Raw genomic sequence first — 57,671 nt, 5'->3', positions numbered from 1 at the left:
CCAATGGCCAAGCCCAAGGTGTTTTTCAGTTTCATCCGTTAAATCCCCATCTGGTGATTGTGAAGCAGTCCCGCAAACCGGGGGACAACTCGGCGGCAAGTCTATCAGAACTTGCCTACACGTAAGAGATATTTGCGCCGAACTAAGTTTCAGCAATGCCTGCAAATTTCTCACGCAATTTATCTAGAGCACGTTTGTAACGCATTTTTGTCGCACTCAAACCCATGTGCATGATATCCGCGATCTCTTGAAATTCCAGCTCTGCGACAAATCGTAGCACCAGAATTTCACGGTCAATCGGGTTCACATACACTAACCAGCGATCAAGTCCACCCTTATCCTCAGGTTTCGGCGCCTTTTCTTCAGACGCTTCCTCGAGGGGGTCCAGACTCAAAGCATCCATCAAGCGACGCTTTCGCCGTTCTTTCCGATACTGCGTGATGCACTCGTTGTACGTGATGCTGTATAGCCACGTCTTGAACTTCGATTTGCCCTCGAAGTTCTTCAGGCCATACAGCACCTTCAACATCACTTCCTGACAGACATCGTCTGCGTCGCGATCGTTCCCAAGATACCGCGCACAGACGTTAAATAATGTTCGCTGGTAACGCCGCATCAGTTCTTCATAAGCGCGCGTTACGTGAAACAGCTCGGTATGCGAGCGCGCGACCAACTCCTCATCAGAGAGCTCGCGGGGGTCGTAGCGCGTGGACAGCGATTGAGCTTTATTCAAAACAAGTCGGGCCGACAGTCAGGTCAATGTCCGCCGCAACCCTTTTCAGGGTATTTTTGCGGCGGCATACATTAGCAGGGTTTGCCGGGTTAGCGGCTACTCACATGCTGTTCCAGGAGAATCCGATTGGAAAGAGAGACTAGCTCCCCCTCATCGGTCAGCAATGTGGTTTTAACCGTGCCGATCTCTTCGATCTGACCTTCGACCTCGCCAACACGCACTTGTTGCCCAACCTGATACAACTCCCGCACATAGATTCCCGCAAGAATCTGACCGGCAATTTCCCGGCTTCCCAATCCCATGGCCAGCGCAACCGCCAGACCAACGGTAATCAAAACTATCACAATCACGTGGTTGAGCAGGTCAGTCTTGACCTCCAACTGGCTGATTGCGACCGAAATACTGATGATAATCACCAGGCCCTGGGCAATTCTCCCCAGGCCCGCAGCGTAATCCAGCCCTACACCCTCTGCCGCACCACGCACCAACCCATTGGCCAATTGCGCGAGTAAAACACCCACCAGCAGCACCAGCGCGGCGCCAAATACTTTCGGCACATACAGCGCAAGCATATCAAGCGTAGCCGAAACTCGCTCAAGCCCAAGGGATTCTGCGGCAGAAACCAGGAAAATCAGCAGAACGAACCAATAGACAATCTTGCCAATCAAGGTCGAGATAGGCACTTGAAGGCCGGCCCGGGACAGCAATTTGGTCAGTCCGGTGCCGCCCATCAGGCGATCGAGCCCCAGCTTGGCGAGCAACTTAGACAGCAAAGTGTCCAAAAGTTTCGCAACGACGAAACCCAACAGCAGCACAACCAGTGCGCCGAACAGGTTCGGGATGAAATTTGCAACCTTGGTCCATAACGCAGTCATTGCAGTGACGAGGCTCTGAGTCCAGAGATCAAGTTCCATATTCAATCAGCCTTATCAGCAGTGCGAACGGTAGGTTTACGGTGACGGGAAACCGGAGCGACATGGGCCGATCCGTTATTCAGGGCGATCATCAACGCGGGCAACCAACGGCCCAGCAGGCTGAACAGATCACCGGCGCCGACCTGGCGGTTGGCGGTTTTCAGTACACGCCCAAGGCACGCATCGTCGTCCCGGGTGGACGGTGATGCCTTGAGCATGTCACGCAAAGACTGTTCAAACGGATCGTGCATACGCACCTCTCGTGATGTCTGTGAAAGACGCGGTCAAATTTGCTCGGGTCACATCGCTCACCCTCAGACCCAGCGCAAACGTCGGAATAACCACCACTGCCCCAGCGCCACCGAGACCATCATCAGGCACGCAATCAGGAAGCCATAGGGGCTTGCAGAGAACGGAATCCCGCCGACATTGATGCCCAGAAGACCCGTCAGAAAACTCATCGGCAAAAAGATCCCGGTGATGATCCCGAAGCGGTACATCGTGCGATTCATTCGCACGCTCAAACGCCTGTCTTCGGCCTCGAGGACCAACCCCACCCGCTCCCGGGTCAATTCCAGCTCCTCCAGATATCGGGTCAGGCTGTTGTTCAATTCGTTCCAGTAATCGCCATCATCTTCGACAAACCAAGGCAGTTTTATCCGTGTCAGCTGACCGAAAATGTCCCGTTGCGGAGCGAGAAAGCGCTTCAACGCAGCAGCCCTTCGCCGGATCTGTAAAACGGCTCCGTGCTCGGGTGTATACCGTTCGTCGGCATCCAGCTTTTCTTCTTCCTCATCGACGACTTCCGAGAGGCAGCTGACCAGATCCTGCACCTTGTGGGTGAGGTATTGCGCCATATAAAGGATGAGTTCTGACGCCGTTTTCGGTCCTTTGCCTTCGGCGAGCTGCAGCAGCAACTCATCCGTGGCGCGCAATGGACGCAAACGCAGGGAAATGACCCGCTGGGCCGACGCGAAGATCCGCACCGAGACCATGTCTTCCGGCTCGGCGCCCGGGTTCAGGTTGACCCCACGCAAAAATAGCAGCAGTTCGCTGTCCGAAAGCTGTACAAGACGCGGACGGGTGTTTTCTTCAAGTAAAAGATCACAGCTGAATTCGCTCAGACCGCTGGATTGTCGCAACCAGGTCTGGGTTTGCGGGTGACTGCGATCCCAGTGCAGCCACAGGCTTTCATGGGCCTGCAGCTGCAAGTCATCGAGTTCAGTCCGGGCTATCGAACGCGCACTGCCTTTACCGTCCAGCACCAGGGCATGCACCAGCCCCCACTGCGCGTTTTCTTCCTCGAACATCCTCACCCCTTTGTTGGTGCAGCGCTTATTCAGGCATTTTCAGCGGGCTTGGCGAAATGATCACGCCGTTATTGTCCGCATAGATGTAGTGGCCCGGGTGGAACGTCACACCGGCAAAAGTGACCGCAACGTTGAGATCGCCGAGCCCGCGCCGGTCGGATTTCCTCGGGTGGCTGGCCAGGGCCTGAACGCCCAGATCGGTCTGCGCGATGATATCTACGTCGCGGATGCAACCGTAGATCACCAGCCCTTCCCAGCCGTTTTTAGCGGCTTTCTCGGCCAACATGTCACCCAGCAACGCATGACGCAGGGAACCGCCGCCGTCGACCACCAGCACCTTGCCATTCCCCTTCAGCTCGACCTGCTCCTTGACCCGCGAATTGTCTTCGAAACATTTGATGGTCACGATTTCGCCACCGAAAGAATCACGGCCGCCGAAATTGTTGAACATCGGCTCCAGCACCTGCACCAGCTCCGGATAGGCGTCGCAAAGGTCAGGCGTGATGTAATGGTTCATCGAGAAACTCCTGTAGAGAGGAAGACAATCGAGGATGTCGCAAAGTGACCAGAAAAGCTCAATGCGTCATATCTTAGCCGCAAGCCGAACGGAGCGAAATGCCCTTGTTAGAGCATCAGGCTCATACCGCCGCAGCCAGACCCGGTTTTCCACCCAGCAATGGCGTTTGCTGATCTGCCAACCAGCGCGCCACCAGCGGCCAGACTTCAGTCTGGGCGGCTTTGCTGACGAGCATCTCTACATGACCGAAATTATCGCCAAAGCCCTGCTCGCGACCCAGGCTGATGAATTGCTTATGCTCGGAACCCACCTGATCGAACAGCTTGCGACAAGCCCAGGTCGGGTCCTGATGGTCACCGGCGGCACTCACGGCCAATACCGGTAACTGAACGTCGGCCAATCCGGCCCACCAATCCTTGTCGGCATCGCCAAAGCGCCCGAACAGGCCATACCAGCGCATGCTTTCCAGGGCCAGGCCAATGGGCTCATCCTCCGGGCCGCGCTTGAGCCGTGAACCGGACAACTGGGCAAAGCGTTTAAGAATGAAACGCCCGCTCCACTCCACCGGGGGAATTTTCAACGGCCAATAGGTGCGGCTGATTTGAGTGCCGAAAAACGCTGCGGAAGCCACTACCGGCTCGCCGATGTACTCACCACCCAATGCCGCTGCCAGGGTAATCCCGCCCAGCGAGTGACCGATCCAGTGCGGGATCTGGCCGCTCTGCTCGCGCACGAACGCGCCAATGGCCGGCAAATCGTAACGGGCGTAGTCGGCAACACGGTTCTTGCGGTAGTTCTGGTTACGCTGGGACAGACCGTGACCACGCATTTCGGGAATCCATACATCGAATCCCAGACGCGTCAGGTAGGCGCCCAGTCCAAGCCCCTTCGGGGAAAACCAGAACCGGCGATTGGAAAAGCTGCCGTGAAGCAAAATAACCGGAACGCCACGCGCGTCTGAGCCATCCGCCATGCCCAGGCGCGTCACGGCCAGTTCGACGGTGCCGTCAGGGCTGTTGCCGGGTTTCAGACGATAGACGTCTTCGCTCAGATCGCCGCGCCGCTCGGCGCTGATCAGGGCGACAGGAAATAGGTTGCTGCTGCTTTGCATAATGCTCTTGCACAAAAAAGGGCGGCATCCAGAGGAGCCCGCCCTACTTCAATCTCAGAAAACGACTACCCCCTGTAGGAGCACAGCTTGCTGGCGATGGCGATTTTGTAGACGCCATCGCGGGCAAGCCTTGCTCCTACAGTGAGCGGCCCTTTCACTCACACCATCAAGCCGGAGCCTGACCTTCAGCCAGGAAGAACCAGGTTTCCAGTACGGAATCGGGGTTCAACGAAACGCTTTCGATGCCCTGCTCCATCAGCCATTTGGCCAGATCAGGGTGGTCCGAAGGACCCTGACCGCAAATGCCGATGTACTTGCCAGCCTTGTTGCAGGCCTGAATCGCGTTGGCCAACAGCTTCTTGACCGCCGGATTACGCTCGTCAAACAGGTGCGCGATGATCCCGGAGTCACGGTCCAGGCCCAGGGTCAGCTGGGTCAGGTCGTTGGAACCGATGGAGAAGCCGTCGAAGAACTCGAGGAATTCTTCAGCGAGGATCGCGTTGGACGGCAGTTCGCACATCATGATGATGCGCAGACCGTTTTCGCCGCGCTTCAGACCGTTCTCCGCCAACAGGTCGATGACCTGGCTGGCTTCGCCGAGGGTACGGACGAATGGCACCATGATTTCGACGTTGGTCAGCCCCATCTCGTTGCGCACACGCTTGAGGGCGCGGCACTCGAGTTCGAAGCAGTCACGGAACGATTCGCTGATGTAACGCGAAGCGCCACGGAAGCCCAGCATCGGGTTTTCTTCTTCCGGCTCGTAGAGCTTGCCACCGATCAGGTTCGCGTATTCGTTGGACTTGAAGTCCGACAGACGCACGATGACCTTTTTCGGAGTGAACGCAGCAGCCAGGGTGCTGATGCCTTCAACCAGCTTCTCGACATAGAAGCCAACCGGATCGTCGTAACCGGCGATGCGTTTGTCGACGCTGTCCTTGATGTCCTGCGGCAGCCCGGCGTAATTCAGCAGCGCCTTGGGGTGCACGCCGATCATGCGGTTGATGATGAACTCCAGACGGGCCAGGCCCACACCGGCGTTCGGCAGTTGCGCGAAGTCGAAGGCGCGATCCGGGTTGCCGACGTTCATCATGATCTTGAACGGCAGATCAGGCATGGCATCGACGGAGTTTTTCTTGATGTCGAAGCCCAGTTCGCCTTCGAAGATGTAACCGGTGTCGCCTTCAGCGCAGGAAACGGTCACGCCCTGGCCTTCTATCAACAGCTGGGTGGCGTTGCCGCAACCGACCACGGCGGGGATGCCCAGCTCGCGAGCGATGATCGCCGCGTGGCAAGTACGGCCGCCACGGTTGGTGACAATGGCGCTGGCGCGCTTCATGACCGGTTCCCAGTCCGGGTCGGTCATGTCGGAGACCAGAACGTCGCCTGGCTGGACTTTGTCCATCTCGGACACGTCCTTGATGATGCGGACCTTGCCGGCGCCGATGCGCTGGCCGATGGCGCGACCTTCAACCAGCACGGTGCCGGTTTCTTTCAACAGGTAACGTTCCATGACGTTGGCCTGGGTGCGGCTCTTCACGGTTTCAGGACGGGCCTGAACGATGTAGAGCTTGCCGTCGTCGCCGTCTTTGGCCCATTCGATGTCCATCGGGCACTTGTAGTGCTTCTCGATGATCATCGCTTGCTTGGCCAGTTCGCTGACTTCGGCGTCGGTCAGGCAGAAACGTGCGCGATCAGCCTTGTCGACGTCGATGGTCTTGACCGATTTACCGGCCGTGGCGACTTCGCCATAGATCATCTTGATGGCTTTGCTGCCCAGGTTGCGACGCAGGATGGCCGGACGACCGGCTGCCAGCGTGCCTTTGTGGACGTAGAACTCATCCGGGTTCACCGCGCCTTGTACGACGGTTTCACCCAGGCCGTAGGCGCCGGTGATGAACACCACGTCACGGAAGCCCGATTCGGTATCGAGGGTGAACATCACGCCGGCGGTGCCGGTTTCGGAGCGGACCATGCGCTGCACGCCAGCCGACAGGGCAACCAGCTTGTGGTCGAAGCCCTGGTGGACGCGGTAGGAAATCGCGCGGTCGTTGAACAGCGAAGCGAACACCTCTTTGGCGGCGCGAATAACGTTTTCGACACCACGGATGTTCAGGAAGGTTTCCTGCTGACCGGCAAAGGAAGCGTCCGGCAGGTCTTCGGCGGTAGCGGAAGAGCGCACGGCCACGGCCATGTCAGGGTTGCCGGCCGACAGCGTGGCGAACGCGGTGCGGATTTCGGCGTTGAGCTTCTCAGGGAACTCGGCTTCCATGATCCATTGACGGATCTGGGCGCCAGTCTTGGCCAGGGCATTGACATCATCGACGTCCAGGGCGTCGAGGGCGGCATGGATCTGATCGTTCAGGCCGCTCAGCTCGAGAAAATCACGATAAGCCTGAGCTGTCGTGGCGAAGCCACCGGGCACCGATACACCGGCACCTGCAAGGTTACTGATCATCTCGCCCAGGGATGCGTTCTTGCCCCCTACGTGCTCTACATCATGGACGCCGAGCTTATCGAGGGAAACTACGTACTCTACCAAGGTGATCTCTCCACTAACTGTGTTGGAAAAGCTCAGAAGCCGGCTGCTCTATGGAGCGTTTGCCAGCTGTATGGCCTGGACCTGGAAAATAAGTGAGAATGCAGGCCACTGGCGGCCGGCAAATCGCGCCTATCATATCCAAGATTCGTCACTAGCTTAAGGCCCAAGGTGCAAATGAAACGATCTGCTTTCTTTATCTCCGATGGTACCGGCATTACCGCCGAAACCCTGGGTCAAAGCCTCCTGGCGCAGTTCGAAAACATTACCTTCAGCAAATTCACGAAGCCGTACATCGACAACGCGGATAAAGCGCGGCTCATGGTACAACAAATCAACAAAGCCGCTGAAAACGATGGTTTTCGGCCGATCATCTTCGACACCATTGTCAACCAGGACATCCGTGAGATCCTCGCAACGTCCAATGGTTTCATGATCGACATTTTCTCGACCTTTCTGGCGCCTCTTGAACAGGAATTGACCGAGCATTCTTCCTACACCGTCGGCAAGTCCCACTCGATTGGCAGCAACTCCAATTACATGGAGCGGATCGAGGCGGTGAACTTCGCCCTCGACAACGACGACGGTGCGCGCACGCATTATTACGACAAGGCGGACCTGATTCTAGTGGGCGTGTCGCGTTGTGGTAAGACGCCGACGTGCCTGTACATGGCCATGCAATTTGGCATCCGCGCGGCCAACTATCCGCTGACCGAAGACGACATGGAACGCCTGCAATTGCCAGCAACCCTGCGTGCCCATCAGCACAAACTGTTCGGCCTGACCATCGACCCGGACCGCCTCACCGCGATCCGCAACGAGCGCAAGCCCAACAGCCGCTATTCGAGCTACGCCCAGTGCGAATTCGAAGTGCGCGAGGTGGAGAATCTGTTCCGTCGCGAGAACATTCCGCACATCAATTCCACGCATTTTTCGGTGGAAGAGATTTCGGCGAAGATTCTGGTGGAGAAAGGCGTGGAGCGGCGGTTCAAGTAGTGCTGTAGAGCCCGCTATACCGCTATCGCGAGCAGGCTCACTCCCACAGTTGATCTCCAGTGGACACAAAGTTTATGTACGACAGAGATCAACTGTGGGAGCGGGCTTGCTCGCGAAGAACGATCACTCGGTCTCAGCCAATGCCTCCACCAACGCTTCAAACCCTTGAAGCAACAACCGATCATCCCCCGTCGAATGACACACACTCGCCCTGATGAACTGCGGCACCGCCCCATGTCCGACCGCAAACGCCTCAGCAGTCGCCACCCGATAATTATTCTCCTTGAGCTCCTCAGCAATCTGCGAGGCCCGCCACGGCTCGGGCACTTCAATCCAGAAGTGCGGGCTATGGGAATGGGTTTTATACGCCAAGCCTTCCAGCACACCACTGACCAACGTCTTGCGCCGACCAATCTCGGCAATCTGCTGGCCCAGCAACTGCTCGGCCATACCGTTTTCTATCCACAGACTCGCCACCTCCAGCGACAGCGGGCTGGCCATCCAGCACGTCCCGCGCACCGCTGCGCTCAAACGTCCGATCAACGGTTGCGGCGCATGCAGGTAACCGACCCGCAAACCCGCCGAAACAGCCTTGCTCAGGCTGCCGATCAGCACCGAGCGCTCCGGGGCGAAATGGCTCAAGGGTAACGGTCGCTGTTGAGCCAATACCGCGTGGGCTTCGTCTTCAAAGATCAACAGATTGTGCTGCCGACAGACCTCTGCAATCGCCTCACGCCGTGCGACTGACATCACTGCAGCCGTAGGATTCTGGATCGTCGGTGTGCAATACAGCGCCGACACACGATGGTTGCGGCAAACCTCCTCCAGGGCATTGGGCATCAGCCCTTCATCATCCATCCCGACACCGATCAGTTTTATCCCGAGCTGGCGTGCGACGCTGATCAACCCCGGGTAGGTCAGGTGCTCTGTCACCAACGTATCACCCGCCTTGAGCAACCCCATCAAGGCACACAACAGACCGTGCTGGCCGCCGTTCACGCAAACGATCTGCTCGGCGTTCGGGACAAATTCTTTATGCCTGAGCCAGTGCGCCCCCGCCGCACGATAGCGTGGCAAACCGACATCGACGGTGTAACCGCTGATGTGTTGCAACGCCTCAGGATCAAGGGACAACGCTTGCAGGCTCTGACTCAAAAAAAGCGCTTCCTGCCCCGGAATCGGTTGATTGCGGCTCATGTCGAAAAACGCCTGCGGCTCATCGCTGACATTGCGAAAGCCGCCGTCCCGCGGCCGTTCCATCCCACGCTGACGCACATAGGTGCCGTCTCCTACGCGAGCGACCACCAATCCCACACGTTCGAGCTCACCGTAAGCGCGGCTGACGGTACCGATGGTCACACCGAGGCTATCCGCCAGCAGCCGATGAGGCGGCAATTTGCAGCCGGGCTCGATCAGCCCTTCAGCGATGCCTTTTTCGATCGCGTCGGCGAGGCGTTTGTATTTCACCCCCAGACCGTTCGCCAGGCCGTCGCGCAGGATTGACACCATGGCAATACTTGTTTTGACAGTCATTCCAGCCCCGAATAGCGTGCTTGAAACAGGTTCAATCAGGGATAGCCCTTTTGCAGAAGGAGGTCAATTCCGAACATAAAAGGAGTCCGATCTTGTCCATAGCCATCAGCGCACCTTCACGTACTGCCAAACCCTGGCTGGCCGCCCTGATCACCAGCGTGTTGTTCCTGATCGTGTGCCTGAGCTGGGGCACCACGTGGCTCGGGATCAAGATTGCCGTTGAAAGCGTGCCGCCGCTGACCGCTGCCGGCCTGCGGTTCCTCATCGCCTTCCCGCTCTTTCTCGGCTTCGCCCTGATACGTCGTGAACCGCTGCTGTTTCCCAAGGAAAGTCGTTGGTTTTTTGTCTTCGTCACGCTGTCGTATTTCAGCCTGCCGTACTACTTGCTCAACTACGGCGAGATGCACGTGTCATCGGGTCTGACGGCGCTGTTGTTCAGCTGCATGCCGGTGTTCATCCTGTTGTTTTGCGCGCTGTTTCTGCGGGAAAAAATCTACCCCTCGCAAGTGCTGGGCATCGCGATCGGTTTCGGCAGTCTGTTCATGATCATCCGCAGCCAGGGGCTGCATCTGGACCATGCCGAATTGTTCGGAGTGTTGGCCATCCTCTGCGCAGCGGTGATGCATGCGCTGTGTTACGTGGTGACTAAAAAACACGGCACGGCGATCAGCGTCATCACCTACAACACGCTGCCAATCGGCATCGCCGGGCTGATGCTGTTTGTCGCCGGATTGAGTGTCGAAGCACCGGTGTTCAATGCCATCACCGCGCGTTCGTGGAGCGCCCTGCTCTATCTGGGACTGGTGGCGTCGGTGGGCGGGTTTATCGTTTACTTTTTGCTGCTCAAGCGGCTGAGCCCGATCATTCTGTCGTTTGTGTTCATCATTTTTCCGGTGTTCGCAGTGATCATCGGCGCCTGGTACGAGGGGCAAACCGTGTCCCGGGAATTGATGATGTACTCGGCGATTTTGCTGACGGGGTTTGCGATCACCAAATTGCCTGTGGAGAAGTGGCTCATCGGCAAAAAAACAAACCCCTAGGCGACGGTCAGATCACAAACAAATCCACAAACCTGTTCACCGGTGTGGCTTCAAGCTTCGCCTGATCCTTGCACAACGCAAAGATCTCGGCGCTGCGCTGGGCGTTGAAGCGCGTCGCCAGGTTCGCCTTGAACTTGTCTTCCAGCAGCGCAATACCGTCGGAGCGGCGACGGCGATGGCCGATCGGGTACTCCACCAACACGTTTTCGGTGCTGGAGCCGTCCTTGAAGAACACCTGTATCGCATTGGCGATGGAGCGTTTGTCGGCCTCCAGGTATTCGCGGGTGTAGCGCGGGTCTTCGACGATAACCATTTTCTCGCGCAGCACGTCGATGATCGGATGCACCGCGTGGAAGTCGTCTTCGTACTGCTCGGCCACCAGATTGCCGAACGCCAGCGGCACGGCTGTCATGTACTGAATGCAATGGTCACGGTCCGCAGCATTGGCCAGCGGACCGACCTTGGAGATGATGCGGATTGCCGATTCGTGGGTAGTGATGACGATTTTGTCGATTTCGTGCAGGCGATTTCTGACTTGCGGATGCAACGTCACGGCCGCTTCGCAGGCCGTTTGCGCATGGAACTCGGCCGGAAAGCTGATCTTGAACAGCACGTTTTCCATCACGTAGCTGCCGTACTTCCGGGAGAAGCTGAACGCGCGTTTGTCTTCGGGCTTGAGCGCCAGGTCGTTGTTGGTGTGGCTGAACAGCACATCGTAGAAGCCCCATTGTTTCGCGGTCAGTACGCCGGGGATGCCCATTTCGCCACGCATGGCGATGTCCGCCAGACGCACGCCACGGCTGGACGCGTCGCCGGCCGCCCAGGATTTACGCGATCCGGCATTCGGCGCATGACGGTAAGTGCGCAGCGCCTGACCGTCGGCGAACGCATGGGACAACGCCGACAACAACTGCTCACGATTGGCGCCCATCAGCTTGGCGGTGACCGCGGTCGAGGCGACTTTCACCAGGATGACGTGATCCAGGCCTACACGATTGAAGGAGTTTTCCAACGCGATCACGCCCTGGATTTCGTGAGCCATGATCATGGCGTCGAGCACCGCGCGAACGGTCAGCGGCGCGTCGCCATTGGCCAGGCGTTTTTGCGACAAGTGATCGGCCACCGCGAGAATGCCGCCGAGGTTATCGGACGGATGGCCCCACTCCGCGGCGAGCCAGGTGTCGTTGTAGTCGAGCCAGCGCACGATGCAGCCGATGTCCCACGCCGCCTTGACCGGGTCGAGGCGATAACTGGTACCGGGGACACGCGCGCCAAACGGGACGACGGTGCCTTCCACCATGGGGCCGAGGTGTTTGGTGCATTCGGGGAAGCGCAGGGCCAGCAAGCCGCAACCCAACGTGTCCATCAGGCAGTTGCGTGCGGTGTCGAGGGCTTCGGCGGACTGGATCTTGAAGTTGAGGACGTAGTCGGCAATGTCCTGCAGGACCGTGTCGTAGTCGGGGCGGTTGTTCTGGTCGACGTTGGTGCTCATGTTCGATTCACTCTTGAAGTGGTTCGTTGATGGGACCTCGGTTCAGGGGCAATCTTGGTTGGTTACACCGTTCTTATTTTGGTAATGCAATCAAACTGTGGGAGCGGGCTTGCTCGCGAAGACGGCGGCACATCCGACATCAATGCAAGCTGACACACCGCTTTCGCGAGCAAGCCCGCTCCCACAGTGGTTTGGCGTGTTTTAGAAAGAATCACCCGGCACGCGGACGTAACCTTCCATCAACACCCGCGCACTGCGACTCATGATGGCTTTGTTCACGGTCCACTCGCCGTTCACCAGGCTGGCTTCAGCCCCCACCCGCAACGTACCGGACGGATGCCCAAAGCGCACGGCATTGCGTTCGATACCACCTGCTGCGAGGTTCACCAACGTGCCAGAAATCGCCGCCGCCGTACCGATCGCCACCGCCGCCGTGCCCATCATCGCGTGGTGCAATTTGCCCATGGACAGCGCCCGCACCAGCAGATCGACATCAGCCGCCGCAATCGCTTTGCCACTCGAAGCCACGTAGTCCGCAGGCTTGGCCACAAAGGCAACCTTGGGCGTGTGCTGACGCTTGGCCGCTTCGTCCAGATCCTTGATCAGGCCCATGCGCAATGCGCCGTAAGCCCGAATGGTTTCAAACATCAGCAACGCTTTTGGGTCGCTGTTGATCGCGCCTTGCAGCTCGGTGCCGGTGTAACCGATGTCTTCGGCATTGACGAAAATCGTCGGAATACCGGCATTGATCATGGTCGCCTTGAAGGTTCCGACGCCAGGCACTTCGAGGTCATCCACCAGGTTACCGGTAGGAAACATCGAACCGCCGCCGCCCTCTTCTTCCGCTGCAGGGTCCATGAATTCGACCTGCACTTCAGCCGCCGGAAAGGTCACGCCGTCGAGTTCGAAATCACCGGTCTCCTGCACTTCACCGTTGGTGATCGGCACGTGGGCGATGATGGTCTTGCCGATGTTGGCCTGCCACACGCGAACCACGGCAACGCCGTTGTGCGGGATGCGGCTGGCGTCCACCAAACCATTGCTGATGGCAAACGAACCGACCGCCGCCGACAGGTTGCCGCAGTTGCCACTCCAATCGACGAAAGGCTTGTCGATGGACACCTGACCAAACAGATAGTCGACGTCATGATCAGCCTTGATGCTTTTCGACAGGATCACGGTTTTGCTGGTGCTGGAGGTTGCGCCGCCCATGCCGTCGATTTGCTTGTCGTACGGGTCGGGGCTGCCGATCACGCGCAGCAACAAGGCATCGCGCGCCGGGCCTGGAACCTGTGCTGCCTCAGGCAGGTCTTTTAGGCTGAAGAACACGCCTTTGCTGGTGCCGCCGCGCATGTAGGTGGCGGGGATTCTGATTTGAGGTGCGTGAGCCATGATGTTCCTTTTAGGATCGAGCGAGGCCGCGTGGCCCCACCCGAACTCATCGTGTTAAACGGCAACCGCCGATTCTTCGAGGAAGTCCTGAGCGAAGCGTTGCAGCACGCCGCCGGCCTCATAGATCGACACTTCTTCGGCGGTGTCGAGGCGGCAGGTCACCGGCACTTCGGCGCGTTCGCCGTTCTTGCGGTTGATCACCAGCGTCAGCTCGGCACGCGGGGTGCGCTCGCCGATCACGTCGTAGGTTTCGCTGCCATCGATGCCCAATGTCTTGCGGTCGGTGCCCGGTTTGAATTCCAGCGGCAACACGCCCATGCCCACCAGGTTGGTGCGGTGAATGCGCTCGAAGCCTTCGGCTGCAATCGCTTCCACACCCGCCAGACGCACGCCTTTGGCCGCCCAGTCGCGGGACGAACCCTGACCGTAGTCCGCGCCTGCGATGATGATCAGCGGCTGCTTGCGTTCCATGTAGGTTTCGATGGCTTCCCACATGCGCATCACTTTGCCTTCCGGCTCCACGCGAGCCAGCGAACCCTGTTTGACCTTGCCGTTTTCCTGAACCATTTCATTGAACAGTTTCGGGTTGGCGAAGGTGGCGCGTTGCGCGGTCAAGTGGTCACCGCGGTGCGTTGCGTAAGAGTTGAAGTCCTCTTCCGGCAAGCCCATTTTCGCCAGGTATTCGCCGGCGGCGCTGTCGAGCATGATCGCGTTCGAAGGCGACAGGTGATCGGTGGTGATGTTGTCCGGCAGCACCGCCAGCGGGCGCATGCCCTTGAGCGGACGAGCCCCGGCCAGCGCGCCTTCCCAGTACGGCGGACGGCGGATGTAGGTGCTCATCTCGCGCCAGTCGTACAGCGGCGTCACTTTCGGACCGGTGTCTTCGTGGATGGCGAACATCGGAATGTAGACCTGACGGAATTGCTCCGGCTTGACCGACGCTTTCACCACCGCGTCGATTTCTTCGTCGCTCGGCCAGATGTCTTTGAGGCGGATTTCCTTGCCGTCGACCACACCCAGCACATCTTTTTCGATGTCGAAACGGATGGTGCCCGCAATGGCGTAAGCCACGACCAATGGCGGCGAAGCAAGGAACGCATTCTTGGCGTACGGGTGGATCCGGCCATCGAAGTTGCGGTTACCGGACAGCACAGCGGTGGCGTACAGGTCGCGGTCAATGATCTCTTGCTGGATCACCGGGTCCAGCGCGCCGGACATACCGTTGCAGGTGGTGCAAGCGAAGGCAACGATGCCGAAGCCAAGTTGCTCCAGTTCGGTGGTCAGGCCGGCTTCATCCAGGTACAACGCCACGGTTTTCGAACCCGGCGCCAGGGACGATTTGACCCACGGCTTGCGGGTCAGCCCGAGCTTGTTGGCATTGCGCGCCAGGAGGCCGGCGGCGATGACGTTGCGCGGGTTGCTGGTGTTGGTGCAACTGGTGATGGCGGCGATGATCACTGCGCCATCCGGCATCTGGCCGGGCACTTCGGTCCACTGGCCAGAGATGCCTTGGGCGGCGAGATCGGAAGTGGCGACGCGGGCGTGCGGGTTGCTCGGGCCGGCCATGTTGCGCACCACCGAGGACAGGTTGAAGGTCAACCCTCGCTCGTATTGCGCGCCTTTCAGGCTGTCAGCCCACAGGCCTGTGGTCTTGGCGTAGCTCTCGACCAACTGCACCTGCTCGTCTTCACGGCCGGTGAGTTTCAGGTAGTCGATGGTCTGCTGATCGATGTAGAACATCGCGGCGGTGGCGCCGTATTCCGGGGCCATGTTGGAGATGGTCGCACGGTCGCCCAGGGTCAGTGCCGAGGCGCCTTCGCCGAAGAACTCCAGCCATGCGCCAACGACTTTTTGCTGACGCAGGAACTCGGTCAGCGCCAGCACCATGTCGGTGGCGGTGATGCCCGGTTGCAGCTTGCCCGTCAATTCGACGCCGACGCTTTCCGGCAGACGCATCCACGACGCGCGGCCGAGCATCACGCTTTCCGCTTCCAGGCCGCCGACACCGATGGCGATCACGCCCAGTGCATCGACGTGCGGAGTGTGGCTGTCGGTGCCGACGCAGGTGTCGGGGAACGCCACGCCGTCGCGCACCTGGATCACCGGAGACATTTTCTCCAGGTTGATCTGGTGCATGATGCCGTTGCCCGGCGGGATCACATCAACGTTCTTGAAGGCTTTTTTGGTCCAGTTGATGAAGTGGAAACGGTCTTCGTTGCGACGGTCTTCGATGGCGCGGTTCTTCTCGAACGCCTCCGGATCGAAACCACCGCGCTCGACGGCCAGGGAGTGATCGACGATCAATTGCGTCGGCACCACCGGGTTCACTTGCGCCGGGTCGCCACCTTGCAAAGCGATGGCATCACGCAGGCCGGCGAGGTCGACCAGCGCGGTCTGGCCGAGAATGTCGTGGCACACCACGCGGGCCGGGAACCATGGGAAGTCGAGGTCGCGTTTGCGCTCGATGAATTGCTTCAGGGATTCGGTGAGCGTGGCCGGGTCGCAGCGACGCACCAGGTTTTCCGCCAGCACGCGGGAGGTGTACGGCAGAGTGTCGTAGGCGCCGGGCTGGATGGCCTCGACAGCCGCGCGGACGTCGAAGTAATCCAGATGGCTGCCGGGCAGCGGTTTACGGAATTCAGTATTCATCGTCAGGACTCGGTCACGGTGATTTCAAAGGGAGGCGCCGGGCACTGCTCCTGAAGTTAACTCGGTCAAATGTGGGAGCGGGCTTGCTCGCGAAAGCGGTGTATCAGTCGACATCAATGTTGAATGTCAGTCCGTCTTCGCGAGCAAGCCCGCTCCCACAGTGGTTTCCGGTTCATTCAGCAACCAGCACGGGAGCCCACACCATTCAGCGTTGTTCGATTGGCACGAACTTGCGCTGTTCGACGCCGACGTACTCGGCGCTCGGGCGGATGATGCGGTTGTTGGCACGTTGTTCGAACACGTGCGCCGCCCAGCCGGTCAGGCGCGAGCAGACGAAAATCGGGGTGAACAACTTGGTCGGGATGCCCATGAAGTGGTACGTCGACGCATGGTAGAAGTCGGCGTTCGGGAACAGTTTCTTCTGCTCCCACATGGTTGCGTCGATGGCTTCGGAAACCGGGAACAACACGGTGTCGCCCACTTCCTCGGCGAGTTTTTTCGACCAGCCCTTGATCACCTCGTTGCGCGGATCGTTGTCCTTATAGATCGCGTGACCGAAGCCCATGATCTTGTCCTTGCGCGCAAGCATGCCGAGGGTGCCTTCGACGGCCTCTTGCGGCGAGCTGAAGCGCTCGATCATTTCCATCGCCGCTTCGTTGGCGCCGCCATGCAGCGGACCGCGCAGCGAACCGATGGCCGCCGTGATGCACGAATACATGTCCGACAGGGTCGAGGCGCAAACCCGCGCGGTGAACGTCGAGGCGTTGAACTCGTGCTCCGCGTAGAGGATCAGCGAAACGTTCATCACTTTGACGTGCAACTCGCTCGGCTTCTTGTCGTGCAGCAGGTGCAGGAAGTGGCCGCCGATGGATTGTTCGTCGCTCACGCAGCTGATGCGTTTGCCGTCATGGCTGAAGCGATACCAGTAGCACATGATCGCCGGGAACGCGGCGAGCAAACGGTCGGTCACGTCGTGTTGTTCGCAGAAGTCTTTCTCCGGTTCGATGTTGCCCAGGAACGAGCAACCGGTGCGCATCACGTCCATCGGGTGGGCGTCGGCGGGGATGCGTTCCAGCACTTCTTTCAGCGCTTGCGGCAGGTCGCGCAGCTTGCCCAGTTTGCTGATGTAAGCGGCGAGTTGGGTTTGGGTCGGCAGTTCACCGTAAAGCAGCAGGTAGGCCACTTCTTCGAACTGTGCGTCAGCCGCCAGTTCGCGAACGTCGTAGCCACGATAGGTCAGGCCTGCGCCCGACTGGCCCACGGTGGACAGTGCGGTTTGCCCGGCAACCTGGCCACGGAGCCCGGCGCCACTGAGTACTTTTGCTTCGGCCATTGCTGTCTCCAGTTTTTCTTGAATTTGTTAGGGAAACTTGTAGGAGCGAGCCTGCTCGCGAAGGTGGACGGAACACCTCGGTGCATTAAGGACACCGCGTTATCGTTGGCGTCCATCGCGAGCAGGCTCGCTCCTACAATTACTTCTTCGCGGCAAACAACGCATCGAGCTTCTGCTCGAAGGTGTGGTAATCGATGCGATCGTAAAGCTCCATGCGCGTCTGCATGGTGTCGATCACGTTCTGTTGCGTGCCGTCGCGGCGGATCGCGGTGTAGACGTTTTCGGCGGCTTTGTTCATCGCGCGGAACGCCGACAGCGGGTACAGCACCAGCGACACATCGGCAGCGGCGAGTTGCTCGGTGGTGTACAGCGGCGTCGCGCCGAATTCGGTGATGTTGGCCAGGATCGGCGCTTTCACGCGGCTGGCGAACAGCTTGTACATGTCCAGTTCGGTGATGGCTTCCGGGAAAATCATGTCGGCGCCGGCCTCGATGCACGCGGCGGCGCGATCCAAAGCGGATTCCAGACCTTCCACTGCGAGGGCGTCGGTACGGGCCATGATCACGAAGCTGTCATCGGTGCGCGCATCAACAGCTGCCTTGATGCGATCGACCATTTCCTGCAGGGACACGATCTCTTTATTAGGACGATGACCGCAACGCTTGGCGCCCACCTGGTCTTCGATATGAATCGCCGCCGCGCCGAACTTGATCATCGACTTGACGGTGCGCGCAACGTTGAACGCCGAGGAGCCGAAACCGGTGTCCACGTCCACCAACAGCGGCAGGTCGCAAACGTCAGTGATGCGGCGCACGTCGGTCAGCACGTCATCCAGGCCGGTGATGCCCAGGTCCGGCACGCCGAGGGAGCCGGCAGCCACCCCGCCACCCGACAGATAAATAGCCTTGAAACCGGCGCGCTTGGCCAGCAGCGCGTGATTGGCATTGATCGCGCCGACCACTTGCAGCGGATGTTCGTTGGCGACCGCATCGCGGAATCGCTGGCCTGGAGTGCTCTTGTTGGAACTCATGACTCACCTCGTTCAGTGGCTGTCTGGTTGGCGCCGTCCTGGTAATGACGAGCGATATTGCGTTTGGAGGCGCCGATGTGGCGGCGCATCAACAACTCGGCCAGCTCACCGTCACGGTCGGCGATGGCGTCGAGAATTCGGTGGTGCTCGGCAAAGGCCTGACGCGGACGATTGGGCGTGGTGGAAAACTGGATGCGGTACATGCGCACCAGTTGATAGAGCTCGCCGCAGAGCATCTGCGTCAGGGTGCGGTTGCCGCTGCCCTGGATGATTCGGTAATGGAAGTCGAAATCGCCTTCCTGCTGGTAGTAGCCGACTCCGGCCTGAAACGCCGCATCGCGCTCATGGGTTTCGAGGACCCGGCGCAGTTCGTCGATTTCTTCGAGCGTCATGCGTTCGGCCGCCAGACGGCAGGCCATGCCTTCGAGGGATTCGCGGATTTCGTAGAGTTCCAGCAGCTCGGCATGGCTCAACGAAACCACCCGCGCCCCGACGTGCGGCACGCGAACCAGCAGGCGCTGGCCTTCCAGACGGTGGATCGCCTCACGCAACGGCCCGCGGCTGATGCCATAGGTGCGCGCCAGTTCCGGCTCGGAGATCTTGCTGCCCGGGGCGATCTCGCCCTTGACGATGGCCGCCTGAATGCGCCGGAAGACGTTCTCGGAAAGTGTCTCTGAATCGTCTTGGGCAATGACCGGGGGATCGAGTTGATCCAGCATATTGTCGACACCTTGTAAGCGGATGCCGCAAAAACTAGCGAATACAGACCGAATAGTCAAAGAGAAAATCGGTATTGTCGACAATCGTCTAATAACCGGCCGCACCATAACAAAGCAGCACAGCTGTTTATAGCCGCCCGCCAGCGCTGGCGCCATAAAACCACCGTGCTAGAATGCCGGCCGCATTTGTTTGTGACATCTGCACTGCCTGTCATAAACAGTTGATAGGCATACGAGGGAGCTTGCGCAGCGATGCCAGGGTCTTGAATAGAAGTACGGACCGCTGCGCACCAGGATTTATGAGACTCAAGCCCTTCCCCACCTTCCTTTATCTTCTTTGCCTGCCCGGTTTCGCCGCGGCGGGGGAAAAGACTGTCTACGGCCTCAACGAGTACGCCTCCCTGGACGGCATCAACCTGGAAGTCGCCGCCAAACTCGACACCGGGGCGAAAACCGCTTCCCTGAGTGCCCGTGACATCAAACGTTTCAAACGCAATGGCGAATCCTGGGTGCGCTTCTATCTGGCCATCGACGCTGCGCATTCGCATCCGATCGAACGGCCACTGGCCCGCGTCAGCAAGATCAAGCGCAGGGCCGGCGACTACGACCCGGAAGAAGGCAAGAAGTACACCGCCCGTCCGGTGATCGAGCTGAATATCTGCATGGGTTCGGCTTTACGCAGTATCGAAGTGAACTTGACCGACCGCAGCGCCTTCCAATACCCGCTCCTGATCGGCTCCGAAGCGCTGAAACGCTTCGATGCGCTGGTCGACCCCAGTCTTAAATACGCTGCTGGCAAACCCGCCTGCGCCACCGACGCTCATACCGCAGAGTAATTCCAATGCGCTCTCTTACCCTTCACCTGAAATTCCTGATCGCCATCCTGGTGGTGCTGGGTATTTCAGTCACGGCCTATCAGATCTTCGTGCTCGGCATCCCCGTGACCGAAGACGCCACCGACGACTTGTGGAACATCGACGCCAAAGTCGAGTTCGTCGCCAGCACCAAAGACCCGGTCAAGATTCAGATGTTCGTGCCACCGCTGAGCCGTGATTACGTCAGCCTCAACGAGAGCTTCATTTCCAATAACTACGGCGTGGCCGTGAACCGTGCCGACGGCAACCGCAAAGTCACCTGGTCGGCACGTCGGGCCAAAGGCAATCAAACGCTTTATTACCGCCTGGTGCTGACCAAGCGCTACACCGGTGAAAAATCCAAGGTCAAAGGGCCGACCTTCCGTGACAGCATCGCCGTCGAAGGCGCGGAAAAAGTCGCCGCCGAAGCCCTGCTCGCACCGATCCGCCAACACTCGGCCGACGTCGAAACCTTCATCGGCGAAGCCATCAAGCGTGTCAACAATCTCAACGACGACAATGTGAAGCTGTTGCTGGGCGGCGATCCGTCCCCCGGGCACAAGGCGAAAATCGTCGAGCTGGTGCTGTCCATCGCGCACGTGCCAGTAGAAAAGGTCCACACCATTCGTCTGGTGGCCGACCAACCGCAAACGCCGGAACTGTGGTTGCGCAGTTTCAACGGCACCGACTGGCTGTACTTCAACCCGGAAACCGGTGAACAGGGCCTGCCGACCGATCGCCTGTTGTGGTGGACCGGCGACGACAACCTGATCACCGTCGATGGCGGCAAGAAGGCCAACGTGACCTTCAGCCTGAACAACAGCGAAATGAACGCGATTCGCCTGGCCAAGCTGACCGACGAAAACACCGACGCCAACTTCCTCGAATACTCGCTGTACGGCCTGCCGCTGGAAACCCAGCAGACCTTCATGATCATGGTGATGATCCCGATCGGTGTGCTGGTGATTTTGATCCTGCGCAACCTGATCGGCATTCAGACCCTCGGCACCTTTACCCCGGTGCTGATCGCCCTGGCGTTCCGGGAAACCCAGCTCGGCTTCGGTATCGTGCTGTTTACGATCATCACGGCGCTGGGCCTGTCGCTGCGCTCCTACCTTGAACACTTGAAGCTGCAAATGCTGCCGAGGCTGTCGGTGGTGCTGACTTTCGTGGTGGTGCTGATCGCGGCGATCAGCCTCTTCAGCCATAAACTCGGTCTGGAACGCGGGTTGTCGGTGGCGCTGTTCCCGATGGTGATTCTGACCATGACCATCGAACGCCTGTCGATTACCTGGGAAGAACGCGGCTCCGGCCATGCCATGAAAGTGGCGATCGGTACGCTGTTCGCCGCGTCGCTGGCGCACCTGATCATGAGCGTTCCAGAGCTGGTTTACTTCGTGTTCACCTTCCCGGCGACACTGTTGATCCTGGTGGGGTTCATGTTGGCCATGGGTCGCTATCGCGGCTACCGCCTGACCGAACTGGTGCGTTTCAAGGCCTTCCTGAAGAAGGCTGACGCCTGATGTTCGGCTTCTGGAAAACCTGGAAGGCCCTGGAAGCCCGGGGCATCATGGGGATCAATCGGCGTAACGCGGACTACGTGCTCAAGTACAACAAGCGCAGTCTGTACCCGATTGTCGATGACAAGATCATCACCAAGGAACGCGCCATCGCCGCCGGCATTCATGTGCCGGAACTGTACGGCGTGATCTCTACCGAAAAAGAAATCGACAACCTCGGCGAGATCATCGGCGGGCGCAACGACTTCGTGATCAAACCGGCCCAGGGCGCGGGCGGTGACGGCATCATTGTGGTTGCCGACCGGTTCGAGGGGCGCTATCGCACAGTCTCCGGCAAGATCATGGACCATGAGGAACTCGAGCACCATATCTCGAGCATCCTCACCGGCCTGTATTCCCTGGGCGGGCACCGCGACCGCGCGCTGATCGAATACCGGGTGATCCCGGACCAGATTTTCAAAAGCATCAGCTATGAAGGCGTGCCGGACATCCGCATCATCGTGCTCATGGGTTACCCGGTGATGGCCATGCTGCGCTTGCCGACGCGCCAGTCCGGCGGCAAGGCCAACCTGCACCAGGGCGCCATCGGCGTCGGTGTCGACCTCGCGACCGGGCAGACGTTGCGCGGGACATGGCTGAACAACATCATCGCCAAACATCCGGACACCACCAACGCGGTGGACGGCGTGCAACTGCCCTACTGGGACGGTTTCATGAAACTTGCCGCCGGCTGCTATGAGCTGTGCGGGCTGGGTTACATCGGTGTCGACATGGTGCTGGACCAGGAAAAAGGGCCGCTGATTCTTGAGCTCAACGCCCGGCCTGGGCTGAACATTCAGATTGCCAATGATTGCGGGCTGACATTGCGCACCCATGCGGTTGAAGCGCGGCTGGAAGAGTTGAAGGCTCGCGGGGTTGTTGAGACGGTGCGGGAACGAGTTGAGTTTGTTCAGGAGATGTTTGGGCATATTCCGGCGGTTGAGGGCTGATCCAAAACCGAGTCGCCCCCTTCGCGAGCAAGCCCGCTCCCACAGGGGAATGCATTCCAAATGTGGGAGCGGGCTTGCTCGCGAAGACTGACTCCCAGGCACCACCGCCCTCAACCCTGTCTCCAATCTAGCAATCCCCGACATCCCCTCTAGGAGCAATTCCCCGAGAAGACTACAATCGCCACCCCCGCCTCGATGGCTGATCTGCCCCGCCCATGTTGACCTGTTCCGTACACCCGCTCCCCTATTGCGCCAACCCCGCCGAGTACTTCGCGGCGATTCGTCATGCCCCCGGTGCCGTGCTGCTCGACAGTGGTCGGCCGAGCGCCGAGCGTGGACGTTATGACCTGCTCAGTGCCTGGCCGCTGGAGCAAATAGCCGTATTGCCTGACGAAAGCGGCAGCGATTTCCTGCAACGCCTTCGCGACAATCTGACACGACTCGGTGAAGCGGCTGTTCCTTACGATTTGCCCTTCGCTGGCGGCCTCATCGGTTACCTGAGCTACGACTTCGGTCGGCATCTGGAAAACCTGCCGAGTCAGGCGCAGGATGATCTGCAATTGCCCGACGCACGTTTCGGGCTGTATGACTGGGCACTGATCAGCGATCACCAACTGAGTACAAGTCAGCTGGTATTCCACCCGTCGCTGATCGACAGCGAACGTCAGCGTCTGATCACGCTATTCAGTGAGCCCACGGCTGAAGCAGTCGAGCCTTTCAAGTTGAAAGCCCCGATGAAAGCCGACCTGAGCGCTGACGAGTATCGCCACGCGCTGGAACGCATTCAGCAGTACATCCAGGCCGGCGACTGTTACCAGGTCAATTTCGCCCAGCGTTTCCGCGCTCAGTGCCAGGGCGATCCATGGACCGCGTATTGCGCGCTGCGGGCGGCATGTCCGACGCCGTTTTCCGGTTTTCAGAGCCTGCCCGACGGCGGTGCAGTGTTGAGCCTGTCGCCAGAACGCTTCGTCAAAGTCAGCGAACGCCATGTGGAAACCCGCCCGATCAAAGGCACCCGCCCTCGCGGACTGACCGCTGCCGAAGATGCGGCAAACGCCGCCGAACTGCTGGCCAGCCCCAAGGACCGCGCGGAAAACCTGATGATCGTCGACCTGCTGCGCAATGACCTCGGCCGTACTTGCCGTATTGGGTCGGTGCGGGTGCCGGAGTTGTTCAGCCTGGAAAGCTACCCGAACGTGCATCACCTGGTGAGCAGCGTGACCGGAGAACTGGCGGATGACCGGGACGCCCTGGACCTGATCGCTGGCAGCTTCCCTGGCGGCTCGATTACCGGTGCACCGAAAATTCGCGCGATGCAGATTATTGACGAGCTGGAACCGACCCGGCGCGGGTTGTACTGCGGTTCGCTGCTGTATCTGGATGTGCGTGGCGAGATGGACAGTTCGATCGCGATTCGCAGCTTGTTGGTGAAAGATGGGCAGGTGTGTTGCTGGGGCGGTGGCGGGATCGTCGCGGACTCGGAGTGGCAGGCCGAGTATCAGGAATCGATTACCAAGGTGAAGGTGTTGCTCGATACCCTGCAAAACCTCTAAAAGCATCGCGGGCAAGCCCGCTCCCACAAGTTTTGTGTTGATCGCACAATTGTGGTTCGACACAAAACCTGTGGGAGCGTGGCTTGCCCGCGATGAGGCCCTATTTGATGACTACAAACTCAAGGCCCTGTTGGAAGCCTTGATGAATTCCTGCTTCAGCTCCTCAAAGCTGTGCACCGCCGGGAATTGCGGAAACTCGCGAATCACATTGTCCGGCGCATGGAACAGAATCCCCGCATCCGCCTCACCCAACATCGTGGTGTCGTTGTAGGAATCCCCCGCCGCGATCACTCGGTAGTAAAGGCTCTTGAACGCCAAAACCGACTGACGCTTGGGATCTTTCTGACGCAATTGATAGCTCGTCACCCGACCGGAATCGTCAGTAATCAGACGATGGCAGAGCAAGGTCGGGAAGCCCAGTTGACGCATCAACGGCTGGGAGAACTCGTAGAACGTGTCCGACAGAATCACCACCTGAAAGCGCTCACGCAGCCAGCTGACGAACTCGATGGCGCCGTCCAGCGGCTGGAGCGTGGCGATCACTTCCTGGATGTCGGTGAGTTTCAAGCCGTGCTCGTCGAGAATCCGCAGACGCTGCTTCATCAGCACGTCGTAGTCGGGGATGTCCCGGGTGGTAGCCCTCAGAGACTCGATCCCGGTTTTTTCGGCGAAGGCGATCCAGATTTCCGGGACCAGTACACCTTCAAGATCCAGACAGGCAATTTCCACAAGACACTCCCATTTGTATTGATTATTGAGTCGAGCGAGCAAAAGGACTGCCGAACTCTAGCGACTCAGGCAAGCCTGCGCAACGCAGAGGGCGCGCCAGGTGCCGTAGGTTTTTGTTACCATCAGGGCCATATAGAGCGCCCAGCGCCACCGACCTGTAGGAAGCCGCCCTGATGAGCCCAACGTTCGACGTCGTGGAACTCGCCACGACCTATGCCAACAAATCCGCCCAGGACATCCTGAAACTCGCGTTCGCCGAGTTTGGCGATGACCTGTGGATATCTTTCAGCGGCGCCGAAGACGTGGTGCTGGTAGACATGGCCTGGAAGCTGAACAAGAACGTCAAAGTGTTCAGCCTCGACACTGGCCGCTTGCACCCCGAGACCTACCGCTTCATCGATCAGGTGCGCGAACACTACAAGATCGACATCGAACTGGTGTCGCCGGACTACACCAAGCTCGAACCTTTCGTGAAGGAAAAAGGCCTGTTCAGTTTCTACAAGGACGGCCATGGCGAATGCTGCGGCATCCGCAAGATCGAGCCACTGCGTCGCAAGCTCTCGGGAGTGACGGCCTGGGCCACCGGCCAGCGTCGGGATCAGAGCCCTGGCACTCGCAGCGCCGTCGCGGTGCTGGAAATCGACACCGCGTTCTCCACCCCGGAACGCACCCTGTACAAATTCAACCCGCTGGCACAAATGACCAGTGAAGAGATCTGGGGTTACATCCGCATGCTGGAGCTGCCGTACAACAGCCTGCACGAACGCGGGTTCATCAGCATCGGCTGCGAGCCTTGCACTCGTCCGGTGTTGCCAAACCAGCACGAGCGCGAAGGTCGTTGGTGGTGGGAAGAAGCGACGCAGAAAGAATGCGGGCTGCATGCGGGCAATATCATCAGCAAATCCAAGGAATAACCCCCCGGTCTTGTCAGATCCAAATGTGGGAGCGGGCTTGCTCGCGAAGCGGCCTTCACATTCGACATCCATGTTGAATGTCAGTCCGCTTTCGCGAGCAAGCCCGCTCCCACAGGTTCTATGATCGGCTCCAAAAATGTGTACACAGAAATGTCACCATAGGTGCCATTTCTGTGTGCACTTTTCATTTCAGCGCCCCAAAAAGTTACACACCCCAGCCCCGACTTCCTCAGTCGACCTTTCGCACAAATCCCGCTGAAAAATAAATACCTGTTCAAACAGTCAATTTATATCGTCTTAATTTCAGTTACTTATCGCGAATAGATAACAAAACGAAATTAAAGATAGATTTCATAGATCGCTGACTGGCATGGATTTGGCTTAAGTGCATACATGTTTTGTATACAATCATATAAAAACATACACACACTTTAGATCCGCAAGCCTGAAGCGCCCTATCCCGTACAGGCTGCAGATGCCCCGTAACCAATGATGCTGACTGCCCGCGACGAAGATTTGTCGAGCCAACGCTCATGCACAGTCATCGCGACGCCAAGCTCGGAGCCTGCCGGAATGCGTACTAGCCTCTCCACTAACAACATCGCGCTGGATCTGCCCTCCTCCCCCACTTCAACCCCTCACGACCAAACGTTTCAAGAACCCGTCGTACTCAGCCCTCGCCTGCACAACAAGGACCTGGCGCCGACCAAGGCCGAAGGTCGACGTTGGGGCCGCTACAGCATCTTCGCCCTGTGGACAAACGACGTTCACAACATCGCCAATTACTCATTCGCCATCGGGCTGTACGCCCTCGGCCTGGGCGGCTGGCAAATCCTGCTGTCCCTGGGGATCGGCGCGGCGTTGGTGTATTGCTTCATGAACCTCTCCGGCTACATGGGACAAAAGACCGGTGTACCGTTTCCTGTCATCAGCCGGATCAGTTTCGGCATTCACGGGGCGCAGATTCCTGCATTGATCCGTGCCGTTATCGCCATTGCCTGGTTCGGGATTCAGACGTACCTGGCCTCGGTGGTCTTTCGGGTACTGCTGACCGCGGTTCATCCAGGCTTCGCCGACTACGACCACAACTCGATCCTCGGTTTATCGAGCCTGGGCTGGGTGTGTTTCGTGGCGATCTGGTTCGTGCAACTGGCGATCCTCGCCTATGGCATGGAGATGGTGCGGCGTTACGAGGCGTTCGCCGGGCCGGTGATTCTGCTGACTGTCGCCGCCCTCGCCGCGTGGATGTACTTTCAGGCCAACGCGACCATCGCCTGGTCGATCCGCGAACCACTGACCGGTGGCGAGATGTGGCGCAACATCTTTGCCGGTGGCGCGTTGTGGCTGTCGATCTACGGCACGCTGATCCTCAATTTCTGCGATTTCGCCCGTTCTTCGCCGTGCCGCAAGACCATCAAGGTCGGCAATTTCTGGGGCCTGCCGGTGAATATTCTGGTGTTCGCCAGCATCACCGTCCTGCTCTGCGGTGCGCAATTTCAGATCAATGGACGGATCATCGAAAGCCCGACCGAGATCATCGCCTCGATTCCCAACACCTTCTTTCTGGTGCTCGGTTGCCTGGCGTTCCTGATCGTCACCGTGGCGGTGAACATCATGGCCAACTTCGTCGCCCCGGCCTTCGTGCTGAGCAACCTGGCGCCTAAATACCTGACATTCCGCCGCGCCGGGCTGATCAGCGCGACCATCGCGGTACTGATCCTGCCGTGGAACCTCTACAACAGCCCGCTGGTGATCGTGTACTTCCTGTCCGGCCTCGGCGCCCTGCTCGGTCCGTTGTACGGCGTGATCATGGTCGATTACTGGCTCGTACGAAAAGGTCAGGTCAACGTGCCGCAGTTGTACAGCGAAGACCCCAACGGCGCTTATTACTACAGCCGCGGAGTCAATTTACGCGCCGTCGCGGCGTTCATTCCTGCCGCACTGATCGCCATTGTCCTGGCGCTGGTACCGGGCTTCGACAGCGTATCGCCTTTCTCCTGGCTGATTGGCGCCGGGATCGCCGGGATGCTCTACCTGATCATCGCCATACGGCAGCCCCATTACGCAGACGTCAGCGGTGAAGCCATCGCCGTCGATAACGTCAGCCATTAATCCCTTGGCGGCCCGGCACCGTCGGGCCGCAGAACCACCCGTTATAAGGACTTCCCATGCGAATTCTCGTGGTCAACGTCAACACCACCGAATCCATCACCCAGGCCATCGCGCGTTCGGCTCAGTCCGTGGCCGCGCCGGGCACGGAAATCATCGGCCTGACGCCCTACTTCGGCGCTGACTCCATCGAAGGCAATTTCGAAAGTTATCTGGCCGCCATCGCGGTGATGGACCGGGTGATGGCTTACGACCAACCCTTCGACGCCGTGATCCAGGCCGGTTACGGCGAACACGGCCGCGAGGGTTTGCAGGAGTTGCTCAACGTGCCGGTGGTGGACATCACCGATGCGGCGGCCAGCACCGCCATGTTTCTCGGCCATGCCTACTCGGTGGTCACCACGCTGGACCGCACCGTGCCGCTGATCGAGGATCGCCTCAAACTGTCCGGACTCTGGGACCGTTGCGCATCGGTGCGGGCCAGCGGTTTGGCGGTGCTGGAACTGGAATCCGATCCTCAGCGTGCGCTGGAGGCCATTATTCGTCAGGCGGAATTGGCCGTGCTTGAAGACAAGGCCGAGGTGATTTGCCTGGGCTGCGGCGGCATGGCCGGGCTGGATGAACAGATTCGTCAGCGCACTGGCGTGCCGGTGGTGGATGGTGTGACGGCGGCGGTGACGATTGCCGAGTCGTTGGTGCGATTGGGGTTGTCGACGTCCAAAGTGCGGACTTATGCGACACCGCGGCCGAAGAAAATTATTGGCTGGCCGGCGCGGTTTGGGCACTGAATTCGCGGCGTTAAACCGAGTCGCCCCATTCGCGAGCAAGCCCACTCCCACATTTGACCTGCGGCGTTCACAAATCCCCTGTGGGAGCGGGCTTGCTCGCGAAGGCCGCAACTTGGTCTCAAGCCTGGCTCAGAGCGCACTAAACCGCTGCCCCAACCCCTGCTCCGCAAACTGCTCAATGATGAAATCCACAAACGCCCGGGTCTTGCCCGGCAGCAGTTTGTGTTCAGCGTAATAAATGGAAATGTTGCCATCGTCGACAAACCAGTCCGGCAACACCCGCTGCAAGGTCCCGGCCTCCAGGTAGCCCACGGCAAACGGCATGCTCACCAGCGCAATGCCCAACCCTTGGGCGGCCGTGGCGCAGGCCGCCTCCGAATCGCTCATGGTCATCCGCGCCTTGAGCGTCAGCGGGCTGTGTTGCTGGGTATGACTGGTCAATTGCCAGGAACGCACACGACCTGTCTGCGGTGATCGAATCAGGATGCCATCGTGATGTTTGAGATCATCGGGCTCGGTAATCACCTCACGCCCTGCAAGATAATCGGCTGACGCGACCAACACCCGATGGGCCGGTGTCAGCTTGCGCGCCACCACCCCCTGCGGCAGCTCGAATCCGCCACCAATCGCCGCATCGAAACCCTGAGCGATCAGATCGACCTGACGGTTATCGAAATGCCAGTCCGGGTTGATCGCCGGAAAACGCCGCAGAAACTCCCCAAGCAACGGAACGACATACAACCGCCCAAACACCGTGCCCATGCTGACCTTCAACGTCCCCGCGGGTAGCCCCTCGGCGCTGGCCAGATTGGCCACGGCATTCTGGATCGTGTGAAGACTGGAACTCACTTCGCCGAGAAACCGATGACCCGCTTCGGTGAGCGTCAGGCTGCGAGTGCTGCGCTGAAACAGCCGCACACCCAGTCGCGCCTCAAGCTTGGCGACGCTCTTGCCCACCGCCGCCGGGGTCAGACTCAGGCGGCGCGCGGCTTCGGCGAAGCTGCCGACCTCGGCACTGCGCACGAAGCATTCGATACTGCTGAAGGTTTCCATAAGCGCCACTATAAACTTTTGGTTTACACAGACTATCGTAATTACTGTCTACACAGCCGGTAATCCTGAATCGATACTAGGCTCCATCAACCCAGGCATCTCGCCTCGGGACTTTGGAGATCGATATGACTACTCAGAACCTCAGCGGCAAAGTGGCTTTGATTCAGGGCGGATCCCGCGGTATCGGCGCCGCCATTGTCAAACGCCTGGCCGCTGAAGGCGCGACAGTCGCCTTCACCTACGTCAGCTCCACGGCCAAAGCCGAAGAATTGCAAAACAGCATCACCGGCAACGGCGGCAAAGCCCTCGCCATCAAGGCTGACAGCGCCGACGCCGAGGCCATTCGCAACGCCGTGACCGCCACCGTAAAAGCCTTTGGTCGCCTGGACATTCTGGTCAACAACGCAGGCGTTCTGGCCATCGCACCGCTGGAGGATTTTAAACTCGAAGACTTCGACCAGACTCTGGCCATCAACGTACGCAGCGTGTTCATCGCCACCCAGGAAGCGGCCAAACACATGACCGAAGGCGGTCGCATCATCAACATCGGCAGCACCAACGCCGACCGCATGCCCTTCGCCGGTGGCGGACCGTACGCCATGAGCAAGTCGGCGCTGGTCGGTCTGACCAAAGGCCTGGCGCGCGACCTCGGCCCGCGCGGCATCACCATCAACAACGTGCAACCGGGCCCGGTCGACACTGACATGAACCCGGCCAGTGGTGACTTCGCCGAAAGCCTGATCCCGTTGATGGCGGTGGGTCGTTACGGCAAAGCGGAAGAAATCGCCAGCTTCGTCGCCTACCTCGTCGGTCCCGAAGCCGGCTACATCACTGGTGCCAGCCTGACCATCGACGGTGGTTTCGGCGCCTGATGACTTAAACGCAATCTAAAAAATGTGGGAGCGGCGGTGCGACGATTCGACTTGCTCGCGAAGGCGTTGTGTCAGCCGACATTAATGTTGGCTGATACTCCCTCTTCGCGAGCAAGTCGAATCGTCGCACCGCCGCTCCCACACTTTCTGCATCAAGCCCATTCGAGCGCCGGCAAACCGCAAGCGCTTGGTTTGAACGCTTTCAGCGTACGAAGAATGCCGTCAGCGTGTGCGTATTTTTCGTCAGCCATCGCCGCATCCGGGATCGCAATCGCGGTCATTCCCGCCGCTTTCGCCGCCGTGACACCGAACGGCGAATCCTCGAACACCAGGCAATCCTCAGGCGCGACACCCAGGCGCCGCGCCGCCGTGAGGAAGATGTCCGGCGCCGGTTTAGCCGCGCCGACTTCCGGATCGTCAGCCGTCACGATGAAATCGAACAGCGCGAACCAATCGCGGTGCAAGGTGGTTTTCTGTCCGAACGACTGACGCGAAGAGCTGGTGCCCACCGCGATCGGAATATTGTTGGCCTTCAAGTGCCGAACCAGCTCCTGCGCGCCAGGCATTGCCAGCGCGGTAGGAAAACGCTCGCGCATCAGCGGTTCGCGGATCACCAGGAACTCTTCGGCGGTGATCGGCAGGTCCAGCGCCTCGACCACATAACGCGCCAGATCACCCGCGCCACGGCCGATGATGTTCTGCTTGACGCTCCAGTCGAAGACCCGACCGTAACGCGCAGCAATAATGGACGTGACTTCGGTGTAAATGCCCTCGGTATCCAGTAACAAGCCGTCCATATCAAAAATCACGGCCTTGATCGGGCCGAATTCATTCAGCGGTGCATTCATCGCATCTGATCCGTTTTCTAATGACATCCCAGAGGCGGCTCAGGTACGGCCGGGTCCGCGATCGATTAAAGGATTCAGCAGCATAGCGAGCGCGGCGGGCATAGGGCAACGGCCAATGCCTGATCGATAGTAAAACCTGCGCCGACGTGCTCTTCGTCATTTAGCGATTTCCCCTACACCAAACACTTACTTTCCCGACTTCTTTCCCCGCCGATCCCCCGCAAAGTCTCGCGCTCTGAATTGATCCGCGCGAGGGACTGCGAATGTTCATACCTGACAACCTCCTGGCCTTGAACAACACCATCGGGCTGCTGGTGGTCGCCGCCATGGACCCTGAGCAGCCGAATGTCGAAACGGTATTGAGTGATTTTCGACTGTGCCTGAACGACTACGACGCCTGGGCTGAAAGTTTCTGGACCGGCAAGGCCCTGGATGTCGAGCAAGTATTCAAGGTCGGCAACGAAGTCCGTCTAAGCGCGCCGAAGCATTCCACCACGCCAGTCAGCTCGACAGTCGCCGCGTGCCCGGCCAACGGTCCGTTGACCCTGGTGCATATGTTTGAGGCTGCGCGCTTCGTACCGATCGGCAATACACCAGTGATGCTTGAACCTTTGCTTTCCGACGTGGCGGGTGAGCAGACGTTTGGCGAGCCGATCTACGACGAGATCGGCCCCAGCGGCATCCTGGAAATCTCCGATTGCCCGCGCGGCCAGCGTTATCGCATCACCTTCTTTCCCGATGTATCCGCTGATCACGTCAAAGCCCTTTACGCCTCCTATCAGGGCGTCATCGGCGAGCTGGAAGGTTGGTTGCGCAACGAGTGGACGACCGAGTTCGAACCGGCGTGGGCCGGGTTCTCCCAGGCCGGTTTCATCAAGCGCTACGGCATGCTGCAACAGGCCGACTGGCGCGGCTTCGAGAACTCGCTGAACGGTTTGTGGGATGACGTGAAACAGATTTACGCCCTGATCGCTGACCTGCAGGCCAACAGCGAAAAACTCCTTGAATACCTGACCCGATCCGAGCTTGAAACGCTGCTGAATGCTTCGGCGGAGTCCATCGCCAACGTGTTGCTGATGCTGAGCGACGAGCCGTTGATGTTCATTCATCTTGCGGCGTTCACCAGCTGGCTGAGGATGCTGCCGCCGCAGTACATCGCCGAGGTCGTGGCGGAAATTCGTACGCAGATATTGATCAGTTTCCTGCTCATGTGCCTTACCGGTCCTGCGGGACTGGAGTTGCGCCTGAGTGAGAAGGTGCTGTCCAGGATCAAGTCCCCGCAGGCCCGGCAATGGCTGGCGGCCGCCAGTCTGCGATTGGCTGGGCTCACCGCCAAGTCCGACCTGACAGCCCACGCTGGCGCGCTCAAACCGCTGATGGTCAATGCCCGGAAGGCACCAATCAATCCTGCGCCCGCCGTGTCGCTGCAAATCACCACGGGTGTTGCGCCGGTTCTGTCGGTGAAGAATCCGCTGGCCATTGCTCGCGACAAGTCTGAAGCCATGACCCGGATGGTCAGGCAGGAACATCGCGACGATGCCCCGGTTCAAGCGAAAAGCCCCAACGGTGACAGCGCCGATTGCGGACCGTTGACCTGTACCCATGGCTGTCCGGTATCGATGGTCACGGGCGAGGAACTGCTGACCCTCACCGACGGTGCGCTGGACGGGATTTTGCCGTTCGACTTCACCCGGCTCTATCGCACCAGTGCCGCTGAAATCGATGACGGCCTCGGCTTCGGCTGGAGCCATTCGCTGTCTCATCGACTGGAAATCGATGGCGACACCGTCCTCTGGATCGACCACGAAAACCGTCGCACCACCTTCCCGTTGCCAACCAGCGAACGCCCGGCGATCCACAACAGCCTGTCGCGGGCGGCGATTTATCTGGGCGATGAACCCGAAGAACTGATCCTCGCCCTGGCTGGAGAAAAAGCGCGGTTTTTCCACTTTCGTGCAGGACGTCTGACAGCGATCAGCGATGCCTATGGCAATCGGCTGACGGTGCAACGGGATACGTCTGACAGGATCAAACGCCTCGATAACGGCGCAGGGCGTTCCCTTCTGTTGCGCTATGACCGCCGGCACATGATCGCCGTCGAGTATCAGCGTTTTCAGCCGGCCGACACCCTGGAAGACGCCTGGCGTACTGAACAAACTCTGGTTGCCTACCGCTACGACGCTCGTCATCGCTTGATCGAAGCAACCAATGCCGCCGGAGAAAGCGAACGTTACGACTACGACGATCAGCACGTCATCCTGCAACGGCAGTTGGCCGGTGGGGCGAGTTTCTACTGGGAGTGGGAGCGTGCCGGCAAGGCGGCCCGGTGCGTGCGGCATTGGGCGTCGTTTTCGCAGATGGACACGCGTTATGTCTGGGACGACAACGGCAGTGTGCTGGTCAAGAACGCCGACGGTAGCGAAGAGATTTACGAACACGACGACCGGGCGCGGCTGGTGCGCAAGGTCGAACTGGACGGCGGCGAGCACCTCAAGGCCTACGACGACCACGGTCGGTTGCTGGCCGAGCAGGACCCGCTCGGCGCCGTCACCGAATACCGTTACGACGAAGTTGGACGGCTGGTTGCGCTGATTCCGCCGGACGACGAACCGACGGCCTACGCGTATCGCAGCGGTTTCCTGCATGCGCGTTATCGCGGCAAAGCGGTGTGGAAATATCAACGCAACGCCCAGGGCGACGTCACCGAAGCGACCGATCCCGACGGTCAGGTCACCCACTATTACTACGACGACAAAGGGCAACTGCTGTCGATCCGCTACCCGGACACCAGCCGGCATGTGTTCGTCTGGAACGCCCTGGGGCAACTGCTCGAAGAAACCTTGCCGGACGGCGGTCAGCGGCGGTTTTCCTACGACGCGTTGGGGCGGCAGATTACCCGTCAGGACGAACACGGCGCCGTCACCCAGTACCAATGGGATGCCGTTGGCCGACTGATCCAGACCACGCTTCCTACCGGCGCCAGCCGCGCGTTCAGCTACAACGCCTACGGCAAGATCACCGCCGAACGCGATGAACTGGGTCGCGTCACCCGCTACGAATACCTCGACGACCTGCACCTGGTCAGCCGTCGCCTCAATGCCGACGGTACTCAGCTGAGGTACCGCTACGACAACGCCCAGCTGTTACTCACGGAAATCGAAAACGAATCCGGCGAAAAATATCGCCTGGACTACACGCCCAACGGCTTGATCCGACAGGAAACCGGATTCGACGGCCAACGCACGGCGTACACCTACGACCTCAATGGCCAGTTGCTGGAGAAAACCGAGTTCGGCGAGGACGGCTCGCAGCTGGTGACGGCGTATGAGCGGGACTCGGCCGGACGCCTGTTGGTCAAGACGCTGCCCGACGGCATCCAGGTTGAATACCGCTACGACAGCCTCGGCCGACTGATCGGCGTCGACGATGGCCACGACCATCCGCTGGAATTTGAGTACGACCAACAGGACCGCCTGATCACCGAGCATCAGGGTTGGGGCACGTTGCGTTATGGCTATGACGCCTGCGGTCAACTCAACCATCTGCGCCTGCCGGACGGCAGCAAACTCGATTACCACCACGCCAAGGGCGGCGCGCTGACGGCGATCGACCTCAACGGCGCGCGACTGACATCGCATACGTTCTTCGCCGGGCGCGAACTAAATCGCCAACAAGGCCTGTTGCTCAGTGATTATCAGTATGACGACCAGGGCCGCCTGAAAGCCCACGCTGTCAGCCAACACCTCCAACCGCTGTATCGCCGCGACTATGCCTACAGCGCCAACGGCAATCTCGACAGCATCGCCGACACCCGTCACGGCCAACGCAATTACCAATACGACCCGCTCAACCGCCTGATCCGCGTCCGTCATTCCCGCGATCAACAACCGGAAAGCTTCGCCCACGACCCGGCGGGCAACCTGCTGATGCAGGATCGTCCAGGCCCGACCACCGTCAAAGGCAACCGCCTGCTGATGCAAGGCGACCGCCACTACGACTACGACGCCTTCGGCAACCTGATCCGCGAGCGCCGCGGCACCGGGCAAAAACTCGTCACCGAATACCGCTACGACTGCCAACATCGGCTGATCGGCGCCACCCTGCCCAATGGCAGCCACGCGACCTACCGCTACGACGCCTTCGGCCGCCGCATCAGCAAAACCGTCGACGGCAAAACTACCGAGTTCTTCTGGCAAGGCGACCATCTCGTCGCCGAAAGCAGCCGCGAACACTACCGCAGCTACGTCTACGAACCCGGCAGCTTCCGCCCATTGGCCATGCTCGACGGCAAAGGCCCGCGCAAGGCTTGCCCGTTTTACTACCAACTCGATCACCTGGGTACGCCGCAAGAACTCACCGACTACAGCGGCGACATCATCTGGGCTGCCCGATACACAGCCTATGGCCGCCTGACTCGCCTCAACCGCGACACCCATCAGGTGCTTGATCAACCATTGAGGTTTCAGGGGCAGTACTTCGATGCGGAGACTGGCCTGCATTACAACCGGCATCGCTACTACAATCCGGATGTTGGACGGTATCTGACACCGGATCCGAGCAAGTTGGCGGGCGGGTTAAACGGGTATCAGTACACGCGAAACCCTGCGGGGTGGGTTGATCCGCTGGGGTTGAGTGAGTGTCCGGGTGGGGATGGGTGTAAGCGGCCGGCGTTTGGGGATGAGGATCCGGCGGGGACGGCGAAGGTTGATGAGGGGGAGCCCGGCGCTCCATCCACGAAACCAATAAATCGGTATTTGTACCGCGGAGACTCCCGAGAAGACTGGGAGATTTTTGAAACGGGGTTTGAGCCCTTGGGAGACAGCATGGATCTCTACTTGCATGCCTTGGACAACCGAAGCCCTCCCAGTTTTTTTGTCAGTACTTCGACCTCGGAAAAGGAGGCCATAAAGTTCGCAACGGGATACGGTTTTGATGATGGCTTCGTCTACGTAATAAAAAACATTCGCGGCATAGATGTGAATAAAAGGCTCGGCATGATTTCGCCTCACCGCAAGGAGGTTGAAATCGCGTTCCCAGGAGGAATAGACAGCCACGACATCCTCGGCGTTACTCCCGTCAATGCCGATGGTAGCTATAAGGGCTACTCAACCCCTAACCCGCGCAGGAAGTAATCATGAAAATAATAGAAATATCTATCAACACCCACGGAGTCACTAAAAAAGCCACTATCGAATGCGACCGGCAAAAGCGAACCTTAACTTTCATAATGGAAAACGGCTTAAGAAGAACATACACAGGCCATGATCTTTATGCATGTCTTGGACTGTTGCGAGCAGATTTTCCAGAAGTAAAGTTTCTATGCAAAGGCGCCAAACTCAATGTTTATCCTTCACGTATGTCATCCCAAATGTCTGGCGGCGTAGTGGCGTATGAACTTCAGATGGGGAAACCGGCTGAAAATGAAGATGTGGTCAACATTTTTGACTTCGAAGAAAACGACATCACACATGATATTCAACAACAAAGGGATTTTTACAATCACTGGATCACCTCGTTGGCAGAATAAATTGGTTTATTCCCCGCTCCCTTAACTTGGTCGGCTAGCACACTAGCATGAGGTGCCAAGCACGTAAAAATTAACGCTCTCCATAAGCCCAGCAATTAGCTGGGCATGGGTATCGCATTAACGACTACGCATCGACTCATATACATCTACCTAAACTCGCCCACCCGAACGACCATCCCCGGCATTGTCTGGATCTTTCAGGTCTGCTTCCACATCAGAGCGCTTCACATCGTCGCTCGGCACTTGCTCCACACCAGCATCATCAGGCGGACGTTGATCACGACTCAGGGGATTGGTCGGTGAAGGCAGCGGATATTCGGGGGTATCGTCGAAGTCGGAGTCTTTCGGATCTGCGTTCATAAGGCACCTCTCGTGGGGCCTGAAAAAAAGGCCCTGAAGTTTTGAGGTTTGTGCCCTGCATTGCGTTCGATCAGAGAGACGATCGGTCAAATCCGTCGCACAGCAGGCTCAATCGTCATCTTCGTCCTCATCCTCGTCTTCGAACTCGATATTTTCGACGTCGCCCGCCTCATCGGAATCATTGAGCGGCACTGTTGCGTCATCCATCAGTGAGCCTGGATCTTCGTTTCCCGGATCGTTAATGAACGGAAGCCCGCTCGGCCCTTTTTCTTCCTTGCCTTCGGTTTCAGGAGTCATGGCATGCCTCTTAACATTCTGGGGTGTATGAAGTTCGAGGCGGCCCACGACCAAACGTTCCAGAGTCCTGCTCCAGAAATGAAAAACCCGGCGCGAGGCCGGGTTTCTGATGTAGCTCGATGTCGAATCAGTGATTCTTGTGCTTGTTTTTATGCTTATGATTGTGGCCGCTACCGGAGTGCGAACTGCCGCTATCGTTACCCAAGTTGTTGCCTACCGCACCACCCGCCGCGCCGCCCAGGCCTGCGCCAATGGTCGAACCGGTCTTGCCACCCAGGCTATTGCCGATCACCGAGCCACCGGCCGACCCCAAACCACCACCAATAGCCGCTTCTGTGCGACTGCCTTTGTTCGCGCCGACTGCGCTACCTGCCGCGCCGCCTACACCGGCGCCAATCGCTGCACCCGTGCTGCCGCCCATTTGCTGGCCAACCACGTTACCTAGCGCACCGCCAATACCACCGCCAACTGCAGCGGTGCCGTCACCGGCGGCCATTGCACCTTGAGCGACCAAAAGTCCCAGAACCAACGTGGACAATGTCAAACGCATGATATGAACCTCTAAATTCCGTATCGGGGGTAAGAGAACGCGTTACGGATGGCGTGAGTCTAGCTTTTTCATCACACCAGCGCTGATCGTTGGACAGCTATAAATTCGAAGAGCGCGAAAGAAGAAACATCCAGATACAAAAAGCCCGGCATCAAGCCGGGCTTTTTGAGCTGATCGATCAGGATCAGTGACGCTTGTGACCTTTGGCCAGGTTGCTGCCCACGCCGCCGCCCAATGCGCCGCCCAAGCCTGCGCCAATGGTGGAACCGGTCTTGCCGCCCAGGCTATTGCCGATCACCGAACCGCCGGCCGCGCCGATACCACCACCAATGGCGGCTTTAGTACGGCTGCCTTTGCGTGCTGCAACAGCACTGCCTGCCGCGCCTGCTACACCCGCACCAATCGCTGCACCGGTGCTGCCGCCCATGCTCTGGCCGACCACATTACCCAGCGCGCCACCCAAACCACCACCGATGGCGGCAGTGCCATCACTCGCAGCCATCGCACCTTGAGCAACCAAAAGCCCCAGAACCAAAGCAGGCAGTGTTAAACGCATGACAAGAACCTCAAAAAAAGGGGTAACCGAAAGGGGCGAGATTGAATGCTTTTGAGGAGACAAAGTCCAGACACGCACGGGTACAACCTCGCAATAGGCGACGGTTGGACAGCGTTTTTAGAAAAGGTTTTATGACAGGCAAAAAAAAGCCCGCTGGGGAACGGGCCAGGTACTGCTTTCTAACGGATGAGTTGAGCCTACGTAGGCAGGCGTGAAAAGTTTGTGAAAAAAAATTACCCACGGTGGGTTTTATATCTGTAGTCAAAATCCCAACTACCTTGTGGAAATAAAAACCCCGCTCAATGGCGGGGGGGACTGTCCGGTTAACGGTTACTTCCTGGAAGGCGCCGTCACCCTCCTCGGCAAGAAATTCGCCTTTTCGGTCCGGGGCACCTTGGATTTCACTTTGGCGACTTGAGCCCGGTCTTCACCAAAGCCCGACACATACTCCGCTTGACCACACTGCACGCAATTGTTGATCGGAAACTCAGACCCGTCGTCTTCGATATACGAATCAGCCATACCTCTCCCCTCTCAAAAATGGGTCGATACCGGCAAGCCGTATGCCTGGAAAAATATCGACCTTCAACGCTTTTGAGACTAGTCAGTCAGTACTGGACTTGTAGTTCAGATTATTGCATCCCCGACGAACGGCTTCGTAACCCACTCACCTCAATTTGACCGCCGTCCCGGTCACAAACACCACCACCATCCCGCCCTTCCCGGCCGGCATGCTGATCTCATAATCAAGCCCCACCACCGCATCAGCCTGAAGTGCCCGCGCCCGTTCCTTCAACTCGTCGGTTGCCTGAATACGCGCCTCCTTCAACGCCCGTTCCAATGTCTGAGAGCGCCCACCGAAAAAATCCCGCATCCCGGCGAACATATCGCGGATAACGTTGACCCCCTGCACCGACTCAGCACTGACGATGTCCAGATAGGCGGTGATTTGTCGGCCTTCGATGGTGTGGGTTGTGGTGGTGATCATAAAATTACCTTCTTCAAAGTCCGGGGATAATTACTCAAGGCAACCTGGACAGATGTTGAGCCAACGCATCAAACGCCGGCAAGGTGACCGGATCGTTATCCGAGTTACTGGCGACCGGATGGGAGGCGTAGCGAACAATCACGATCTCGGCGTTCGGGTCAGCGTAGTCCTCGCTGTACTTGAAACATTGCCTTCCACAAAATTCAGACGCCAGAAACCACAAAACCCCTGACTTCTTTCGAAATCAGGGGTTTTGGTTACATCGAATTTGGCGGTGAAGGAGAGATTCGAACTCTCGATACAATTTCTTGTATACACACTTTCCAGGCGTGCTCCTTAAGCCACTCGGACACTTCACCGTATCTCGTCAAACAAGTTCTGTCTGTCGAGGCGCGCTAATGTAGTCGAAAGCTTTTCCGATGGCAAACTTTTTTTGCAGAATTTTCATGCGCTTAGCGTTTTAGTCGTTCGAGCAGGTTCCAGTCCATGGCAAACCCGCCAATCTCCGGCTTCGCGCCCTCCTCTATATAGAGGGGAATGCGCGGCTGACGTGGCGGGCGACGCTTGCCGGGCGGGAAAAGGGTGACTGGGCGGTCAGTCACGGCGCTTTACCTGGCCTGCGGCGGTGAGTAACGTCTGCGCTACTTTATTGAAAGGAATAGCGTCATGAGTGAGTTGATTTCCTACCATCTCGAAGACGGTATCGCGACCCTGACCTTGAGCAATGGCAAGGTCAATGCCATCTCTCCGGACGTGATTGCTGCGTTTAACGCCGCGCTGGATCAGGCAGTGACTGATCGTGCGGTGGTGATCATTACCGGTACGCCCGGGATGCTGTCGGGCGGTTATGACTTGAAGGTGATGACCTCCGGCCCTAAAGAAGCCGTGGCGCTGGTGACTGCCGGTTCGACGCTGGCCCGCCGCCTGTTGTCTCACCCGTTCCCGGTGATCGTCGCGTGCCCTGGGCATGCGGTGGCCAAGGGTGCGTTCCTGTTGTTGTCGGTGGATTACCGCATTGGTGTCGACGGCCCGTTCACCATTGGTTTGAACGAAGTGCAGATCGGCATGACCATGCACCACGCCGGTATCGAGCTGGCCCGTGACCGTCTGCGCAAGTCGGCGTTCCACCGCGCGGTGATCAACGCTGAGATGTTTAATCCGCAAAGTGCCGTGGATGCAGGGTTCTTCGACCTGGTGGTGTCGGCCGAAGAGTTGCAAGGCGCGGCGCTGGCGGCGGCTCGTCAGTTGAAGAAGATCAACATGACTGCGCACAAGAACACCAAGCTCAAAGTGCGCAAGGCGCTGCTGGAGAGGCTGGACAACGCGATCATCGAGGATCAGGATTTTTTGGTTTAAACCCAAACGTGCCACACCGAAAAGCCCGACCGTCGTGTCGGGCTTTTTCTTATGCGCTCCGTTAAATAGCCTACAACCGCTCTAGATCGCATCTGACCCATAAGTCGGAAACATGCGCTCAAACATCGTCTATCTCCCACCTCTATAGCGGCAATTGCCGAAAACAGTGCACATCCGTACACTGCGCCACCTTTTGTCCCGGTGGGGCCTGTAAATGCTGTTTGTGTTTCGTATGTTATTGATGGGCCTGCACTTTATTCTGGCCGGTGTGCTTGGGGTGATTCTTGGCCTGTGCCGACCGTTCAACCCGGATAACAGCCGTTTGTGTGCGCGTCTTTATGCATGGCCGGCAATGTGCATTTTGCGTCTGCGGGTGAAGTCTGACGTCGGACCGCTGATGGATAAACCCGACAGCTGCGTGATCATCGCCAATCACCAGTCCAACTACGATCTGTTTGTATTCGGCAACGTGGTGCCCCGCCGCACCGTGTGTATCGGCAAGAAGAGTCTGAAGTGGGTACCGCTGTTTGGTCAGTTGTTCTGGTTGGCGGGCAATGTGCTGATCGATCGCGGCAATGCGCAGAAAGCGCGCCAGTCGATGCTGACCACTACCCACACGTTACAGAATGAAGACACTTCGATTTGGGTCTTCCCGGAAGGCACGCGCAACCTGGGCGAAGAGTTGCTGCCGTTCAAGAAAGGCGCCTTTCAAATGGCCATTGCCGCCGGGGTACCGATTGTTCCGGTGTGTGTCAGCAGTTACGTTAAACACATGCGATTGAACCGTTGGCGCAGTGGGAAGATTCTGATCCGCTCGTTACCGGCGATTCCTACGGCTGGATTGAGCCTGGATGACATGCCGCTGCTGATTGCCCAGTGCCGCGAGCAGATGCGCGAGTGCATCGCTTCGATGGATCGGCAACTGCAAGCCGCGTAAAAGGAACCCGCCTTGTGCGGGTTTTCTTTTGCCTGCGAGCTTTTGCCTACGAACTCCGCAGATTTCACTGACTCTCAAGCAGTAGACAGGGCTAAGCTGGAGACTGCCTGCCACTGCCATCTTTGCTAATAGAAAGCTGCCAATAAGAAGTGAATCACTATCATGGGTAGAGTTGTTGCTGCTGCGGTTTATAGCGCTGGTAAGAAAGTCACCAATATCACCCTCGACGAAGGCGCTGCCTGGGCTGCGAAGCCTGGCCACTTTGTCTGGATCGGCCTTGAAGAGCCGAACGCCCAGGAGCTGTTCAATCTGCAACGCCAGTTCAACCTGCACGAACTGGCCATTGAAGACGCCCTGGAAAAACACAGTCGGCCGAAACTGGAAACCTTCGGCGATGCACTGTTCATCGTCACGTATTCGCCGATCCGGAATGAAGGAAAACTGGAGTTCATCGAGACTCATATCTTTGCCGGCAAGGGCTACATCATTACCGCACGCAACGGTCACTCGGCGTCCTACGCCCATGTCCGACAGCGCTGTGAGGCGCGTCCGCTGTTGCTGGAACATGGGGAAGATTTCGTACTCTATGCCATCCTCGACTTCGTGATCGAAAACTACCAGCCCATGGGTGAAGCGATCCATGCAGAGATCGATGAGCTGGAACGCAACGTCATGTGCAGTTCTCTGAACGAACGCGACATTCAAAAACTCCATAGTCTGCGCCGGGATGTCTTGCGTTTGCGTCGTTATGCGGCGCCGATGGTAGAGATTGGTGAGGAACTGCAAAAGCTCAACTTTCCGTTCATCGACAAGAACATGCGCCCGTACTTTCGCGATGTGCAAATCCACGTGACGCGGCAGATGGAAGACCTGACGACCCTGGCGGACATTGCCAGCCAGACTATTGAAGTTGGGGTGTTGCTGGAAGCCTCACGCCAAAGCGTGGTGCAGCGCAAGTTTGCGGCGTGGGCGGCGATTCTCGCCTTCCCGACGGCAGTGGCCGGGATATACGGGATGAACTTTCAGGACATGCCGGAGTTGAGTTGGCATTACGGTTATTTCGGGGTGCTGGGGGTCATTGCGGTGGGGTGCATAAGTTTGTGGGCGAGTTTCAAGAAATCGGGGTGGTTGTAGCCATTACCGAGGTGCCTGTGACATTCGCGAGCAAGCCCGCTCCCACAGTGGATCTCCAGTGTTGTAGAGATCATTGTGGGAGCGGCGGTGCGACGATTCGACTTGCTCGCGAAGCTTTTATCTTTTAAACCGACTCGGATGCAGGCTTGTGCGCCACAAACCGCATCATCCACTCCGCAACGGTAGTGCCGTGATGCTCGTGCTCAAGGCTCGCCATACCTTTCGAATAAATCTGCTCGCCCAGCGCTTCCTGACGAATATCCAACAGCGCGCGCGAGTAATCGTGAATGAACTCCGGATGCCCCTGGAAGCACAGCACCTGATCGTTGATGTGGTACGCGGCGAACGGGCAGAAATCGCTGGAAGCGATGACCGTGGCGTTTTCCGGGAGCGCGGTGACCTGGTCCTGATGGCTGATCAACAAGGTCAGTTCTTCTCTCACCGGGCTCATCCACGGCGCCTTGGCGGCGAGTTTGTACTTGTGGGTGCCGACGCCCCAGCCTTGGGTCGCACGTTCGCTCTTGCCGCCCAGCAGCAGCGCCAGCAGTTGATGGCCGAAGCACACGCCCAGCAGTTTGTCGCCGCGCTCGTAGCGGGTCAGCAGGTAAGCCTTGAGGGTTTCAATCCACGGGTCAGTGCCGAAGGAATCGGCCTTGCTGCCGGTGACCAGGTAGGCATCGAACGTCAGCTCATCGCCGGGATACTCGCCCTGCATCACGTTGTACACCGTGAACTCGGCAGCGATGGGTTGCTGCGAAAACAGACGCTGGAACATCTGCCCATAACCCTGATATTCATCGACCAGTTCCGGACGCAGGATGTCGGTTTCCAGAATGCAGATGCGTAACGACATAAAAAATACCTGACACATGATGGGAATAATGCACACCCCAGAGCCTGCCTTGAAACACAGTGGCAAGGCAAGCCCCGGAATGCGTCACCCGTCCCCTAGAACGCCTCCCCTTTAGCCGCTTTCTCCAGCAATAGCGCAGGGGGGGCGAATCGCTCGCCATACTGCTCCGCGAGGTACTGGGCGCGGGCGACGAAATCTTTCACGCCATACTGGTTGATGAACTGCAGCGCGCCGCCGGTCCAGGCGGCGAAGCCGATGCCGAAGATCGAGCCGACGTTGGCGTCCGCCGTCGAGGTCAACACCCCCTCCTCCATACAGCGCACGGTTTCGATGGCTTGCACGAACAGCAGCCGATCGCGCACGTCCTTCGGCGAAATCTGCCCGTCAGCCTTCTCGAAAAGACTTTTCAGCTCTGGCCACAGATGCTTCTGCCCACGGGCCGGATAATCGTAGAAACCACCACCAGCAGCCTTGCCCGGACGCTTGTATTCCTGGAGCAGCAAGTCAATCACGGCGAATGCCGGGTGCTCAATCAGTGGTTTCCCTTCTGCTCGCAGGTCTTTGGCAGTTTGCTGGCGGATATGGCTCATCAAGCTGAGGGAAACTTCGTCGGAGATCGCCAGAGGTCCGATTGGCATGCCGGCCTTGCGCGCTTCGGTCTCGATCATCGGCGCGCTCACGCCTTCGCCCAGCATGGCGATGCCTTCGTTGGTGAATGTGCCGAACACCCGCGAGGTGAAGAAACCGCGACTGTCGTTGACCACAATCGGCGTTTTCTTGATTTGCAGGACGAAATCGAACCCGCGAGCCAGGGTTTCGTCGCTGGTGTGGGCGCCTTTGATGATTTCCACCAAGGGCATTTTCTCCACGGGGCTGAAGAAATGCAGGCCAATGAACTTGCTCTGATCCGGCACGGCGGCAGCGAGGCCGCTGATGGGCAAGGTCGACGTGTTGGAAGCAATCACCGCATCCGGGCCAACGACTTTTTGCGCCGCCGAAGAGACGTTGGCTTTCAAATCGCGATCTTCAAACACCGCTTCAATGATCAGATCACAACCGGCCAGGTCGGCGTCGCTTTCAGTGGGATGAATTCGCGCCAGCGTTGCATCGCGCTGATCGGCACTCAATTGGCCACGCGCAACCTTCTTGTCCAGCAGCGCCGCCGAATGAGCCTTGCCCTTCTGTGCCGCCGCAAGATTGATGTCCTTGAGCACCACGTCGATGCCGGCGGACGCGCTGACAAAGGCGATTCCGGCGCCCATCATGCCTGCGCCCAGCACGCCCACGCGACGCGTCACGTAAGGTGCAAAGCCCTGGGGCCGCGAGCTGCCGGCATTGATTTCGTTGAGCTGGAACCAGAACGTGCCGATCAGGTTTTTCGACACCTGGCCGGTGGTCAATTCGGTGAAGTAACGGGTTTCGATCAAGTGCGCGGTGTCGAAATCCACCTGAGCACCTTCCACCGCGGCGCAGAGGATTTTTTCTGGCGCGGGCAGACAGCCCTGGGTTTTGCTGCGCAGGATCGACGGCGCGATGGCCAGCATTTGCGCGACTTTCGGGTTCGACGGCGTACCACCGGGAATCTGATAACCCTTCACGTCCCAGCGCTGCACAACCGAAGGATGGGCGATAATCCAGGCGCGCGCCTTGGCCAGCAATTCATCACGATCCGCCGCCAACTCATCAATCAAACCTGCCCGCAACGCCTGCTGCGGCCGGACTTTCTTGCCCTCTAGCAGGTACGGCAAGGCTTTTTCAATACCGAGCATCCGCACCATGCGCACCACCCCGCCACCGCCCGGCAGCAGGCCGAGGGTCACTTCCGGCAGGCCGAGTTGCACCGAAGAATCGTCCAGCGCAACCCGGTGATGGCACGCCAGGCAGATTTCCCAACCGCCGCCCAACGCCGCGCCGTTGATCGCGGCGACCACCGGTTTACCGAGGGTTTCGAGGGTGCGCAGCTGCCCTTTGAGTGTCAGCACCCTGTCGTAAAAGGCTTTGGCTTCAGGCTTGCCGACCTTGATCAGTTCATTGAGGTCGCCGCCGGCGAAAAAGGTTTTCTTGGCCGAGGTGATGATCACGCCGGCGAGGGTGTCTTTGTCGGCAACCAGTCTGGCAACACACGCGGCCATGGCTTCGCGGTAGACCGCGTTCATGGTGTTGGCGCTCTGGCCCGGCATGTCGATGGTCAGGACGACGATCTGGTCCTGGCCTTTTTCGTAACGGATGGCTTCGGTCATGAAAGGGTTTCCTTGAAGTCGGTCGGGGCTCAGAGGCGTTCGATGATGGTGGCGATGCCCATGCCGCCGCCGACACACAGCGTCGCGAGGCCATAGCGCAGGCGCCGGGTTTCCAGTTCATCGAGCAACGTGCCGAGGATCGCGCAGCCAGTGGCGCCCAGCGGGTGACCCAAGGCAATGGAGCCGCCGTTGACGTTGACCTTGTCCGGGTCGATCGCCATGTCCCTGATGAATTTCAGCACCACCGAGGCAAACGCTTCGTTGACCTCGAACAGGTCGATGTCTTCAACCCGTAGCCCGGCCTTGGCCAGTGCCTTGCGGGTGGCCGGCGCGGGACCGGTGAGCATGATGGTTGGGTCGGTACTGGTGACGGCGGTGGCGACGATCCGCGCCCGCGGTTGCAAACCCAGCGCCCGGCCCTTGGCTTCGGAACCAATCAGCATCAGCGCCGCACCATCGACGATCCCGGAACTGTTACCCGCCGTGTGCACGTGGTTGATCCGCTCGACATGGCTGTAGACCCGAAGCGCCGTGGCATCGAAGCCCATTTGCCCGATCATCTCGAAGCTCGGTTTGAGCTGGCCCAAGCCTTCCATGGTCGATCCGGCGCGGATGAATTCATCGTGATCGAGCAGGATGATGCCGTTCTGGTCCTGCACTGGCACCAGCGATTTGTTGAACGAACCGTCGGCCCTTGCCCGCGCAGCTTTTTGCTGGGAGTGCAGCGCATAGGCATCGACGTCTTGACGGCTGAAGCCTTCCAGTGTGGCGATCAGGTCAGCGCCCACGCCTTGAGGGGCGAAATGGCTATGAAAACTGGTTTCCGGGTCGTGTGCCCAGGCGCCGCCATCGCTGCCCATCGGCACGCGGGACATGGATTCAACGCCGCCAACCACCACCAGGTCTTCGAAGCCGGAACGCACCTTCATCGCGCCGAGGTTCACCGCCTCCAGCCCCGAGGCGCAGAAGCGGTTGATCTGCAAACCCGCCACGCTGACGTCCCAATCCGCCACCTGGGTCGCGGCTTTGGCGATGTCGGAACCCTGGTCGCCGACAGGCGTCACGCAGCCAAGTACCACATCGTCGACCTGACTGGTATCGAGAGACGTGCGCTGTTGCAGCGCCGTGAGCAGCCCGGCCACCAGGTTCACCGGTTTGACGCTGTGCAAGGCACCATTGGCCTTGCCTTTGCCGCGGGGCGTGCGTAACGCGTCGAAAATCAAAGCTTGGGTCATGACGTTCTCGAACCTGGGCAGGGAGTAAATTCAGAGTCTCCACCTTAGGCCGAGCAGCCCCGGATTCAATGACCGCAGTGCTCACAGACGTTGACGGTCACGCTCAGACGGACGGTAGGCAACCACCGGATTAACCGATTCAGGACCCCAAGCTGTCTAGCAAACGGGCGCCCAAGAAGCTGGCAATAGGCCTCATGCCTTTTTAAGAGCAATTTATGTGAAGTCCATACGAAATGGATCTAAACCAAGCGTGACGCGGGCTCTAAGGTGAACTTGTACGAAGTTGTCGTCGGGTTTTGCCGAGGCGCTCGTCAAACAGGAAGTGCAACGCTCTGCCGTCATGGAGAAATGTAGGCAGGCATCAGGAAATAACAATAAAGGCGGTCAAGCCATGTTCAAACAATCGAAAGTACGTCAAGCCGGGCTCATTCTTTTCGCCACTACGCTGTTGTTGATTTTGCCGAACCTGACCAAGGTGATCGGCTAGTCGGTCAATAAAAAATACGGCGCCAGGTTTTGGTATCGCCCTCTAAAAATGTGTCTGGCTCGCTACCCGGGTCAGCGTGAGTGTGCCAACCTTTACGGCACTTCCACGACATGGACGGCGATCATTTGAAAACGCTCATTTTGTTCGGGGCCTTGCTGCTCAGCATGCCTCTGTCTGCCGCACAGCTGAACCTTGAGCTGGGCGCGAGCAATCGCACCTGGCAAACCGAGGAGTTGCTCAAGCATCCTCAGGTGCAGACCCTCACTGTCAGCAATGACGTTTCCTACAAACGGGACATGAGCTATCGCGCTGTTCCGTTGGCTGCGTTGTTGACGGGCATCAAACCTGAAGACCACTTACAAGCGGTAGCCCTGGATGGTTTTGCCGCAGAACTGTCAGCCGCGCCGTTGCTCAACACCCAGGGCGCGCGCGCATGGCTGGCGATTGAAGAACCCGCCAAGCCGTGGCCACCGCTGTCGGAAGGCAAACCCGGCGCCGGGCCGTTCTATCTGGTCTGGACCGATCCGCAGGCGGGCGATATCAGCCCCGAACAATGGCCCTTTCAAGTCGCGAGCATCAAGCGCATGGCACCGGTGGCCGAGCGCTTCCCTGCCCTGCGGCCCGATCCGGCGTTGAAGGCTGACGACCCGGTGAACAAGGGCTTTGCGCTGTTTCAGAAGAATTGCCTGGCGTGTCACCGATTGAACGGCGCCGGGGATGCGCAGTTTGGGCCTGACCTGAACATTCCGTTTAACCCGACCGAGTACTTCGGCGCGGATTTCCTCAAGCGCTACATTCGTGATCCGCAGAGCTTGCGCCAGTGGCCACAGGCGAAGATGCCCGGGTTCTCGGCGACGGTGTTGCCGGACGGGGATCTGGAGAGGCTGGTGGGGTATTTGAAGCACATGGCTGGGCGAAAAGCTCAACCCTAGCCTTGTGCTGTCTGGGCAGGCCTCTTCGCGAGCAAGCCCGCTCCCACATTTGACTGTGAGCGACACAGATCCAGTGTGGGAGCGGGCTTGCTCGCGAAGCGGTATCCCCGATTACTGCTGTTGGACGGAGATAACCGGCATCGGTGTCGGTGACACAAACACTTTCGCATGCATCTGCTCGCAACCACCGCCACGCCGCATGCCACGCACCGGGCAGGCATCCAGGTAATCCAGGCCCACCGCCAGTTTCAGATGACGCTCGGGCCGCGCCAATTCATTGGTCACGTCGAAGCTGTACCAGGCGTCATCGAGCCAGGCTTCCGCCCAGGCGTGACTGGCCAGGTGTTCGCTGTTCTCGCTGTACAAATAGCCCGACACATAACGCGACGGAATGCCCAGGCTGCGAGCACAGGCGAGAAAAGCGTGGGTGTGGTCCTGACAGACGCCCGAACGCCCGGCGAAGGCCTGGGCGGCGCTGGTGTCCACTTCGGTGGAACCCGGCGTGTAGGTCATGTGCTGGTTCAGGCCATGCATCAAGTCGATCAGCGCCGTGCGATCCCGGCGTTGCTTGCACTCCTTCTCGGCGAACGCACGCAGGGCTTCGTCGGCTTCGGTCAGGCGCGTGAAGCGCAGAAACGGCAGCGCCGACTGGCTTTCATGCTCCGCCTCGCGCAATTCGTCGATGTCCACCTGACCCCGGGCGCCGATGATGATCGCCTCGTGGGGCTCGTCCAGGGTCAGCACGTGCAGGATGTTGCCGAACGGATCGAGTTGCGCGCGCACCGGACGCGGCAAGTCGAGCTGCCAACTGAGCACGTGCTGGCGCTCGCTGTCGTGGGGGGTCAGTCGCAGGTACTGGATGCTCGCCCGCACCTGATCTTCATAGTGATAGGTGGTCTCGTGGCTAATGGAAAGTCTCATGCAGCCTCCAGGTAGGAACTGTGTATGGCGTTACCCAACTGGCGCACCAGCGGGATGAACTCGGTCAGCCAGGCGTGCAGGCCTTCGTCGAGAATTTCGGTGATGCCGGTGTAGCGCAGGCGTGCGTCGATTTCCGCTGCCAGGCGTTGCGCGGGACGGCCGTTGGCCCCCGGCAATTGGGCTAGGATCTGGTCGATTTCTTCGGTGCAGGCGCGCAATGAACGCGGCACGTCAGCACGCAGCAACAGCAACTCGGCCACATGCCGGGCGCCGGGTGCGTCGCGGTAGATCTCGGTGTAGGCCTCGAACGAGGACAACGCCCGCAGCAAAGCACTCCACTGGTAATACGCGTGAGCGGTGCCATCGCTGACCGCCTCTGCCTGATCGCCAGCCATTTCGTAGCGGGCGTCGAGCAGGCGCAGCGTGTTGTCGGCCCTTTCGATAAACGTCCCCAGACGAATAAAGCGGAACGCATCGTTACGCATGATCGTGCCGTAGGACGCGCCGCGGAACAGGTGGGAACGTTCCTTGATCCACTCGCAGAAACGGCTCATGCCGTAGCGACTCAGGCCCTGATCGGCAATCCCGCGGATTTCCAGCCAGGTGGCATTGATGTTTTCCCACATATCGGCGGTGATTCGCCCACGTACCGCATGGGCGCTGGCCCGCGCGGCGCCGAGGCAGCTGTAAATGCTCGCCGGGTTGGCCGCGTCCAGGGCGAAGAAATGCAGCAGCCGTTCAGCGTGCAATTCGCCGTGGCGCTCCAGGTAATCGTCCAGGGTGCCGGTGATCAGCAACGGCATGGCGAGTTCATGCAGGCCGTCACCACGGCCATCCTGTGGCATCAGCGACAGCGAATAACTGATGTCGAGCATCCGTGCGAGGTTTTCCGCCCGCTCCAGGTAACGCGACATCCAATACAAATCCGAGGCAGTTCTACTTAACATGGCAGGCTTCCTTCAATCCTCGACCACCCAGGTGTCCTTGGTTCCACCGCCCTGGGATGAATTCACCACCAGGGAGCCTTCGCGCAGGGCAACACGGGTCAAACCGCCGGGCACAACCCGGGTTTCGCGGCCAGACAATACAAACGGACGCAGGTCGATGTGGCGTGGAGCAATGCCGTTTTCGACAAAGGTCGGACAGGTCGACAGGGACAACGTCGGTTGCGCGATGTACGCATGGGGCTTGGCTTTGATCCGCGCGCGGAAAGACTCGATTTCCGCCGCCGTCGCCGCCGGCCCGACCAGCATTCCGTAACCGCCGGAGCCCTGGGTTTCCTTGACCACCAGTTCCGGAAGATTGGCCAGTACGTGGGACAATTCGGAGGGATTACGACACTGCCACGTCGGCACATTCTTCAGAATCGGCTCTTCATCCAGGTAGAAACGGATCATGTCCGTCACGAATGGATACACCGACTTGTCGTCCGCGACCCCGGTGCCGATGGCATTGGCCAGCACCACGTTGCCGGAGCGATACGACGACAGCAGCCCTGGAACGCCGAGCATCGAGTCCGGGTTAAACGCCAGCGGATCGAGGAACGCATCGTCGAGGCGACGGTAGATCACGTCGACGGCTTTCGGCCCGTCCGTGGTGCGCATGAACACCTTGTCATCCCGCACGAACAGGTCCGCGCCTTCCACCAGTTCGACGCCCATTTCCCGCGCCAGAAACGCATGTTCAAAGAACGCGCTGTTGAAACGACCCGGCGTCAGTACCACCACGCTCGGGTTATCAATCGGGCTGGAGCTTTTCAGGGTGTCGAGCAACAGGTTCGGATAGTGGTCGATGGGGGCAATGCGCTGGGCCGCGAACAACTCGGGGAACAACCGCATCATCATCTTGCGGTCTTCGAGCATGTAGCTCACGCCGCTCGGTGTACGAAGATTGTCTTCGAGCACGTAGTACGTGCCGTCGCCATCGCGCACCAGATCGACACCGGAGATGTGGGAATAGATATCGCGGTGCAGATTCAGCCCCTGCATCGCCAACTGGTATTGCTCGTTGGCCAGCACTTGCTCGGCCGGGATGATGCCGGCCTTGATGATGCGCTGCTCGTGATAGAGGTCGGCGAGGAACATGTTCAACGCCTTGACCCGCTGAATGCAGCCGCGCTCGACGACTCGCCATTCACTGGCGGGGATGCTGCGGGGGATGGTGTCGAAGGGAATCAGGCGCTCTGTCCCTTGCTCATCACCATAGAGCGTGAATGTAATCCCGGCGCGATGAAATAACAGATCGGCCTCGCGTCGCCGTTGTGCCAAAAGCTCGTCAGGCGTTTCGGCCAGCCAACGGGCAAACTCCCGATAATGCGGGCGGACCTGGCCGCCGGCATCGTACATCTCATCAAAATAGGTGCGGATCATGCCGTACTCCTTGTCACCCGGACATCTGGGCTTCGCAAAGCCCGTGCCATCGGCATAAACGCTTTGATATCAATCAGTTGGATAATCACATTGCACGCACCGCACCAATCCTGTGCGGTAAATGCCCCCACCCGATCGCCCCCGCTTCATTGCGAAGCAATGTTGTCGCCTATCACCAGCATAGCCAGAGTTGATTTCACTGCCCGAGAGTCGCTGCGGATAATCCGCGCATTCGCTGAAAATCTTGACGAACTTCCCTTTAGCCGCCTGTTCAGGCGGTTTTTTTTGCGTCGGATTCTTGTTTCAGGGTTTTGCCAGGTGCATTTTCTGCCCCACGAAAACGAAAACGGCCAACCCGAAGGTCAGCCGTTGCTGAGTGTTGTCACTGTTCATAAGCTATGCGAGTCGCCCTCGTACCTCCTGCTTGACGCCCCATCCTTCGATGATGCCGCCCAAAGGCTCGACCACCGCCTCGAAATCCTGCTCAAAATCGCCGATGCCGTCATAAGTGGCGTACATCACTTTGCTCAGTTCCAGGTACCACGCGCCGTCATCGCGCACGCTGATTTGTGCATTCAAGGATTCACCACAGTAATGCCCTGCCGCCCTGCGCGCCCGCTCCTCGTCCGGAAAAATGGCGTAGAACTCGATGGGATGGAATCGTGAAAAGTCGAAGCCGCCTTCTTTCATGCGGCGCAACACGCTGGTGCTGATGTCTTCTTGATAGGCTGTGCTCATGAAACGTCCCCCTCAGACTGATGGATAGACTTTCCGTATTCCCGGCACTCGCAACCGAATGGGGCGAGCGATGCGGCAACAACGTTGCCGGTGGGAAGCAAGCATGTAGCTGACAAGACCAGACCTTAGCGATCCGTTCGCTGATCTCGGTTGCAGAGTAGCCTCAAGATAGAGCCACTGCCAAGGTCTGGTTAGAAATGTGACAGGAGATGTTCAGATTGGCGTGATGCTGAGGATTTCAATGCTGTTCTGGGTCTTCAGACTTTTGACAGTCGGATCATCGGCGCGCCCTTCCAGATCGTTGAGGTCCAGTTCGGCAGCCACAGGCAGGCACCGGGCGCGAATGAGCTTCGCGGCTTGCTCGTTGTTCGGGCATTCATCGCTCTCGAACACCTCGTCAACTTGTTCACCGTGATCATCAACGAAAGTGACTTTCCACTTTTGCATCAGGTGCCTCCTCGATAAAACCCATGGATGGGCTTACATGTATCTCGACATTCTTCCCCGGCCAATCGTTCAACCGGACCTTCTACTTCTATAAGTGAAGCATGAAAAAAGGGCCGTCTGCGGTGTGTTTTCACACAACCTGAGAGGGCCCTTTCTGGTTTGCTCGATATCAGTCGTTGCTAGGCTTGTTCACAGCCTGCAGGACGTATTGCGGCAAGGCGAACGCGCCGATGTGGATTTCCGGGTTGTAGTAGCGGGTGATGATGCCGCTGCCGACGAAGCGCTGCTGCAGGGTTTCGCGGGACAACTTGCGATAAGCGGTATTGGTCGCGCCCCAGGCGAAGGTCATGGCGCCGCCGATGTAGGTCGGCACGGCCGCCTGATAGAAGTGCCAGTCCGGGAACAGGCTACGCAGGCGTCCGGCTGTGGTTTTGACTTCTTCGATTTGCATGAACGGCGTGCCGTTCTGGGTCACCAGGATGCCGCCTTCGTTCAGGCAGCGACGGCAGGCCTGGTAGAAGTTTTCCGAGAACAGCACTTCGCCCGGGCCGATCGGGTCGGTGGAATCGGAAATGATCACGTCGAATTTTTCGCTGGTGGTGGCGACGAAACGCATGCCGTCGTCGATCACCAGGTTCAGGCGCGGATCAGCGAACGCACCCTTGGAGTGGTTCGGCAGGAATTTCTTGCACATGTCGACCACGGTGCCGTCGATCTCGACCATGGTGATGTGCTCGATGCTGCGGTGCTTGGCCACTTCACGCAGCATGCCGCCGTCACCGCCACCGATGATCAGCACGCGCTTGGCGGTGCCATGCGCCAGGATCGGTACGTGGGTCAACATCTCGTGGTAGATGAATTCGTCGGCTTCGGTGGTCTGGATCACGCCGTCCAGCGCCATGACGCGGCCCATGCGCGGGTTTTCGAAAATCACCAGATGCTGGTGTTCGGTACGCACTTCGTGCAGCAGTTTTTCCATGCGAAAACGCTGGCCATAACCTTCGTAGAGGGTTTCCAGGTACTCGCTGGTCGGGGTGTTGCTCATGGGAAGTGCTCCGATGAATGCGGATGGCAAGACGCGAATACTACGTCGCAGCACATGACAGGTCGAACCTTCGTCTGTCGGGTAGGCATGGAACAGTGTGGGAGCGAGCCTGCTCGCGATAAACGATAACGCGGTTTACAGGGAAACCGCGGCGTCTGCATCGCGAGCAGGCTCGCTCCCACAGGGGAAAGGTGTCGGCTTTGGGTGCGTATTCAGATCCGGACGTTTCCTCGAGGCCCGGCGATGGCCCAGATGATCAGGCCCAGCACCGGCAGCAGCAGGATCAGCAGCACCCAGATGATTTTCATCCCTGTGTCGGCACCACTTTTGAGCACGTTGATGATTGCCCAGATATCCAGGGCAAGAATAATCAGGCCAATCAGACCATTGAACGTGGAACCCATGGTGTCGCTCCCTAAGAGTGGTTTGCACTCTTAGGATAGCCGGGCCTTGCGAGGGTTCCGTTTTTTAAACGTGGACGGCGATTTTGAGGGCTTCCAGCGAGGGTGCGGCAGCGATGCCGACTTTGGCGCACAACTCGAGTACGCGCGGCACGTCGTTGCCGTAGACCAGCACCACTTGCAGTTCGTCGTCGAGCAACTGACTGAAGTTCATCAGCGTGTAACCGCCGTTTTCCTTGTTCATGCTGCCCATCTGCACCTGAATGCGATTGAGCGCGGTCAGGGCTTCAGTCTTGGCCAGTTGCTTGGGCTTGATATTGAAATCAACCCCGGGACCGAACGAGGAAACGATCTGGGCGAAAAGGTCCACATAGGTGTCGGCCTGGAACAGCACGGTCTCTGGAAGGCTGCCGACGACGACCCACTCACCCAGCGGAATCGGGAACGTTTCGTCGTAGTTGATATCCGGATTGGCCGTCAGAAAAGCCTCGGGATCGGCGTAGGCCTGGGCCGCTTCGTCAGCGACTTTCAGGATTTCGTCATCGCTCATGCACCCGGAGCTTATTTTGCTGATGAGTTCGACGAGTGCGGCTTTCATGGGGCGGAATCCTGTAGCGAGGGAATTTTGAAGGCGCGAAGGATAGCGCATTACGCCCCGCAATTCCTGTGCGCGAGCATGGCCGGGATTGTTGACCCACATCAAGATCCAGCCCCCTGAGTAGCGGCACAATAATGGCACCTTGCCAAAACTGTTTCCGCTATCAGAGAAGACCTCCATGGGTGCCTGGCTTAGCAATATCTCGCTGAAATACAAATTCTGGGCGGTCAACGCCGTCGCCTTCGTCACGACCTTGCTGCTGGTGTTGTACGCCGTACAGCTCGAACAACAGGCCCGCAGCCATGCTTACCAGGCATCAGCACAAGCCCAGGCGCGACTGCTCAGCGCCTGGCCCGCCGGGCAACCGCTCCCCAAAGCCGATAACGTGCTGACGTTCAGTCGCGGGCAAGCACCGTTGCTGAACGGGCAGCCGGTACTGGAACTGGCCGATACCAACGGCTGGGTCGCAATCAATGCCATGCCGCTGTTCGGCGACAACCCGTTGATGGGCGCTGAAGTGTTTACGCGCCCGGAGGGCAACCAGGTCGCAGTGATTGCCCATGGCCCGAGCATGGCCCAGGTATTTGGCGAGCGTTTTCCCAACTACGCCGTGGCGGTAGCGATCTTGATGCTGGCGATGCTCGGCGCTTCGCAATTGTTGATCCGCTTCCTGCTCAGCCAGCTCAATACGCTGAAGGACGTGATGCTCCACGTCGAGAAAACCGGTGACCTGTCGGCACGCGTGCCGCTGGCCTGCACCGACGAAGTCGGGCAGATGGCCAATGCCTTCAACGCCATGCAGGCCGGTTACCAGCGAGTGGTCAATACCGTCGCCAGCACCGCCCGGCAACTGGATGTCGGCGCGGCACGGCTGGCGTCGAGCATGAACGAGGTGCGTCACGGCATGCTCGGCCAGCAAAGCGAAACCGATCAGGCCGCCACGGCGATCAACGAAATGACCGCCACGGTCTATCACATTGCCCAGCACGCTGGCGCCACCCGCGACCTATCGCAAACCGCCGATACCTTGGCCGGCAGCGGGCAGGAAGTGGTCAGTCGGGTGCAGAAGTCGATTGCCGGCCTGTCCAGCGGGGTACAACAGACTGCCGAGATGATTCAGCGTCTGGCCGAGGACAGTCAGAAGATCAACGGCGTGGTCAGTGTGATTCACAGCATCGCCGAGCAGACCAATCTGCTGGCGCTGAACGCAGCGATTGAAGCGGCCCGTGCCGGTGAAATGGGTCGCGGGTTTGCGGTGGTCGCCGATGAAGTGCGTAACCTGGCCAAACGTGTCCAGACCTCCACTGACGAAATCACGATCATGGTTTCCGCGTTGCAGGCCGGGACTCGGGACGCGGTGGATTTCATGCAGGAAAGCTCGTTCAAGGCCGACGATTGCGTGCAGCAGGCTCAGGAGGCCGGTGCCGCATTGGCAGAAATCACCAGCGCCGTGGCGCAGATGCGCGAAAGCAACACGCAGATCGCGGTGGCGGCCGAGCAGCAGAGTCACGTGGCCGAAGAGATGAATCGGGCGGTGGTGAGCATTCGGGATGTGACCGAGAACACCGTGCAGCAGACCGTGGATTCGGCGACTACCAGCAATGAGCTGGCAGCGTTGGCGGGGGAATTGAGCAAGGCTATAGGGCAGCTGAAGCTGTAAGGGACCCTTCGCGAGCAAGTCGGATCGCCGCACCGCCGCTCCCACAGGTAATGCGCAAATATTGAAATAGCGCAAATCCTGTGGGAGCGGCGGTGCGGCGATCCGACTTGCTCGCGAAGGCGTCAGCCCGGTCACCATCAAATCCGAACATGACACCTATCACTTCGATAGCCAGCCTTGATTCGCCGACGGGTTTGCCCCGGCCTATTCTTTGTTCAAGAGCCTCAACGAACCAAGGATTACCATCATGGGCAAACGTCACCCCAACCTCCCCGCCTGGCAATGGCGAGCGTACCCGAACAATCATCAGCACCCGACCAATCTGGTGCTGCACCTGATTGCCGTGCCGCTGTTCATCGTGGCGTTTCTGCTGATTGTCTCGGGAGTGTTCGGTCTGAGCTTCACCAATATCGCGATTGGCGTCATCGGCCTGCTCGCCGCCCTCGGCCTGCAACGCCACGGTCACACCTTGGAAGCGCAAGCCTCCGAGCCGTTCAGCGATC

Annotated in this window: 53 protein-coding genes and 1 tRNA gene (2 of these 54 cut by a window edge); 18 read left to right on the top strand and 36 right to left on the bottom strand. The window is 58.8% G+C overall.

From position 1 onward, the window contains the following. The 8 genes from KW848_RS15130 to ppsA all read right to left on the bottom strand — a co-directional run. Nucleotides 1-35: the start of an OmpA family protein gene (locus KW848_RS15130; RefSeq protein ID WP_111450639.1), read on the bottom strand. The gene continues 1,000 nt to the left of window position 1, outside the view; only the first 35 of its 1,035 coding nucleotides appear in the window; the start codon lies at nt 33-35; its stop codon lies off the left edge, out of view. Nucleotides 36-142: 107 nt separating this feature from the next. Then, nucleotides 143-733, bottom strand: coding sequence for an RNA polymerase sigma factor SigX (sigX, locus tag KW848_RS15125; RefSeq protein ID WP_008146300.1), 591 nt, complete (start codon nt 731-733; stop codon nt 143-145). An 89-nt stretch (nt 734-822) separates the two neighbouring features. Then, nucleotides 823-1,647: a mechanosensitive ion channel domain-containing protein gene (locus KW848_RS15120; RefSeq protein WP_046053154.1), complete on the bottom strand. Its 825-nt coding sequence runs from the start codon at nt 1,645-1,647 to the stop codon at nt 823-825. A 2-nt stretch (nt 1,648-1,649) separates the two neighbouring features. Continuing rightward, nucleotides 1,650-1,898, bottom strand: a complete 249-nt coding sequence (locus tag KW848_RS15115; RefSeq protein WP_008146303.1) for a hypothetical protein — start codon at nt 1,896-1,898, stop codon at nt 1,650-1,652. Nucleotides 1,899-1,961: 63 nt separating this feature from the next. Continuing rightward, nucleotides 1,962-2,957, bottom strand: a complete 996-nt coding sequence (locus KW848_RS15110; protein ID WP_192407060.1) for a zinc transporter ZntB — start codon at nt 2,955-2,957, stop codon at nt 1,962-1,964. Between the two features lie 25 nt (nt 2,958-2,982). Beyond that, the gene (rraA, locus tag KW848_RS15105) at nt 2,983-3,474 is read right to left on the bottom strand and encodes a ribonuclease E activity regulator RraA (RefSeq protein WP_111450641.1); all 492 of its coding nucleotides are present in this window, start codon (nt 3,472-3,474) and stop codon (nt 2,983-2,985) included. A gap of 121 nt (nt 3,475-3,595) precedes the next feature. Beyond that, nucleotides 3,596-4,585, bottom strand: a complete 990-nt coding sequence (locus KW848_RS15100) for an alpha/beta fold hydrolase (protein WP_218537336.1) — start codon at nt 4,583-4,585, stop codon at nt 3,596-3,598. 166 nt (nt 4,586-4,751) lie between these two features. Beyond that, nucleotides 4,752-7,127 carry a phosphoenolpyruvate synthase gene (gene ppsA, locus KW848_RS15095; RefSeq protein WP_111450643.1) on the bottom strand — a complete coding sequence of 792 codons (2,376 nt, stop codon included), beginning with the start codon at nt 7,125-7,127 and terminating at the stop codon, nt 4,752-4,754. Nucleotides 7,128-7,301: 174 nt separating this feature from the next. On the opposite strand from ppsA, the gene KW848_RS15090 reads away from it, so the two are divergent. Next, nucleotides 7,302-8,120, top strand: a complete 819-nt coding sequence (locus KW848_RS15090) for a pyruvate, water dikinase regulatory protein (protein ID WP_111450644.1) — start codon at nt 7,302-7,304, stop codon at nt 8,118-8,120. 123 nt (nt 8,121-8,243) lie between these two features. On the opposite strand, the gene KW848_RS15085 is transcribed toward KW848_RS15090, so the two are convergent. Further along, complete coding sequence (locus KW848_RS15085) at nt 8,244-9,653, bottom strand: PLP-dependent aminotransferase family protein (RefSeq protein WP_218537335.1); 1,410 nt, start codon at nt 9,651-9,653, stop codon at nt 8,244-8,246. A gap of 137 nt (nt 9,654-9,790) precedes the next feature. Between KW848_RS15085 and KW848_RS15080 the strand changes: the two genes are divergently transcribed. Beyond that, nucleotides 9,791-10,693 (top strand): DMT family transporter, encoded by a 903-nt coding sequence (locus KW848_RS15080; RefSeq protein WP_218537464.1) that lies wholly within the window; start codon nt 9,791-9,793, stop codon nt 10,691-10,693. A gap of 7 nt (nt 10,694-10,700) precedes the next feature. Here KW848_RS15080 and prpD read toward each other — a convergent pair whose 3' ends face one another. The 6 genes from prpD to KW848_RS15050 all read right to left on the bottom strand — a co-directional run bounded on the left by prpD (nt 10,701) and on the right by KW848_RS15050 (nt 19,305). Then, a complete protein-coding gene (gene prpD, locus KW848_RS15075; RefSeq protein WP_218537334.1) occupies nt 10,701-12,185 on the bottom strand; it encodes a 2-methylcitrate dehydratase in 1,485 nt (494 codons plus the stop codon). Between the two features lie 201 nt (nt 12,186-12,386). Beyond that, a complete protein-coding gene (gene prpF / locus KW848_RS15070) occupies nt 12,387-13,577 on the bottom strand; it encodes a 2-methylaconitate cis-trans isomerase PrpF (RefSeq protein ID WP_218537333.1) in 1,191 nt (396 codons plus the stop codon). Nucleotides 13,578-13,631: 54 nt separating this feature from the next. Then, nucleotides 13,632-16,226 carry a Fe/S-dependent 2-methylisocitrate dehydratase AcnD gene (gene acnD, locus KW848_RS15065; protein ID WP_218537332.1) on the bottom strand — a complete coding sequence of 865 codons (2,595 nt, stop codon included), beginning with the start codon at nt 16,224-16,226 and terminating at the stop codon, nt 13,632-13,634. A gap of 205 nt (nt 16,227-16,431) precedes the next feature. Continuing rightward, nucleotides 16,432-17,559 carry a 2-methylcitrate synthase gene (prpC, locus tag KW848_RS15060; RefSeq protein ID WP_111450650.1) on the bottom strand — a complete coding sequence of 376 codons (1,128 nt, stop codon included), beginning with the start codon at nt 17,557-17,559 and terminating at the stop codon, nt 16,432-16,434. A 139-nt stretch (nt 17,560-17,698) separates the two neighbouring features. Continuing rightward, complete coding sequence (prpB, locus tag KW848_RS15055) at nt 17,699-18,589, bottom strand: methylisocitrate lyase (RefSeq protein ID WP_218537331.1); 891 nt, start codon at nt 18,587-18,589, stop codon at nt 17,699-17,701. After that, nucleotides 18,586-19,305 carry a GntR family transcriptional regulator gene (locus KW848_RS15050; RefSeq protein WP_177327884.1) on the bottom strand — a complete coding sequence of 240 codons (720 nt, stop codon included), beginning with the start codon at nt 19,303-19,305 and terminating at the stop codon, nt 18,586-18,588. Before KW848_RS15050 ends, prpB begins: the two co-directional genes overlap by 4 nt. 302 nt (nt 19,306-19,607) lie before the next feature. On the opposite strand from KW848_RS15050, the gene KW848_RS15045 reads away from it, so the two are divergent. From KW848_RS15045 to pabB, 4 genes are all read left to right on the top strand, one after another. Then, the gene (locus KW848_RS15045) at nt 19,608-20,144 is read left to right on the top strand and encodes an ATP-dependent zinc protease (RefSeq protein ID WP_074874996.1); all 537 of its coding nucleotides are present in this window, start codon (nt 19,608-19,610) and stop codon (nt 20,142-20,144) included. A gap of 5 nt (nt 20,145-20,149) precedes the next feature. Continuing rightward, nucleotides 20,150-21,685, top strand: a complete 1,536-nt coding sequence (locus tag KW848_RS15040) for an inactive transglutaminase family protein (protein ID WP_218537330.1) — start codon at nt 20,150-20,152, stop codon at nt 21,683-21,685. Then, a complete protein-coding gene (locus KW848_RS15035) occupies nt 21,685-22,671 on the top strand; it encodes an alpha-L-glutamate ligase-like protein (protein ID WP_218537329.1) in 987 nt (328 codons plus the stop codon). The genes KW848_RS15040 and KW848_RS15035 overlap by 1 nt, the downstream gene beginning before the upstream one ends. 215 nt (nt 22,672-22,886) lie before the next feature. After that, on the top strand, nt 22,887-24,224 hold the full coding sequence (pabB, locus tag KW848_RS15030; protein WP_218537328.1) for an aminodeoxychorismate synthase component I: 1,338 nt from the start codon (nt 22,887-22,889) through the stop codon (nt 24,222-24,224). Between the two features lie 111 nt (nt 24,225-24,335). Here the strand turns inward: pabB and thrH are convergent, their stop codons facing one another. Further along, nucleotides 24,336-24,953, bottom strand: a complete 618-nt coding sequence (gene thrH / locus KW848_RS15025) for a bifunctional phosphoserine phosphatase/homoserine phosphotransferase ThrH (protein WP_192407043.1) — start codon at nt 24,951-24,953, stop codon at nt 24,336-24,338. Nucleotides 24,954-25,126: 173 nt separating this feature from the next. Between thrH and KW848_RS15020 the strand changes: the two genes are divergently transcribed. The 3 genes from KW848_RS15020 (at nt 25,127) to KW848_RS15010 (ending at nt 28,764) form a co-directional block, all read left to right on the top strand. Further along, entirely contained in the window at nt 25,127-25,867 is a 741-nt protein-coding gene (locus KW848_RS15020) for a phosphoadenylyl-sulfate reductase (protein ID WP_008145995.1), read from the top strand. A gap of 573 nt (nt 25,868-26,440) precedes the next feature. Further along, a complete protein-coding gene (locus KW848_RS15015; RefSeq protein WP_218537327.1) occupies nt 26,441-27,979 on the top strand; it encodes an NCS1 family nucleobase:cation symporter-1 in 1,539 nt (512 codons plus the stop codon). Between the two features lie 56 nt (nt 27,980-28,035). Next, nucleotides 28,036-28,764: an aspartate/glutamate racemase family protein gene (locus tag KW848_RS15010; protein WP_218537326.1), complete on the top strand. Its 729-nt coding sequence runs from the start codon at nt 28,036-28,038 to the stop codon at nt 28,762-28,764. A gap of 129 nt (nt 28,765-28,893) precedes the next feature. On the opposite strand, the gene KW848_RS15005 is transcribed toward KW848_RS15010, so the two are convergent. Next, nucleotides 28,894-29,817 carry a LysR family transcriptional regulator gene (locus KW848_RS15005; RefSeq protein WP_218537325.1) on the bottom strand — a complete coding sequence of 308 codons (924 nt, stop codon included), beginning with the start codon at nt 29,815-29,817 and terminating at the stop codon, nt 28,894-28,896. A gap of 125 nt (nt 29,818-29,942) precedes the next feature. Here KW848_RS15005 and KW848_RS15000 point away from each other — a divergent pair, with 125 nt between their 5' ends. Further along, nucleotides 29,943-30,689 carry a 3-oxoacyl-ACP reductase family protein gene (locus tag KW848_RS15000; RefSeq protein WP_192407033.1) on the top strand — a complete coding sequence of 249 codons (747 nt, stop codon included), beginning with the start codon at nt 29,943-29,945 and terminating at the stop codon, nt 30,687-30,689. A 152-nt stretch (nt 30,690-30,841) separates the two neighbouring features. Here KW848_RS15000 and KW848_RS14995 read toward each other — a convergent pair whose 3' ends face one another. Beyond that, a complete protein-coding gene (locus tag KW848_RS14995; RefSeq protein WP_218537324.1) occupies nt 30,842-31,537 on the bottom strand; it encodes an HAD-IA family hydrolase in 696 nt (231 codons plus the stop codon). 263 nt (nt 31,538-31,800) lie between these two features. Between KW848_RS14995 and KW848_RS14990 the strand changes: the two genes are divergently transcribed. Next, nucleotides 31,801-36,669: an RHS repeat-associated core domain-containing protein gene (locus KW848_RS14990; protein ID WP_218537323.1), complete on the top strand. Its 4,869-nt coding sequence runs from the start codon at nt 31,801-31,803 to the stop codon at nt 36,667-36,669. A 2-nt stretch (nt 36,670-36,671) separates the two neighbouring features. Next, nucleotides 36,672-37,064, top strand: a complete 393-nt coding sequence (locus KW848_RS14985; protein WP_149631591.1) for a hypothetical protein — start codon at nt 36,672-36,674, stop codon at nt 37,062-37,064. 150 nt (nt 37,065-37,214) lie between these two features. Here KW848_RS14985 and KW848_RS14980 read toward each other — a convergent pair whose 3' ends face one another. The 7 genes from KW848_RS14980 to KW848_RS14950 form a co-directional block, all read right to left on the bottom strand. Continuing rightward, the gene (locus tag KW848_RS14980; RefSeq protein WP_218537322.1) at nt 37,215-37,424 is read right to left on the bottom strand and encodes a hypothetical protein; all 210 of its coding nucleotides are present in this window, start codon (nt 37,422-37,424) and stop codon (nt 37,215-37,217) included. Nucleotides 37,425-37,532: 108 nt separating this feature from the next. Further along, the gene (locus tag KW848_RS14975) at nt 37,533-37,721 is read right to left on the bottom strand and encodes a hypothetical protein (protein ID WP_218537321.1); all 189 of its coding nucleotides are present in this window, start codon (nt 37,719-37,721) and stop codon (nt 37,533-37,535) included. A 127-nt stretch (nt 37,722-37,848) separates the two neighbouring features. Next, nucleotides 37,849-38,271 (bottom strand): glycine zipper domain-containing protein, encoded by a 423-nt coding sequence (locus tag KW848_RS14970; RefSeq protein ID WP_218537320.1) that lies wholly within the window; start codon nt 38,269-38,271, stop codon nt 37,849-37,851. A gap of 184 nt (nt 38,272-38,455) precedes the next feature. Next, nucleotides 38,456-38,827: a bacteriocin gene (locus KW848_RS14965; RefSeq protein WP_192407020.1), complete on the bottom strand. Its 372-nt coding sequence runs from the start codon at nt 38,825-38,827 to the stop codon at nt 38,456-38,458. A gap of 667 nt (nt 38,828-39,494) precedes the next feature. Beyond that, entirely contained in the window at nt 39,495-39,815 is a 321-nt protein-coding gene (locus tag KW848_RS14960) for a YbjQ family protein (RefSeq protein ID WP_095130296.1), read from the bottom strand. Nucleotides 39,816-40,084: 269 nt separating this feature from the next. Beyond that, nucleotides 40,085-40,174 (bottom strand) — tRNA-Ser (locus KW848_RS14955). A gap of 93 nt (nt 40,175-40,267) precedes the next feature. Further along, nucleotides 40,268-40,417, bottom strand: coding sequence for a hypothetical protein (locus tag KW848_RS14950; RefSeq protein WP_218537319.1), 150 nt, complete (start codon nt 40,415-40,417; stop codon nt 40,268-40,270). A 64-nt stretch (nt 40,418-40,481) separates the two neighbouring features. On the opposite strand from KW848_RS14950, the gene KW848_RS14945 reads away from it, so the two are divergent. The 3 genes from KW848_RS14945 to KW848_RS14935 all read left to right on the top strand — a co-directional run bounded on the left by KW848_RS14945 (nt 40,482) and on the right by KW848_RS14935 (nt 43,242). Beyond that, entirely contained in the window at nt 40,482-41,171 is a 690-nt protein-coding gene (locus KW848_RS14945; RefSeq protein ID WP_192407014.1) for a crotonase/enoyl-CoA hydratase family protein, read from the top strand. A 214-nt stretch (nt 41,172-41,385) separates the two neighbouring features. Continuing rightward, complete coding sequence (locus tag KW848_RS14940) at nt 41,386-42,108, top strand: 1-acylglycerol-3-phosphate O-acyltransferase (RefSeq protein ID WP_218537318.1); 723 nt, start codon at nt 41,386-41,388, stop codon at nt 42,106-42,108. A gap of 162 nt (nt 42,109-42,270) precedes the next feature. Next, complete coding sequence (locus KW848_RS14935; protein WP_218537317.1) at nt 42,271-43,242, top strand: magnesium and cobalt transport protein CorA; 972 nt, start codon at nt 42,271-42,273, stop codon at nt 43,240-43,242. A gap of 124 nt (nt 43,243-43,366) precedes the next feature. Here KW848_RS14935 and KW848_RS14930 read toward each other — a convergent pair whose 3' ends face one another. The 3 genes from KW848_RS14930 to KW848_RS14920 all read right to left on the bottom strand — a co-directional run bounded on the left by KW848_RS14930 (nt 43,367) and on the right by KW848_RS14920 (nt 47,570). Next, complete coding sequence (locus tag KW848_RS14930) at nt 43,367-44,095, bottom strand: amidotransferase (protein ID WP_134098161.1); 729 nt, start codon at nt 44,093-44,095, stop codon at nt 43,367-43,369. A 95-nt stretch (nt 44,096-44,190) separates the two neighbouring features. Continuing rightward, nucleotides 44,191-46,335: a 3-hydroxyacyl-CoA dehydrogenase NAD-binding domain-containing protein gene (locus KW848_RS14925; RefSeq protein WP_218537316.1), complete on the bottom strand. Its 2,145-nt coding sequence runs from the start codon at nt 46,333-46,335 to the stop codon at nt 44,191-44,193. A gap of 29 nt (nt 46,336-46,364) precedes the next feature. After that, the gene (locus KW848_RS14920; RefSeq protein ID WP_218537315.1) at nt 46,365-47,570 is read right to left on the bottom strand and encodes an acetyl-CoA C-acetyltransferase; all 1,206 of its coding nucleotides are present in this window, start codon (nt 47,568-47,570) and stop codon (nt 46,365-46,367) included. A gap of 597 nt (nt 47,571-48,167) precedes the next feature. On the opposite strand from KW848_RS14920, the gene KW848_RS14915 reads away from it, so the two are divergent. Next, nucleotides 48,168-48,989 carry a cytochrome c gene (locus tag KW848_RS14915; RefSeq protein ID WP_218537463.1) on the top strand — a complete coding sequence of 274 codons (822 nt, stop codon included), beginning with the start codon at nt 48,168-48,170 and terminating at the stop codon, nt 48,987-48,989. A 111-nt stretch (nt 48,990-49,100) separates the two neighbouring features. On the opposite strand, the gene KW848_RS14910 is transcribed toward KW848_RS14915, so the two are convergent. The 8 genes from KW848_RS14910 to KW848_RS14875 form a co-directional block, all read right to left on the bottom strand. Then, a complete protein-coding gene (locus KW848_RS14910; RefSeq protein WP_111450674.1) occupies nt 49,101-49,910 on the bottom strand; it encodes a transglutaminase family protein in 810 nt (269 codons plus the stop codon). Beyond that, complete coding sequence (locus tag KW848_RS14905; RefSeq protein WP_111450675.1) at nt 49,907-50,857, bottom strand: alpha-E domain-containing protein; 951 nt, start codon at nt 50,855-50,857, stop codon at nt 49,907-49,909. The genes KW848_RS14910 and KW848_RS14905 overlap by 4 nt, the downstream gene beginning before the upstream one ends. Nucleotides 50,858-50,869: 12 nt before the next feature. Continuing rightward, a complete protein-coding gene (locus KW848_RS14900; RefSeq protein WP_008148806.1) occupies nt 50,870-52,279 on the bottom strand; it encodes a circularly permuted type 2 ATP-grasp protein in 1,410 nt (469 codons plus the stop codon). 396 nt (nt 52,280-52,675) lie between these two features. Next, nucleotides 52,676-53,017: a ribonuclease E inhibitor RraB gene (locus KW848_RS14895; protein WP_008148805.1), complete on the bottom strand. Its 342-nt coding sequence runs from the start codon at nt 53,015-53,017 to the stop codon at nt 52,676-52,678. A 213-nt stretch (nt 53,018-53,230) separates the two neighbouring features. Then, entirely contained in the window at nt 53,231-53,464 is a 234-nt protein-coding gene (locus KW848_RS14890; protein WP_008148802.1) for a hypothetical protein, read from the bottom strand. Nucleotides 53,465-53,633: 169 nt separating this feature from the next. After that, on the bottom strand, nt 53,634-54,509 hold the full coding sequence (gene speE / locus KW848_RS14885) for a polyamine aminopropyltransferase (protein WP_218537314.1): 876 nt from the start codon (nt 54,507-54,509) through the stop codon (nt 53,634-53,636). A 212-nt stretch (nt 54,510-54,721) separates the two neighbouring features. After that, nucleotides 54,722-54,913 carry a PLDc N-terminal domain-containing protein gene (locus KW848_RS14880; RefSeq protein WP_008148797.1) on the bottom strand — a complete coding sequence of 64 codons (192 nt, stop codon included), beginning with the start codon at nt 54,911-54,913 and terminating at the stop codon, nt 54,722-54,724. Nucleotides 54,914-54,977: 64 nt separating this feature from the next. Beyond that, nucleotides 54,978-55,508 (bottom strand): hypothetical protein, encoded by a 531-nt coding sequence (locus tag KW848_RS14875; protein ID WP_046047937.1) that lies wholly within the window; start codon nt 55,506-55,508, stop codon nt 54,978-54,980. Nucleotides 55,509-55,686: 178 nt separating this feature from the next. On the opposite strand from KW848_RS14875, the gene KW848_RS14870 reads away from it, so the two are divergent. Beyond that, the gene (locus KW848_RS14870) at nt 55,687-57,168 is read left to right on the top strand and encodes a methyl-accepting chemotaxis protein (RefSeq protein WP_218537313.1); all 1,482 of its coding nucleotides are present in this window, start codon (nt 55,687-55,689) and stop codon (nt 57,166-57,168) included. Between the two features lie 247 nt (nt 57,169-57,415). Beyond that, nucleotides 57,416-57,671, top strand: partial view of an Mpo1-like protein gene (locus tag KW848_RS14865; RefSeq protein ID WP_111450678.1) — the 5' portion only. The gene runs 110 nt beyond the window's last position; 256 of the gene's 366 nt are visible here — the first part of the coding sequence; its start codon is at nt 57,416-57,418; its stop codon lies off the right edge, out of view.

It is taken from the genome of Pseudomonas sp. PDM25, assembly GCF_019219045.1.
GTDB lineage: Bacteria > Pseudomonadota > Gammaproteobacteria > Pseudomonadales > Pseudomonadaceae > Aquipseudomonas.
Note: the sequence above shows the minus strand (reverse complement) of the source record. Positions and strands in the feature narration are given on the sequence as shown.

Excerpts from the sequence above, each read along its gene's own strand:
- KW848_RS15120 (WP_046053154.1), bottom strand. The coding sequence starts at position 1,647 with ATGGAACTTGATCTCTGGACTCAGAGCCTCGTCACTGCAATGACTGCG.
- KW848_RS15115 (WP_008146303.1), bottom strand. The coding sequence starts at position 1,898 with ATGCACGATCCGTTTGAACAGTCTTTGCGTGACATGCTCAAGGCATCA.
- KW848_RS15110 (WP_192407060.1), bottom strand. The coding sequence starts at position 2,957 with ATGTTCGAGGAAGAAAACGCGCAGTGGGGGCTGGTGCATGCCCTGGTG.
- rraA (WP_111450641.1), bottom strand. The coding sequence starts at position 3,474 with ATGAACCATTACATCACGCCTGACCTTTGCGACGCCTATCCGGAGCTG.
- KW848_RS15100 (WP_218537336.1), bottom strand. The coding sequence starts at position 4,585 with ATGCAAAGCAGCAGCAACCTATTTCCTGTCGCCCTGATCAGCGCCGAG.
- KW848_RS15090 (WP_111450644.1), top strand. The coding sequence starts at position 7,302 with ATGAAACGATCTGCTTTCTTTATCTCCGATGGTACCGGCATTACCGCC.
- KW848_RS15085 (WP_218537335.1), bottom strand. The coding sequence starts at position 9,653 with ATGACTGTCAAAACAAGTATTGCCATGGTGTCAATCCTGCGCGACGGC.
- prpD (WP_218537334.1), bottom strand. The coding sequence starts at position 12,185 with ATGAGCACCAACGTCGACCAGAACAACCGCCCCGACTACGACACGGTC.
- prpF (WP_218537333.1), bottom strand. The coding sequence starts at position 13,577 with ATGGCTCACGCACCTCAAATCAGAATCCCCGCCACCTACATGCGCGGC.
- acnD (WP_218537332.1), bottom strand. The coding sequence starts at position 16,226 with ATGAATACTGAATTCCGTAAACCGCTGCCCGGCAGCCATCTGGATTAC.
- prpC (WP_111450650.1), bottom strand. The coding sequence starts at position 17,559 with ATGGCCGAAGCAAAAGTACTCAGTGGCGCCGGGCTCCGTGGCCAGGTT.
- prpB (WP_218537331.1), bottom strand. The coding sequence starts at position 18,589 with ATGAGTTCCAACAAGAGCACTCCAGGCCAGCGATTCCGCGATGCGGTC.
- KW848_RS15045 (WP_074874996.1), top strand. The coding sequence starts at position 19,608 with ATGAGACTCAAGCCCTTCCCCACCTTCCTTTATCTTCTTTGCCTGCCC.
- KW848_RS15040 (WP_218537330.1), top strand. The coding sequence starts at position 20,150 with ATGCGCTCTCTTACCCTTCACCTGAAATTCCTGATCGCCATCCTGGTG.
- KW848_RS15035 (WP_218537329.1), top strand. The coding sequence starts at position 21,685 with ATGTTCGGCTTCTGGAAAACCTGGAAGGCCCTGGAAGCCCGGGGCATC.
- pabB (WP_218537328.1), top strand. The coding sequence starts at position 22,887 with ATGTTGACCTGTTCCGTACACCCGCTCCCCTATTGCGCCAACCCCGCC.
- KW848_RS15020 (WP_008145995.1), top strand. The coding sequence starts at position 25,127 with ATGAGCCCAACGTTCGACGTCGTGGAACTCGCCACGACCTATGCCAAC.
- KW848_RS15015 (WP_218537327.1), top strand. The coding sequence starts at position 26,441 with ATGCGTACTAGCCTCTCCACTAACAACATCGCGCTGGATCTGCCCTCC.
- KW848_RS15010 (WP_218537326.1), top strand. The coding sequence starts at position 28,036 with ATGCGAATTCTCGTGGTCAACGTCAACACCACCGAATCCATCACCCAG.
- KW848_RS15005 (WP_218537325.1), bottom strand. The coding sequence starts at position 29,817 with ATGGAAACCTTCAGCAGTATCGAATGCTTCGTGCGCAGTGCCGAGGTC.
- KW848_RS15000 (WP_192407033.1), top strand. The coding sequence starts at position 29,943 with ATGACTACTCAGAACCTCAGCGGCAAAGTGGCTTTGATTCAGGGCGGA.
- KW848_RS14995 (WP_218537324.1), bottom strand. The coding sequence starts at position 31,537 with ATGAATGCACCGCTGAATGAATTCGGCCCGATCAAGGCCGTGATTTTT.
- KW848_RS14990 (WP_218537323.1), top strand. The coding sequence starts at position 31,801 with ATGTTCATACCTGACAACCTCCTGGCCTTGAACAACACCATCGGGCTG.
- KW848_RS14985 (WP_149631591.1), top strand. The coding sequence starts at position 36,672 with ATGAAAATAATAGAAATATCTATCAACACCCACGGAGTCACTAAAAAA.
- KW848_RS14980 (WP_218537322.1), bottom strand. The coding sequence starts at position 37,424 with ATGAACGCAGATCCGAAAGACTCCGACTTCGACGATACCCCCGAATAT.
- KW848_RS14975 (WP_218537321.1), bottom strand. The coding sequence starts at position 37,721 with ATGACTCCTGAAACCGAAGGCAAGGAAGAAAAAGGGCCGAGCGGGCTT.
- KW848_RS14970 (WP_218537320.1), bottom strand. The coding sequence starts at position 38,271 with ATGCGTTTGACATTGTCCACGTTGGTTCTGGGACTTTTGGTCGCTCAA.
- KW848_RS14965 (WP_192407020.1), bottom strand. The coding sequence starts at position 38,827 with ATGCGTTTAACACTGCCTGCTTTGGTTCTGGGGCTTTTGGTTGCTCAA.
- KW848_RS14960 (WP_095130296.1), bottom strand. The coding sequence starts at position 39,815 with ATGATCACCACCACAACCCACACCATCGAAGGCCGACAAATCACCGCC.
- KW848_RS14945 (WP_192407014.1), top strand. The coding sequence starts at position 40,482 with ATGAGTGAGTTGATTTCCTACCATCTCGAAGACGGTATCGCGACCCTG.
- KW848_RS14940 (WP_218537318.1), top strand. The coding sequence starts at position 41,386 with ATGCTGTTTGTGTTTCGTATGTTATTGATGGGCCTGCACTTTATTCTG.
- KW848_RS14935 (WP_218537317.1), top strand. The coding sequence starts at position 42,271 with ATGGGTAGAGTTGTTGCTGCTGCGGTTTATAGCGCTGGTAAGAAAGTC.
- KW848_RS14930 (WP_134098161.1), bottom strand. The coding sequence starts at position 44,095 with ATGTCGTTACGCATCTGCATTCTGGAAACCGACATCCTGCGTCCGGAA.
- KW848_RS14925 (WP_218537316.1), bottom strand. The coding sequence starts at position 46,335 with ATGACCGAAGCCATCCGTTACGAAAAAGGCCAGGACCAGATCGTCGTC.
- KW848_RS14920 (WP_218537315.1), bottom strand. The coding sequence starts at position 47,570 with ATGACCCAAGCTTTGATTTTCGACGCGTTACGCACGCCCCGCGGCAAA.
- KW848_RS14915 (WP_218537463.1), top strand. The coding sequence starts at position 48,168 with ATGGACGGCGATCATTTGAAAACGCTCATTTTGTTCGGGGCCTTGCTG.
- KW848_RS14910 (WP_111450674.1), bottom strand. The coding sequence starts at position 49,910 with ATGAGACTTTCCATTAGCCACGAGACCACCTATCACTATGAAGATCAG.
- KW848_RS14905 (WP_111450675.1), bottom strand. The coding sequence starts at position 50,857 with ATGTTAAGTAGAACTGCCTCGGATTTGTATTGGATGTCGCGTTACCTG.
- KW848_RS14900 (WP_008148806.1), bottom strand. The coding sequence starts at position 52,279 with ATGATCCGCACCTATTTTGATGAGATGTACGATGCCGGCGGCCAGGTC.
- KW848_RS14895 (WP_008148805.1), bottom strand. The coding sequence starts at position 53,017 with ATGAGCACAGCCTATCAAGAAGACATCAGCACCAGCGTGTTGCGCCGC.
- KW848_RS14890 (WP_008148802.1), bottom strand. The coding sequence starts at position 53,464 with ATGCAAAAGTGGAAAGTCACTTTCGTTGATGATCACGGTGAACAAGTT.
- speE (WP_218537314.1), bottom strand. The coding sequence starts at position 54,509 with ATGAGCAACACCCCGACCAGCGAGTACCTGGAAACCCTCTACGAAGGT.
- KW848_RS14880 (WP_008148797.1), bottom strand. The coding sequence starts at position 54,913 with ATGGGTTCCACGTTCAATGGTCTGATTGGCCTGATTATTCTTGCCCTG.
- KW848_RS14875 (WP_046047937.1), bottom strand. The coding sequence starts at position 55,508 with ATGAAAGCCGCACTCGTCGAACTCATCAGCAAAATAAGCTCCGGGTGC.
- KW848_RS14870 (WP_218537313.1), top strand. The coding sequence starts at position 55,687 with ATGGGTGCCTGGCTTAGCAATATCTCGCTGAAATACAAATTCTGGGCG.